Genomic DNA, 57,464 nt, shown 5'->3' on the forward strand with positions numbered 1-57,464 from the left:
GGCAGTACGTCGCCCGGCTTCAATTTTAAAATTTGTGATAAGCGCAGCGGGATGTCAGCGAAGTTCGCGATCAGTTCCAGCTCGGAATGCTGTACCTGGCGCACTAACGTATCGCGCCAGCTCTGGTCTTCCTGGCGGGAGTTTTCCAGCGGCGGGTTTACCAGCAGCTCGCGCAGCGGTTCAATCATGCTGAACGGCAGGCAGATATTAAACTCGCCGGTCAAGTTGCCGATTTCCACGTGGAACGGCGTATTCACTACAATATCGTTAGGCGACGTGGTGATATTGGTGAATTTCACCTGCATTTCGGAACGCACATATTCCACTTCGAGCGGATAAATGGCTTTCCATGCATCGCTATAGGATTCCAGCGCCAGCTTCAGCATGCGGTTAATCACGCGCTGTTCGGTGTGGGTAAACTCCCGGCCTTCCACCTTGGTGGGGAAGCGGCCGTCGCCGCCGAATAAGTTATCAACGGCGATAAAAACCAGGCTCGGTGAAAACACGAATAAACCGGTGCCGCGCAGCGGTTTGAGGTGCATCAGGTTGAGGTTGGTGGGTACCGGCAAATTACGGGCAAATTCGTGATACGGCTGAATGCGAATCGCCCCGACGGTAATGTCTGGGCTGCGGCGTAATAGGTTAAACAGCCCCATACGGAACTGACGCGCAAACCGCTCGTTGATGATCTCTAATGCCTGGAGACGCTCGCGCACCACGCGGCGTTGGGTATTAGGATCGTACGGACGAATGTCGGTTTCGTTGACGACGCTGGTTTTGGGTTCGTCAGCGTTATCGCTGTCGCCGTTTAACAGCGCGTCAATTTCGGCCTGAGAAAGAATGCTATCGCCCATGGGATTACCGCAAAATAAAGGCGGTATACAGCACGTCGCTGACTGCCTGTTGAGGTTGACCGGCGACAAGCGGCGGAGCCAAAGTGTTCTTTATGGCTTCAACCAGCTTCTGTTTGCCTTCATCGGTGGCAAGCGCCGCGCTATCCTGGCGGGAAAACAGCAGCAGCAAACGGCTGCGCACTTCCGGCAGAAACTCGCTCAAACGCTGGCGCGTGGCTTCATCTTTCAGACGCAATGTGATGCCGATGTACAGCACGCGGTCAGCATCACCGAGGTTCACGGTGAAGGTATCCAGTGCGAAAAACACCGGCGCTGGCGGTGGCTCAGGCGCTTTAACTTGCGCAGAGGCAGGCTGCTGCTGCATACGCCAGTAGCTATAGCCCGCGGTAGCACAGGCTGCAAGAGTAATCAGGACCAGTAACGGCATCCAGATGGAGCGCTTGCGGCCTTTTGGCAAAGCGTTGTCAGTCATAAAACGCATCTTTCCTGTATCGGTACTGCATATGAATTAATTATCCCGCGTCGTCGGGCGTTCAAAGGCCCGAAAACAGGGGATATTTGTTGTTAACTCTGACGTTTAGCTTAGGGAACGCGTCTCAGGCAAAAATATCCACCGCGTTATTCCCCGACGCTAAACGCTGCACGCTGGCAGGCACAGCAAGCGCTTCGCCATCACCCATTGACGGGAAAGTGCTTGCGGAACGCGGTGACTGTTGCGGATTTTGCCCCGACTGCTGTTGCTGCTGGCCCGCAAAACTTTCGCTGCTGATGCTGCTTTGGCCGAGCTGAATACCGCTTTCCGCCAGGGCAAGACGTAAGTTTGGCAGGGTGGCTTCAAGCGCCGCACGCACGTGGCTGTGAGCTGAAACCATCTGCAACTGCGCCTGGTTATCGTCAATCTTCATGCTGATTTGGATCTGGCCCAGATCTTCAGGGTGCAGGCGCAACTCGGCACTCTGCTGGCCCTGGCGGGTGAACAGCGTGATGTGCTGGCTGACGGCCTGCTGCCACTCCTGGCTTCCTAACTGCGCGCTAATCTGCGGCGCTACGGGCACAGCAATTTGCGCTGTGGCAGGTGTGGCGACGGTTGCGCTACTGACGGTTGGCGTCAGCAGTGGGGAAGCGGTGCTGGTGTTGTTCGCTGCGGCATCACGGTTGCCATTTTCCGCGTTGCTTACGGTAAATGTTTTGGCATCCGGAAGAGGTTCAGCAGTGTTGGCCGGTACGCTTTTGGCGGCTGGTGTGGCATCGAGCGCTATTGTTTTATCTGACGCAGGGGCGTTTTTCGGTGCGTCATTTCCCGGCGCGTTTTTAATATCGCCGCCTGAAAGTAATGATTTCAGGTCGACGGAAACATTTTTGTCACCTTCAGCCGGAATAGCGACTGCGCTGGTGGCAGGCAGTTGCTGCGGCAACATGGCAAACAGCGCGCTTAATGCCTGCATATCAGCAGTGCTCAACGAGTGATCCTGCTCCTGCTGCGCTTCAACCTGTGCCAGTTTCTCGTCGCTGCCGGTTTTTTTCACGCTGGATAACAGCGCGGACAAGCCTTCTGGCGTATCAAGATTATTCAGCAGCGACGCAAGCGTGGTTTTTTCATCGGCCGTAGCGCTACCTTTCGCAGCCGTTTTATTAAGCGCCGCTTCGAGTGATACGGTTTTGCCATCTGCCAGCGTGAGCTGGCCCGGTAACGCTTTGCCCAGCAGGCTCAGGAAATCTTCGCTGAAACCTTTGTCACCGGTTGCAGCACTCCCAGGGCCAGGCGTACTGCTTGCGACATCAGGAGAAGTTATCATCAGGGGCTGTGTAATCATTCTACTTTCCTCAGTGTTGCCCGCTGGGCATATTCATCCATCTGTTTTTGATCGAGCTTGTTTTCAGCCAGCAGCATCTGGGCGGCTTTTCTGTCCTGCAACGTGCTCCAGGCCTGCAATCTTTTTTGCTTCTCTTGCCAGAGATTCAGCGCCTGGCTGACTTTGTTATTCCACTGCAAAAGCAGCTGGCGATGCTGGTCGATAGCCTTCTCCAGCGTCTGTATAAATTGCTGATAATTTTGCCAGCGGTTACTGGCAATGCCCTGAGCCATGCTGTCATTGAGGCTGGAGCTGTACTCATACTGATAGTTGATCAGCATAGTGAGCTGCTCTTCCGCCTGCTGGCAGCCGCGGCGCATCTCCCCTAAGCGTACCGCCGCATCCTCAACCTCTTTCTGGGCAAGGTCGCGCAGGGTATCCAGGGCTGTGCTTTGGTTCATGATGTCCTCCCACCAAATCCTGTCGGGTGGCGCTGCGCTTACCCAACCTACGAAAGGCCGTTGTAGGGGGGATAAGCGACAGCGCCATCCACCGATTACCGGCCATCAAACCGTCGGGAAAATAATCTCCAGAGACTGGCAAGCTTCTTCCCAACCGCTGCGCTCAAAAATCCCTTGTTGCAAAAAGGCTTCCAACTGCGGCCACAGCACAATGGCTTTATCGAGCTGCGGATCGCTGCCTTTGGCGTATGCCCCGACGCTGACCAAATCGCGGTTGCGCTGGAAGCTGGATAACAGTTGTTTGAAATGCCGTACCCGCGCGTAGTGCTCATCGGTAATCAGGGATGTCATGGCGCGGCTGATCGACGCTTCAATATCAATGGCCGGGTAGTGCCCACCTTCAGCCAGGCGGCGTGACAGCACGATATGGCCGTCAAGAATGGCGCGCGCCGAGTCGGCAATCGGATCTTGCTGATCGTCACCTTCGGTCAGAACCGTATAAAACGCGGTAATCGAACCGCCGCCGGAAATGCCGTTCCCCGCGCGCTCAACCAGCGCCGGAAGTTTGGCAAACACGGAAGGCGGGTAGCCTTTGGTGGCCGGAGGTTCGCCAATCGCCAGGGCGATTTCACGCTGCGCCATCGCGTAGCGGGTGAGGGAATCCATAATCAGCAGCACATGCTGACCGCGGTCGCGGAAATCTTCCGCAATGCGCGTGGCGTAGGCGGCACCCTGCATACGCAGCAGCGGGGAAACATCCGCAGGGGCGGCGATCACAACAGAGCGGGCGCGGCCTTCAGGGCCGAGAATGTTTTCGATAAAGTCTTTAACTTCACGCCCACGCTCGCCAATCAAACCCACCACAATCACATCGGCCTGGGTGTAGCGGGCCATCATCCCAAGCAGCACACTTTTACCCACGCCGGAACCGGCAAACAGCCCCATACGCTGCCCACGCCCAACCGTCAGCAGAGCGTTGATTGGGCGCACGCCTACATCCAGAACGTGTACAATCGGCGTACGTTGTAAAGGGTTGAACGGAGCCGCACCGAGCGCACCAAGCGTGGTGGTTTCAGGGGCGGGAAGGCTGTCGAGCGGGCGTCCGCTGCCATCCAGCACGCGGCCCAACAGGGCAGGCCCCAGCGGCAATTGTTTCCCGCTGTGCAGGCCGCCTTCGCTGGTTGCCCTGGCGTAGACGCGCGCGCCGGGCAAAATCCCTTCCACTTCTTCAAGCGGCATCAGAAACAGCTTTTGGCCGTTAAAACCGACCACTTCACACTCAATATCGCGGGAATGCTGTTCGATAATACAGGTTGCGCCGAGCGGCAATTGCAGGCCGGTCGCCTCCAGCACCAGGCCGGTTGCCCGCGTCAGGCGGCCATAACGGCGAACCGTGGGCATTTGCGACATGCGTGCTTCGAAATTGTCGAGCGTGTTTAGCCAGCGAGTCAGACGGGCAGTCATTACAACACTCCAGGGGCTGCGAGGCGGCAAAGTTCCTGCCAGCGCGTGGCGACGCTGGCGTCGAGGTCGCCTTCGTCAGCGGAAACTTTACACCCGCCCTGGTGCAGACTCGGATCGCCCCGCAGCCGCCAGCCATGCAGGCTGAGCGTGGCACCCAGCATCTCTTCGACGCGCTGCAGATCGTCAGGATGGACGCGCAACTGCGGTTTGCCGCTGAACATCGGCTCCTGTTGCAACAGCGTTTGAATCTGTTTAATCAGCGCCGTGTTATCAATGCTTTTTGTCTCGCCGATCACCTGGCGAGCCGCTTCCAGCGCCATTTGCATCAAACGCGAGGCGATAACGCTATCGAGCGCATCCAGCGTGTACTGAAATTCGCTGACCAGTTGCTGCATGCGGGCATGCACCGGTGCTTGCTGCTGTTTTGCTTCAGCCAGGCCTTGCTCGAGCCCCTGCTGAAATCCTGCTTTTCGGCCTTCTTCAATGCCGATTTTCTGACCTTCCGCCTGGCCTGACTGATAACCTTGCTCGTGCGCCTGCATCTGCATCTGGGCAAGTTGCTGCTGTAAATCCGACTCGTTTGGCTGCGGATGTTCCGCTTCCTCAACGTCTGCATCGGACTGAAACAGCGGCTCGAACGCCTGAGAGGGCGGAGCGAGATCGTCAGGCGTCCAGATTTTCCACGGTAGCCCGTTAGACATAGGTATCCTCGCTGGTGCCAATCACCATCTCGCCGGTTTCTGCCAGGCGACGCACAATAAGCAGAATGGCTTTCTGTTCGTTTTCCACCTGCGACAGGCGCACCGGGCCACGGTTGGAGAGGTCGTCGCGCAGAATATCCGCCGCACGTTGCGACATATTGCGCAGGAACTTCTCGCGCAGCGGCTGTTCGGCACCTTTGAGGGCGATAAGCAGCGATTCGGATTCCACTTCCTGCAACAGGCGCTGAATACTGCGGTCGTCCACTTCGACCAGATTTTCGAACAGGAACATCTCGTCGATAATTTTTTGCGCCAGCTCGCCGTCGAAATCGCGAACGGCAGAAATGACCGCTTCTTCCTGCTGAGTTTTCATCAAGTTGATGATTTCTGCTGCGGTTCTCACGCCGCCCATTTTGCTGCGTTTGAGGTTTTGGCCGTCAAGCAGGTTGTTGAGCACTTCGGTCAACTCTGCCAGCGCCGCAGGCTGTACGCCGCCGAAGGTGGCGATACGGAGCATCACATCGTGGCGTAAACGCTCGTCGAACAGCGCCAGAATGTCGGCCGCCTGGCCGCGTTTGAGGTGAACCAAAATCGTGGCGATGATTTGTGGGTGCTCGTCGCGAATCAGATCGGCAGCGCTTTGCGGCTCCATAAAGTTGAGCGTTTCCATGCCCGAGGTGGTTTCGCGGGTTTCCAGAATGTCTTCCAACAGGCTGGATGCGCGCTCTTCGCCCAGGGCTTTGATCAGCACCGAACGCAGGTAGTCGTTGGCGTTAATCGATAGCGCCGCATATTGCTCGGCTTCTTGCTCGAACTCGGCTAATACTTCGGTGAGCTGTTTATTAGAAATCTGGCGAATACTGGCCATCGCCGAGCTGAGATGTTGAACCTCGCGCGGGCTCAGGTGTTTAAACACCTCCGCTGCGCGGTCTTCACCAATGGTCATCAACAGAATGGCGCTTTTCTCTGTTCCGCTAATACTCATAGTTCGTTACTCATCCATTGGCGAATCACCAGCGCAACCACGCGCGGATCGTTATCAGACATCTCGCGAATACGCTGGCTCATGACTTCGGCGCTCAGGCGCTGGTTCGCTTTGCGTTGTTGCTGTTGCTCGTCCTTGGTCAGGCGAACAGAAACGGCTTCATCCTCTTCCACGCGCTGACGCTGGGCTTCCATTTGTGCCTGCTGGGCCACTTCTTTGCGTTGCAGTTGTGGGCGCACTACTTTGCGCCACAGCAGCCAGGCCACAATCAGCACCACCAACCAACGACCCGCCGACATCAACATTTCGAAGAAGGCTTGTTGCTGCCAGAACGGAAGCTCGTTGCTGGTATCTTCAATGGCGCTAAACGGAGAGTTAACTACGTTGAGGGTATCGCCGCGTTTGTCGGAATAGCCCATCGCTTCGCGCGTCAGATTTTCAATCTGTTTCATCTGATCGGCGGTCAACGGCAGCGGTTTGCCATCGCTCAACTGGCGGTAATTGACGACCACCGCCACCGAGAGGCGCTGCACGTCGCCCACGTTCAGCTTGGTATGGCGAATGGTGCGATCGACTTCATAGTTGGTGGTTTCATCGCGCTGAGTATTGCTTGAGCCGGTTGGCGTAGAACCCCCCATCGACGTCGACTGATTTTGCTGTGCAGCGTTCGCGGCATTATTTTGCGGTGGCGTCGCAATGGGGGCGTTGTTCGGCGGTGCGGGTTGGTTTGACAGCGCTCCCGGCACGCCGCCTGGGTTGCGGCCATTGACCTGCTCGCTTTGATTTAACTGGCGTGAACGCACCGCCGCCTGAGAAGGATCGCTATTCGGGCGATACTGCTCTTCGGTCTGCTCTTTATTGGAGAAATCGATCTGCGCGGTAACCTGCGCGTGGACATTGCTGCTGCCAACGATAGGGCCAAGAATCGCTTCGATGCGGCGCTGATAGCGGTTTTCGACATCCATCGCATATTTCAGTTGAGCATCATTCAGATCGCGCCCTGCGGTATTGGACTGAGTAAGCAGGTGACCGCCTTGATCGACCAGCGTTACATTGCCCGGCGGTAAGCCTGCCACCGCGCTGGAAACCATATGCACAACGGCGCTGATTTGCCCTTCATCTAATGCGCGTCCCGGCTCAAGGCTGAGCGTTACGGAAGCTGAAGGGGATTTTTGTTCACGAACAAACAAAGAAGGTTTCGGCATCGCCAGGTGTACGCGGGCGGTTTTTACCGGGCCCAGTGTTTCGATAGTGCGAGCCAGCTCGCCTTCCAGCGCACGCTGGTAGTTGACCTGTTCGCTAAACTGGCTGATACCAAATTTTTCCTGATCCAGCAGCTCAAAACCCACTGCGCCGCCTTTCGGCAGCCCTTGCTGGGCCATACGTAAACGTAATTCGTGGACTTTATCAGCCGGAACCAAAATGGCGCTGCCGTTATCCGAGAAGCGGTACGGCACGTTCATTTGGGTTAACTGAGTGACGATTGCGCCGCCGTCCTGATCGGCCAGGTTGCTGTAAAGCACTTTATAGTCAGGCGTTTTAGCCCACAGCACCAGCGCGACAATAATGGCGATGGCCGCAGCCCCGGCAACCATCAGCGGAATTTTAGGATTTGCACGAATGCGGGTTAGCCACTCCTGGGTTTTGTTTTGGGGCGTTTGTGCCTGGGCCGCAGCGGTCATTTAGCACCTCGCGGCTGGGCGTAAACATCATTGTTAAGCGTAAAAGTGAACAAAACGAGCTCCCGGGTCGACAATCACAACAAAAGGCGTCGCCATTATTTTCTGTTTGAGAATTTTCGATGGCTGAATTAGCTCTATTTATTGCTGCTATTTAAGGCCTTTATCCTATTGACAAGGTGATAATCTTGCCGCGTTAAAATTTACTGGGGCAGGGAAATGGCGATTCAGGGCATTGAAGGCGTACTTCAGCAGTTGCAGGCAACGGCGCTATCGGCGGGGAATCCGGTTCAAAATTATGAACCTAAAGTGAGCTTTGCCGGTGAGCTCCAGGCAGCACTTGGGCGCATCAGCGAAACGCAAACCGCGGCTCGCACCCAAGCTGAGAAATTTGCGCTTGGTACGCCAGGCGTTGCGCTGAATGATGTGATGGTCGATCTGCAAAAATCGTCGGTTTCGCTACAGATGGGCATTCAGGTGCGTAATAAGCTGGTGTCGGCTTACCAGGAAGTCATGAACATGCAGGTTTAGTGGAGCCGTGTGCTCAGCGCAATATGCACTAATCACACGGATATTCTGCGTCTGTTACTGAGCGCTGACTGTGGCCGGTGGGGTTGTAACCTGATTCACCTCTACAGGCTTAGGCGCACGTCGGTGGCGAGCACGCGGATTGGCCTGTCGGTAATATCCATCAAGTTCCCATTGCGCCTGGGCAAGTGAAATTTCCCCAGCACGGGCGCGAGCAGAAAGACGATCGGCCATCGTCAGGTATTTGATCACAACCGGAGTGGATGCAAGGGCTTCATCTTGTTTGATCCCGGATTTCATGCAGCTCACGAAATTATAGAAATCCTTTGGCTCGGGATTAACCGCATCACAGTTAGCCTGAATATGCATAATTCTTGTGCCCTTGGTTGCACAACCCGCTAACACCATTGCAGTGACAGCAACCCACAAAATCTTCTTCATTTTATCCCCAATAGTAAATGCGATACCCGGTCAGTGACCTGTTTTCAGTCTCTCGATCGCTACGGGGTTTTACTGTAGAGGGTTTTCGATGCCTCAAAAACCCTTTTTTACTATGCAGGTAGGTGCAAGAATTTAAAAATGAAGGAGTTTAATTTGAATATATAAAATTCGCGGCATATGAATATTGCAGCGAATATTTGAAAGATTTATTTCTTGAAATAAGTAAATACGACGAAAGTATGATATTTAAATGGCTAAGGTGTCATGCCTTTCAATAACAACCATTTTATTACTTGATATTACCGTGCTGTTTGACGGCACGCTTTTTAACACCAGAGTACCTACACCAATGATGACGTTATCACCAATTTCTATATCATCGCCAATGATGCAGGAGTGGGCGCCCATATTGACGTTATTCCCGACTTTAAATTTGATATCCACGCCATTTTTGTTGCTGCCGAGGGTGCAAAACTGCCTGATGGTAAAGCCTTCGCCAATCACACAGCTTCTGTTTATGATCATGGAGTTACCGTGCCAAATTTTAAAGCCTTTCCCTATCTGTAAATGATAGGAAAGTTCCACGCCAAACAGGCCCTCATTAATCAGCCTGTTGAGAATCACAAAAAGCAATGAAAGGGGATACAACGCTTTTGTTTTGGCATGAATGGTCGCCAGCCGAAAAATTAAGATGATGACCTTTGATTTTGCAGTATTTATTTTCAAGTCATACATTAATGTGGAAAAGAAATCACGCATGGCGATATTCCATTAAGAGTTTATGAGAATAATCTTAATTCATATTTCATAACTCGCCATCGCACGAAGTAAAATCTTTTATATCACTGCAAAAACGCTCAAGGTGAATTAAAGCGAGGGAATGCCCCTCGCTTTAAGTGTGTTAACGCTGAATCAAATAGCGGATGGTTGGGCCATCCTGCTGAATATCCAGCACGGTGTATCCGTGGTTTTTAGCATCCAGCGGGATGTTATTGATCGACTGCGGGCAGTCGCTAACCACTTCCAGAATTTGGCCTTTTGCTAACTGTGGCATCGCTTCAAGCGTCGCTACCGCCGGGTAAGGGCAGGGCTCGCCCAGCATATCCAGGCGGAAGTCAGGAATATAATTGTGGCTCATACAGGCTCCTTATTGGGTTCGCTAATGGACAGATTTTTGCGGCGGAAGAACTGTTTCTCCCAACCCACTACCAGCAAGAATGCGGCGAGTAACAGTAAATAAGTGACCAGCAATCCGCCAAGCGGGCCAAAGGTATTAAGCAGATTCACTTTATCCCAGTTGGTCGCCAGCGCAGGGGAGAGCGAATCCCAGTAGTAGGCTAAGAGGGTGGAGCCAATGACGTTACCTAATCCGACCCACCAGTAATGAACTTGCCCTTCAACCGCGCGATACATCCAGCCGGTTTCACACCCGCCCGCCAGCACAATCCCAAAGCCGAACAGTAGCCCACCGATTACTGCATTTGGACCCGCCCACATAATTTTTGGCGCAACGCCGAGCTGTACATAACTGAAGATACCGATGGCGCTGACCGCCATGCCCAGAATAATGGCTTTCGCCATATGTGTGCGCCCGGTGATCCACATATCACGAAATGCGGAGGTAAAGCAGATTTGCGCCCGCTCAATCAATAAACCAAACGCGACGCCAAAAAGCATCGCCAGACCCAGTTTGGGCTGGTTCATTGCGGTCAGCGCCCCCCAACCTAACATGCCCGCGAACACCAGCATGCCGATGCGGAAGCGGCGTTTAGCCTGCTCGGGTTTCTGAGTCAGCGGCAAAGATGCGGATACTTTTTGCAGTTTGACGGGAATACGGAACATCGGCAGAAGCGTGAATTTTGCACCGAACCACGAACCGATGGCGGTCGCTAACGCGAAGAACCAGGCGTGCAAAGAGAACTGAGGGATGCCGGTAAAGAAGGCGGCGAGGTTACAACCCATCGCCAGACGCGCACCGAAACCGGCAATAATGCCGCCCAGCACCGCCTGGAAAATGCGGATGCGATGCTGTGGCATTCGCAATTTCACGTTATTTGCCCAAAGGGCGGCGGCAAAGCAGCCCCCGAACATGCCGATGATCATCATCCCATCAATGCGTGTCAGCGGGCTTCCGTCGAGATGAATGAGTTTGAAATAACCCCATTCTTCGGTATGCACCCCGGCTAGCTGAAGGAGTTGCCCGCCCCAGCGGGTGAACTCGCCGGTGACCGCCCAGAAGGTGCCCGTCAGGCCGAAATAATACGTTGAGAGAATACCTGCCGCGATAACCGCGGGCATGGGCGCCCAGAATTTAACCAGATAATTGATTTTAAAGTGTTGCCAGAACATTTCTCGCCTCTGAACTCAGAAGGGGTGGACTATTTTAGGGGGCTGTATTTAAGCACTTTTGTTTTACCGATTCGCCAAAATAGGCCGCTTTAATGACGACTATCAAATAACTTGCTGGTTCAGGGAGGTTCTCAACACCTTCTTTTTTCCGGTGCCAGAGAAACAGTGGCGGGCTAAGTGCTTTAATGCGAAAATTATTTTTTCTCCACAGTCGGGATAGACGATGAAAAAAATTGCATTATTGACAGTGTTGCTGGCATTGAGCGGCTGTGTGCAGGTTGATGATTACCGCGAAGTGGTGAAAACACCAGCACCTGCGGGGCTCGCCGGATACTGGCAGTCGCAGGGGCCGCAAAGTGAGATGGTAAGCCCTGAAGCGATTGCAACGCTTGTGGTTACGCCCGCAGGGGATACGCTGGATTGCCGCCAGTGGCAACGCGTGATTGCCCTTCCGGGTAAGCTGATGCAGCGTTCGGACGACTGGTATAACGTCACTCATAAACGCGACGTATATAGCGTCGAGCGTGAAGGGGATATGCTGGAATATGCAGGTATGACGCTGAAACGCGTTGACCGCCCAACGCAAGAATGTGCTGACTATTTGCAGAAAAACCCGCTGGATAGCAAGTTACCGTAAGGTGTGACTTCGCTTTCCTTATGCTGTTTCTAAGTCACATCTTTTAGTGCAGAGATTAGTGGCATTTACTCTGCCACTAACGGTGAATGGAAAATCTCTGCGCCTTACAGATCTCACCCTGAAAGATTGTCAGAGTGAGATCTTTAATAAGAGACAGTTCGTGAAAGGGGAAGGGAGTACCCCGCCGCTATAACACCTCTTCCATCACCCACACGCTGACGCTGCCGCCGTTACAGGTAAAGGTCGCAGTGCCTTGCTCATCGGTAGTGACAATCTCTTCCCGGTTGCCAAGGTAATCTCGCCAGTTTTTGCCGCCATAGTTATCGCCAAGCTCAATGGTTTTTTCGCCTTCATCACCGTTGGATAACACCACCACGCAGCCCGGATGTTCATCGGTGCCACTGCGGCTAAAGGCAATACAGTTGGGATGATCGAAATAGAGCGTTTGCACGCCATGAGCGAAGCGTTCGCGGGCGTGAATTAAATCATCAAGCTGTTCGATAATTGGCATATCAATATGATACGTTTCGCCATCGCCGCCTTCATCGTCGTAGCTGGCGCCAAACAAGTCGGGGTAAAACACGCTCGGCACGCCGTTTTCACGCAGCAAAATTAGCGCATAAGCCAGCGGTTTGAACCACGCTTCAACCGGTGCCTCAAGGGATTGCAACGGTTGCGTGTCGTGGTTGGCGACCAATGTTACGGCGTGGAAAGGATCGGCCTCCACCAGCGTGCCGGTGAAAATCTGGCTCATGTCGTAATCACGGCCTTGCTTCGATGCCTGGTGGAATTTCATTTGCAGCGGGGCGTCAAACAGCATGGTTTTGCCGTCGACCTGGGCAATATACTCCTGAAGTTTATCAACCTCGTGCGACCAGTATTCAGCGACGATAAACAGCGGCTGTTCAGCGACTTCCTGAACGTGCTCAATCCACTCTTTATAGAACCACGCGGGAATATGTTTTACCGCATCCAGGCGGAAGCCGTTGCAGCCGGTTTCGGCCATCACCCATCGCGCCCAGTATTTAATCTCTTCGGTGACGGCGTGGTTGCGGAAGTCGATGTTTTCGCCCATCAGGTAGTCGAAATTACCCAGCTCATCATCCACCTGGTCGTTCCAGCCTTCGCCGGTGTAATCGTTGATGATTTTGAAAATGCCGTCTTCATCCGGGTTTTCGATGTGGTCTACGCCGCTGAAGCATTTAAAATCCCAGATAAATTTCGAGTATTTTCCCTCGCGGGCAGGGAAGGTGTAGCGCGTCCAGGCTTCGCATTCGATAACTTCATCGTCAATTTCGTTACGGTTTTCTTCGTTGACGCGGTTGACACGGATCTGCTCTTTTTCATCGGCGCCCATTTTGTGGTTGACCACCACATCAAGCAGCACGGCGATATCATTTTCTTGCAGGGCTTTTATCGCCGCCATTAATTGCGCTTTATCGCCGTATTTGGTGGCAACCGACCCTTTTTGGTCAAATTCCCCAAGGTCAAACAGATCGTAACAGTCATAACCGACCGAATAGCCGCCAGAACTGCCTTTATAGGCGGGTGGCAGCCAAACCATATTCACGCCGATGTCGTTGAGCGTTGCGGCGCGTTCGGCGACTTCCGCCCACAGTTGGCCCCCTCCGGGGTAATACCAATGGAAAAATTGCAATAAAGTTGGGTTTTTCATTGAGTCCACGCTCCAGGAGTCATTTAGCTGACCTCTGGAGTATGGAAGATTTTTGAACTTTTGAAGGTCTTACTGGCGGATTGATGCACAACAGAAAACAAAATTATTGTGGAGCATCGGGTACCAGTAACTGGCCTGATAACCGTCCGTACGTGTGATTCAGGGTTTGCTGGCGTGAAGACTGGCCAATTAACGCGCTCAATTCGTCCAGACGCTGCTGCAATAAATTCTTTAACGCCTGCTCGTTGGCGAGGATTTGCTCAAGATTTTTCTGCAACATATCCTGCACGCTTTTCGCCGTACCCGGCGGAATTGGGTTAGCATTGAGCGTTTCAATGCCCTGCAGATAAGCGACTTCCTGTTCCAGCAAGAGATCCCACTCGCCGCGCTGCGCCAATTCCAAGAGGGACTGGCTTAACAGCACCACGTTTTGCCACCGGCTGATAAGTTCTACATACGGCGACATTAGGCAGGCTCCCGCGCAACGTTTTGAGGAGAGATCTGTTTCCAGGCATCCGCAATGTTGGTTAATAACCCTTCAACTTCTTCTATCGCCTCAACGTCATTACGAAGATTCCCCAGCATCAAGCGGCGAATCATGTAGTCATACAGAGACGATAAATTCTCGGCGATTTCGCCACCCTGGTCACGATCGAGCCCCGCTTTCAGGCCGTTATCGATAATGTTGATGGCTTTACTGAGAGCTTCCCCTTTCGCGGCTAGCTCTCCTTGCTGCATAAACAAGCGAGCTCTGACCAGGGCGCTTAATGCTCCATCAAAAAGCAAAACAATCAGTTGATGAGGACTCGCGCTCATCACGGCGCTTTCCACACCGATTTGAGCATATGCTTGGGTACCCCGCGCGCTGTACATAATTACCCCTTGTTATCAGGAACTGCTGGATGAGAATTGTTGAGTCAGATAGGTACTGGTGTTGTTCAGCTTGCTCATCATGGTATCGAGTTGCGTAAACTGAGCTTTGTATCGGGCAATGGTTTCATCAATGCTGTCGCTAACCGCCAGATACTGTTTCGTCAGGCTTTTGAGCGTGGCGTTAATACTGGTGGTGGCGCTGTCGATAATGCCGTCGTCCGCCAGATAGCTTTTTACCAGGTTAGCGGTGGTGGTGGTGATGCCGGTGGTTTTACCGTCACCGACCAGTAATTTTTGGGTATCAACAGAGTTGCTGCTAAGCGCGGTTTTCAGCTTATCGTCATCGATTTTCAGTTTGCCGGTGGTCGGGTCCTGGGCAATGCCGATTTGGGAGAGTGTGCTGAATTTAGAGCCAGTATCGCCGGTGGTAAATTGGCCGCGAATGCCCGTCTGGATAGTACGCACCACGCTGTCGCCCAGCAGTACACCGTTGCCTGCGCTCTGATCTGCCCCCGCTTCTACCGCGCTGTATTTGGTCAGCGAGCTAAAGGTGTCCAGCATGGCGTTATAGGCATCAACCCAGCCTTTAATGGCGGCGGTCGCTTTATCATTGCTTTTAGTGACGGTAACCGTTGCGTTGGTCACTTCTTTATTCAACGTTAAGGTGACGCCTTCCGGCGTATCTTTAACGGTGTTACTCCCGCTTTCTACTTCGATATTATTGATGGTTAACAGGGCATTTTGAGGCGCAATAGTTTGAGTTAATTTGCCCGTTTTGGTTTTTGAATCATAACCCAGCAGATCGTTGAGTTCGCTGTCGCCGGTGACGCTAATCGTCATGGCCTTATCTTCACCGGTTTCGGCAGAAGAGATAACCAACTGGAACTCACCGTCTTTGTTTTTAATCACGCTGGCAGAGACGCCACTATCAGCGGTGTTAATCGCATCACGAATGCCGTTCAGTGAGGTCTGGTCGTCAGTGAGTTTGATCTCCAGAGGTTTTTCACGACCTGGCTGGTTGATGATCAGTGTGCGGTCAGTAGATGAAACGCTGCTCTGTTTGTCAGTTGCGCTGGCTATTCCGCCGGTCGCAAGAGATTGTGCCTGCGCCAGTTGCGTCACGCTGATGGTGTATTTACCGGCGGCGGCTCCCGCACCGGTGCTAACCACTAAATCAGTATTGCTGCTGGTGGCGGTGCTGCTTTTAAAAAGGGTAGCGTCATTAAGTGCGGTATTCGCCGTCTGGAATTTTTCAATCGCGCTTTTGAGCGTGCCATAAGCCGTCAGTTTTGAGCTGTAGCTGGACTGCTGGGCCGTAATCGGGGTCAGTCGACCTTTCTCTGCAGTACTCAAGTTTGTTAAAAGTGTATCCAGTGGCAGATTGGATCCTACCCCTAATGAAGAAACGCTAGCCATTATTATTCCCTTTTCATTACTAACAATTATTCACGTTGGTATCGGCACTTTAGCGGCAAAGTTTAATGATATTTACGCGCTATTAATGGCGGGAATAATGCACGCGTTGCGGGTTATTTCTGCGGGTAGTTAAAAAGTGAAATTTTTCTAAAGTTCGAAAATAGTGTGCCGATACATGGGTAGACGGTGAGAAACCGTGGGCAACAGCCCAACAACAAAATGTGAATTGATAAGGATAAAATCATGGCACAAGTTATCAACACTAACAGCCTGTCGCTGTTGACCCAAAACAATCTGAACAAATCTCAGTCTTCTCTGGGCACTGCTATTGAGCGTCTGTCCTCCGGTCTGCGTATTAACAGCGCGAAAGACGATGCTGCGGGCCAGGCCATTGCTAACCGCTTCACTGCAAACATCAAAGGCCTGACTCAGGCTTCCCGTAACGCCAACGACGGTATCTCCATCGCGCAGACTACTGAAGGCGCGCTGTCTGAAATCAACAACAACTTGCAGCGTGTACGTGAGCTGTCTGTTCAGGCAACTAACGGGACTAACTCCCAGTCTGACCTGGATTCAATCCAGAATGAAATCACCCAGCGCCTGAGTGAAATTGACCGTGTATCTGGTCAAACTCAGTTTAACGGCGTGAAAGTACTTTCTGCTGACAGCTCTATGAAAATTCAGGTTGGCGCGAACGACGGTGAAACTATCACTATTGACCTGAAAGAAATTACTTCTTCTACGTTGGGCCTGAACGGCTTTAACGTGAATGGTAAAGGTGATGTGGCTAACACGGCCGCTACGCTGAAAGACATGACTGGCCTGACTGCAAGCGCAAGCGGTACAGTTGGCGTCACTCAATACACAAACAATGCAGCTAAAGCTTCTTCAAGCGATATCCTCGCAGCAGTAGGTACAGCTACAGGCGATAAAGTTAATACAACTGCGAACGTTGGCCTTGGAACTACAGCGGCAACTGACTATGTATTCGATAAATCATCAAATACTTATAAAGCGGCAACAGTAAATGGTGTTGATAATACAGATGTAGCTTCATTCCTGAATACCAAAGCGGGCGATACAACCAAAGCAACGGTTTCTATCGGTGGTAAATCTCAGGACGTTATCATTGATAAATCAGGCAAAATGACTGCCGCAGATGATAATGCAGTTCTGTATTTGGATGGTACTGGTAACCTAACTAAAACAGCAGCAGATCCAGCTGATGTTCAAGCAACATTAGCAGACTTAGCTGATGCTACTGGTGGTGCAGTTGCTACCATTAAAACTGACAAAGGTTCTTTCACCAGTGCTACTGGCGGTAAGTTCAATGCAACTAACGTGGTAGTTGCAGGTGATACTTTCTCTAATGCCGTTAAGAATGGTACTTACACTGCTACTGTTAGTGGTAATGCATATACAGTTACTGCTGGTGCTGTAGGTGCTAATGCCTTCATGAATGAAGGTAAACTGAGCACAACACCACCAACTTACTTCGCGCAGGCTGATGGTTCAATCACGACCACTGAAGATGCTACTTTAGGCAAAACAGTTTACAAAACAGCCGATGGTAAATTGACCACAGCTGAGAAAAGTGAATCCGAAAAATCTGCTGACCCACTGAAAGCTTTGGACAAAGCCCTGGCACAGGTCGACGCCCTGCGTTCAGACCTCGGTGCGGTACAGAACCGTTTCGACTCTACCATCACTAACCTGGGTAACACCCTGGGCAACCTGACCTCTGCTCGTAGCCGTATCGAAGATGCTGACTACGCGACCGAAGTTTCCAACATGTCTCGTGCGCAGATCCTGCAACAGGCGGGTACTTCTGTTCTGGCACAGGCAAACCAGGTACCGCAGGGCGTTCTGTCTCTGCTGCGTTAATTCACGCAAATCTGACCAAACCCCGCGATCGCGGGGTTTTTTCGTATTGAGTGTTACCCATAACCCCCAAATAACCCCTCATTTCACCCACTATTCTTGCGATTAAAACCCCTCCAGAAACGGATAATCATGCCGATAACTCAACTAACGCAGGGCTGTTTATCGTGAATTCACTGTATACCGCTGAAGGTGTGATGGATAAACACTCGCTGTGGCAGCGTTATGTACCGCTGGTGCGTCACGAAGCATTGCGCCTGCAGGTACGCCTGCCCGCGAGTGTGGAGCTTGACGACCTGCTACAGGCGGGCGGCATCGGGTTGTTAAACGCAGTGGACCGTTATGATGCCCTGCAAGGAACGGCATTTACTACCTACGCGGTGCAGCGCATCCGTGGGGCGATGCTTGATGAGTTGCGCAGCCGTGACTGGGTGCCCCGCAGCGTCAGGCGTAACGCCCGCGGCGTTGCGCAGGCAATAGGTCAACTGGAGCAAGAGCTGGGCCGCAATGCCACCGAAACGGAAGTGGCAGACCGGTTAGAAATCCCGCTCAACGAATACCGTCAGATGTTGCTCGACACCAATAACAGTCAACTTTTCTCTTATGACGAGTGGCGTGAAGAGCATGGCGACAGTATCGAACTGATTACCGAAGAGCATCAGCAGGCGAACCCGCTCCAGCAACTGTTGGAAGGGAATTTGCGCCAGCGTGTGATGGACGCGATTGAAGCGCTGCCGGATCGCGAAAAGATGGTGCTGACCCTCTACTACCAGGAAGAGCTGAATCTCAAAGAGATTGGCGCGGTACTGGATGTGGGGGAGTCGCGCATTAGTCAGTTGCACAGCCAGGCGATTAAACGCTTACGCACGAAGCTCGGTAAGTTGTAGGGAGTGCCGCATATTATAAGACGACCGGGATAACATCATGACGGTGCAACCATTAAAAAAGCGTCCATTGAGCCGCTATTTAAAAGACTTTAAACACACACAAACTCACTGCGCGCAGTGTGCAAAATTGCTCGACAGAATCACACTAACGCGGGGCGGGGAGATCGTCAGTAAAACCGCCATCGCGCAGCTTGATACGTTAATTGATGAGAACGGCTGGCAGGTTGAACGCCAGTCCTGGGCGGCGCTGTGTCGTTTTTGCGGGGATTTATACTGCAAAGAGCAGGAGCACTATTTCGATATCATCGGTTTTAAAGAGTATCTGTTTGAGCAAACCGAGATGAGCCACGGCACCATCCGCGAATATGTGGTGCGCCTGCGTCGTCTGGGGAATCACTTAGCGTCACAAAACATTCCCGCGCCTTCCACGCCTGAGGCCTGGCTCGACGACGCATTCGAAGCGTGGTTACCGCTTACCAGCACCAATAACTACCGGATTGCTTTACGAAAGTACGGCCAGTTTCAGATCCTGAATAAAAATAGTGCCGCCCATTTCCAGGAAAATAAATCAACTTCTGATATATATTAAAATGGCATAAGTTGTAGCGTAGTGGTTTTGATTGCTTATATTAAGTCGTTACACTACAACAAAATTATTCAACATTCGGGGTATCTATGAAATTAGCAATGGTGGGGCGTCAGGCGCTGATGGGCGTACTGGCTGTGGCAATGGTAGCTGGCGCGAGTGTTAAAACCTTTGCGGCTGAAAATTTGCTGGCGAAAGTGAAAGATCGCGGCACGCTGCTGGTTGGCCTGGAAGGGACTTATCCTCCTTTTAGCTTCCAGGGCGATGACGGCAAACTGACCGGTTTTGAAGTCGAGTTTGCTGAGCAACTGGCGCAACATCTGGGTGTGAAAGCCTCGCTGAAGCCGACCAAATGGGACGGCATGCTGGCGTCGCTGGACTCCAAACGCATCGACGTGGTGATTAACCAGGTCACGATTTCCGATGAACGTAAGAAAAAATATGACTTCTCCACGCCGTACACCGTTTCCGGTATTCAGGCGCTGGTGAAAAAGGGCAATGAAGGCAGCATCACCGGGCCGGATTCCCTGAAAGGTAAAAAAGTGGGCGTCGGTCTTGGGACGAACTACGAAGAGTGGTTGCGTGCCAATGTGCAGGGCGTAGATATCCGCACCTATGATGATGACCCAACGAAATATCAGGATCTGCGCGTAGGCCGTATTGATGCGATTCTGGTTGACCGCCTGGCGGCGCTGGATCTGGTGAAGAAAACCAAAGATACCCTGGCCGTTGCGGGCGAACCGTTCTCTCGTCAGGAAGCGGGTGTTGCAGTGCGTAAAGGTAACGAAGATCTGGTTGAAGCGATCAACAAAGGTATCGCTGAAATGCAGAAAGACGGCTCTCTGGCTAAACTGTCCGAGAAGTGGTTCGGGGCTGACGTTACTAAATAATTAACTCGTGATGCGTAGGGCGGATTAGCGTAAGCGACATCCGCCTTTTTTATTTGTATTTGCCAGCATTCTGCCGGGCTGGTGCATAATAAAGATTATTCAGTGTAATGGAGTTGCTTATGTCACTGCACAATCTGACGCGTTTTCCGCGTCTGGAATTTATCGGCGCCCCGACGCCACTCGAATATCTGCCGCGCTTTTCCGACTACCTTGGCCGTGAAATCTATATTAAACGTGATGACACCACGCCAATGGCGATGGGCGGAAATAAGCTGCGTAAACTTGAATTTCTCGCCGCCGACGCGCTGCGCGAAGGCGCTGATACGCTAGTTACCGCAGGTGCTATTCAGTCGAACCACGTTCGCCAGACCGCAGCCGTTGCCGCTAAACTGGGCCTCAAATGCGTTGCGCTGCTGGAAAACCCAATCGGCACGCAAGCGGAAAACTACCTCAGCAACGGCAACCGGTTGATGCTCGATCTGTTTGATGTCGAGATCGAAATATGTGATGCGTTACACGCTCCGGATCAACAGCTAGAAGAGATCGCCACCCGTCTTGAAGCACAGGGTTTTCGCCCGTATGTGGTGCCGGTTGGCGGCTCGAATGCGCTGGGCGCGTTGGGGTATGTGGAAAGCGCACTGGAGATTGCTCAGCAATGTGAAGGCGCGGTGAGTGTCTCCTCGGTGGTGGTCGCTTCCGGTAGCGCAGGGACCCATGCGGGGCTTGCGGTTGGGCTCGAGCAGGTGATGCCGGATGTCGATTTAATTGGCGTTACAGTTTCACGGACTATCGCGCAGCAATTGCCTAAAGTAGAGGCATTGCAGCAGGCGGTCGCGCAATCTCTGAGCGTCAACGCCAATAATCCCATTACTTTGTGGGATGACTATTTCGCACCGGGCTATGGTCATCCCAATGAAGAGGGGCTGGAAGCGATTAAATTACTGGCACGTCTCGAAGGGATTTTGCTCGATCCGGTTTATACCGGCAAAGCGATGGCCGGGCTGATTGATGGCGTGGCACAAAAGCGTTTTAAAGACGAAGGTCCAATCATCTTTATTCATACCGGCGGGGCACCAGCGCTGTTCGCGTACCATCCTCATGTTTAATTACGCCAGATGATTTTGTAGGGTGGATTAGCCCAGCGACATCCACCGCTTTGTAGCGCACAGGGTACATATAAGTATGCAAGAAAGTATTCAACTGGTGCTGGATTCAGCACCCTTTCTCCTCAAAGGGGCCGTCTTTACGCTGCAACTGAGCATCGGCGGCATGTTCTTTGGGTTGATTCTCGGGTTTTTGCTGGCGTTGATGCGCCTGTCGCCCTTTTGGCCATTTTCATGGATATCGCGTTTTTACGTGTCAATTTTTCGTGGCACGCCGTTAATCGCGCAGCTATTTATGATTTATTACGGCCTGCCGCAATTCGGTATTGAACTTGACCCTATTCCGGCGGCGATGATTGGTTTGTCGCTCAATACCGCAGCTTATGCGTCAGAAACCTTGCGTGCGGCGATTTCGTCAATCGAGAAAGGGCAGTGGGAAGCGGCGGCGAGTATCGGTATGACACCGTGGCAAACCCTGCGCCGGGCGATTTTACCCCAGGCGGCACGCGTGGCACTGCCACCACTGAGCAACAGTTTTATCAGTCTGGTGAAAGACACGTCGCTTGCGGCGACCATTCAGGTGCCGGAACTGTTCCGCCAGGCGCAGCTTATTACCTCGCGTACGCTTGAAGTATTTACCATGTATCTCGCGGCTTCATTGATTTACTGGGTAATGGCAACGGTGCTCTCTTCGTTGCAAAACTACTTTGAAAATCAGCTTAATCGCCAGGACAGGGATCCAAAATGAGCGCAATCGACGTAAAAAAACTGGTCAAAAAATTCCACGGACAGACGGTGCTGCACGGTATCGATCTGGAAGTAAAAGCGGGTGAAGTGGTAGCGATTATCGGGCCGAGCGGTTCCGGTAAAACGACGCTATTGCGCTGCATTAATTTGCTGGAACAGCCGGAGTCCGGAACCATTAAGGTGGGTGAAATTTCCATTGATGCCGCGCAATCGCTCAGTAAACAGAAAAATCGCGTGCGCGAGCTGCGCCAGCACGTGGGTTTCGTGTTCCAAAGCTTCAATCTTTTCCCTCATCGCACGGTGATTGAAAATATCATTGAAGGGCCGGTGATCGTAAAAGGCGAGCCAAAGGATGAAGCGATTGCGCGTGCGCGCGAACTGCTGGCGAAAGTGGGCTTGAGCGGGAAAGAGACCAGCTATCCGCGGCGCTTATCCGGTGGGCAGCAGCAGCGCGTGGCCATCGCGCGTGCGCTGGCGATGCGCCCGGAAGTGATATTGTTTGATGAACCCACTTCAGCGCTCGACCCTGAGCTTGTGGGGGAAGTGTTAAGCACCATTCGCCAACTGGCAGAAGAAAAGCGCACCATGGTGATTGTGACGCATGAAATGAGCTTTGCTCGTGATGTTGCCGACCGCGCCATTTTTATGGATCAAGGCCGCATTGTAGAACAGGGCCCCGCACGCGAACTCTTTGCTCATCCTCAGCAACCGCGTACCCGGCAGTTTCTGGAGAAGTTCCTCACGCAGTAGCCACAATGGCCCCTTTTATAGGGGGCCTTTGGGTAACGTCTTGCTCGTTATACATAAGCTAAATCAATGGAATATTGGGGGTTTAGCGCTAGTTATTCACATTCTGAGCCTGATGTCGTTAAATCATATAAATAATATTGATAAGTGTGATAGCGTTAGGCATTACATTTAGAAATAGTTTTAGTGTCAGGAGAATCGCCAGACATAATGGATGATCGCAACTTTTTTAGCTGGCGACAGGACGTATTAAGTCTCTTCCAGTCTGTCAGTGAGGCTGACGAGATAACGAAAATTCTTCATCAGCAAACTGAATTACTGGAATTTGATTATTACTCGCTGTGTATTCGTCATCCGGTGCCATTTACGCGCCCGAAAACGTCATTGCGCTCGTCTTATCCGCAGTCCTGGCTGGATCATTATCATGCCGAAAACTATTTCGCGATTGATCCGGTGCTGCGCCCTGAAAATTTCATGCGCGGGCATTTGCCCTGGAATGATGAACTTTTTGGTGACACCCTTGAGTTTTGGGATGCGGCAAGAGATCACGGATTACGCCGGGGCATCAGCCAGTGTGTGATGGCGCCGAATCGCGCGTTGGGGTTTTACTCTGTTTCGCGAACCGCTGCAAAAGGCAAAATATTGCCTGATATGGAGCTTGAGCTACGTCTGCAATATCTGGCTGAACTGAGCCTGATGACATTAACGCGTCTTAATGATTCGTCGATGGATGCCATGACATTTAAACTGAGCAAGCGTGAGCGCGAAATATTGCAGTGGACGGGCGAGGGGAAAACATCGGCTGAAATCGCCATTATTTTGTCGATATCAGAAAATACGGTGAATTTTCATCAGAAAAATATGCAGAAGAAATTTAATGCGCCGAATAAAACACAAATTGCCTGTTATGCAGCAGCGATTGGGATAATTTGAGTGGGGGCGTTGGACGGGAGCATGCTAACGAAACGGCTGGAGAAAAAGAGCTCATCCAGCCGTCGTTTACCGGTTACTGACGGTAAGCCTGTTTAATTTGCTTAACAGTGTTACCAAACACTTCTGCATGCGCCGAGTCTTCCATCTGAGAAATTTGCTTTTCCATTTTGATGATTACTTTGCCTGCGTCAGCCTGGCCCATGGCTTTAAGCATTTGAGTCAGCATAGCTTTCAGGCAGGTAACTTCAATAGCCAGTTCACTACTGTTGTCTGCGGTGGAAAAATCAGGAGTGCTCATTTGTGTTCCTCGGTCTTGGTTGGTACAACGTCATTTCGTGTAACGGTTTCGTAAGGCGGCGGAGTATAGCATAGTCGTAAACCATTTTATTAGTGCTTACGTGAATCGAGCCGCATGGTTTCTATACAATGTGACGATGTTTGTTTTGGTTGTGTTTATTAATGGTTAAATAAAAGTAATCTGATGAGCCTGACCTATAACTTCTGCTCTTTATGGATTATCGTTTTTTTTAATGTGAAAAGAGTTTTTATTATTACTTGTCATCAATTAATCTGAACGCTTGTAAGTTTCCACTGTACAATTAAATTTCCAAAAACAGTGTTAGTTTTGAAAGTCTATTTTTACGTTTTAAAGTTGCCGGAAAACCCGTTAATATGTTCCGGTAATTTTTAGCAGCGTTATCCCTTTTCTGGAGAGTTCCCCTTTGATCAACGTACTTCTTGTTGATGACCACGAACTGGTGCGCGCAGGGATACGACGCATTCTTGAAGATATCAAAGGGATCAAGATATCAGGTGAAGCAAACTGCGGTGAGGACGCCGTAAAATGGTGCCGCAGCCATCCGGTTGATGTAGTCCTGATGGACATGAACATGCCGGGTATTGGTGGCCTTGAAGCGACGCGTAAAATCGCGCGCTATTCAACAGACATCAAAGTGATTATGTTGACAATTCACACCGAAAATCCGCTACCTGCAAAAGTGATGCAGGCGGGCGCCGCGGGCTATTTAAGTAAAGGTGCCGCGCCGCAAGATGTGGTGAATGCGATTCGTTCGGTTAATGCCGGGCAGCGTTACATTGCGTCTGATATTGCCCAGCAGATGGCATTGAGCCAGATTGAACCGGAAAAAACGGATACCCCGTTTGCCAGTTTGTCTGAGCGTGAATTACAGATTATGCTGATGATCACCAAAGGCCAGAAGGTCAATGAGATCTCAGAGCAGCTTAATCTCAGCCCAAAAACGGTCAACAGTTACCGTTACCGCATGTTTAGTAAGCTGAATATCAGTGGCGATGTTGAGCTGACACACCTGGCCATTCGTCATGGTTTATTCAGCGCGGAGACGTTAATCAGTAGTGAGTGAAATCTTTGACCCACGCGCTTTTCTCAAAACCGTCACCAGCCAACCTGGCGTCTACCGCATGTATGACGCCAGCGAAACGGTCATTTACGTTGGTAAAGCCAAAGATCTAAAAAAGCGCCTGTCGAGCTACTTCAGGAGCAATCTTGCCAGCCGTAAAACCGAAGCTCTGGTTGCGTTAATCCAGCATATCGACGTGACGGTCACCCACACCGAAACCGAAGCGTTGCTGCTCGAGCACAACTACATCAAGCTTTATCAGCCGCGCTACAACGTGCTGCTGCGTGATGACAAATCTTATCCGTTCATTTTCCTTAGCGGTGATACGCACCCTCGATTAGCGATGCATCGTGGCGCGAAGCATGCCAAAGGGGAGTACTTCGGGCCATTCCCAAATGGCTATGCGGTGCGCGAAACGCTGGCGCTATTGCAAAAAATCTTCCCGATTCGTCAGTGCGAAAACAATGTTTATCGCAACCGCTCACGTCCTTGCCTGCAATATCAAATTGGCCGCTGTCTGGGCCCGTGTGTTGCGGGTCTGGTCAGCGAAGAAGATTACGCTCAGCAGGTGGAATATGTGCGTCTGTTCCTGTCCGGTAAAGATGACCAGGTCCTGAATCAGTTGATTGCCAGAATGGAGCAGGCGAGTCAAAACCTGGCGTTTGAAGAGGCCGCGCGCATCCGCGACCAGATTCAGGCGGTTCGTCGCGTCACGGAAAAACAGTTTGTTTCCAATACCGGTGATGATCTTGACGTTATCGGCGTATCGTTCGACTCGGGTATGGCCTGCGTGCATGTTCTTTTTATCCGACAAGGTAAAGTGTTGGGCAGCCGCAGTTACTTCCCGAAAGTGCCAAATGGTACGGAGCTTGCAGAAGTCGTTGAAACTTTTGTCGGGCAGTTCTATTTGCAGGGCAGCCAGATGCGCACGCTGCCTTCTGAAATCCTGCTGGACTTCAATTTACCGGATAAAACCTTGCTGTCGGATTCCCTGACCGAACTGGCAGGGCGGCGTATTAACGTGCAGACCAAGCCTCGCGGTGACAGGGCGCGTTATCTTAAACTTGCTCGTACTAACGCCGCGACGGCGTTGGTCACGCGCCTGGCGCAGCAATCGACTATCCACCAGCGTCTGGCGGCCTTAGCCAGTGTGCTGGAACTGCCAGCAATCAAAAGGATGGAGTGCTTTGACATCAGCCACACCATGGGGGAGCAAACCATCGCGTCCTGCGTGGTGTTTGATGCCAATGGCCCGTTACGCGCGGAATACCGACGCTATAACATTGAAGGCATCACGCCGGGGGATGATTACGCGGCGATGAATCAGGTGTTGCGCCGTCGCTACGGTAAAGCCATCGACGAGAGCAAAGTTCCGGATGTGATTCTTATTGATGGCGGTAAAGGGCAGTTAGGTCAGGCGAAAACCGTATTTGCTGAACTGGATGTGCCGTGGGATAAACACCATCCTTTGCTGCTGGGTGTGGCAAAAGGGGCCGATCGTAAAGCAGGGCTGGAAACGCTGTTCTTTGAGCCGGAAGGCGAGGGATTTTCACTCCCGCCAGATTCACCGGCGCTGCATGTTATCCAGCATATTCGGGATGAATCACATGACCACGCGATTTCCGGCCACCGTAAAAAACGAGCGAAAGTCAAAAATACCAGTGCTCTGGAGACTATCGAGGGCGTTGGGCCAAAACGTCGCCAGCAATTGTTGAAATATATGGGGGGATTGCAACCATTAAAGAATGCATCCGTGGAAGAAATCGCAAAAGTGCCGGGTATCTCGCAAGCGTTGGCAGAAAAGATCTTCTACTCGTTGAAACATTAAGGCCTCTGTAGCAACATAGAGACAATTTCCACTTACGACAGACAGTTAACCAGCACTATGCAATTTAATATCCCAACATTGCTTACTCTGTTTCGTATCATCCTTATCCCATTCTTTGTGCTGGCTTTTTATCTGCCGTTTAGCTGGGCGCCATTCCTATGTGCGTTTATCTTCTGGTTTGCCGCAATCACTGACTGGTTTGATGGTTTTCTGGCGCGTCGCTGGAACCAAAGCACACGCTTTGGCGCTTTCCTCGACCCTGTGGCCGATAAAGTCATGGTTGTTGTTGCGCTAGTGCTGGTGGTTGAACACTATCACGCGTGGTGGGTCACACTCCCCGCCGCCACCATGATTGCCCGTGAGATCATTATTTCTGCATTGCGCGAATGGATGGCGGAAATTGGCAAACGCAGCAGCGTTGCCGTCTCCTGGATTGGTAAAACCAAAACAATGGCCCAAATGCTCGCCCTGATTGGTATGCTCTGGCGTCCAAATATGTGGATTGAATACGCGGGGATTGGCTTGTTCTTTATCGCTGCGGTACTGACGTTCTGGTCAATGTTCCAGTATCTGAAAGCGGCAAGCAAAGACCTGCTCGACAATTCCGGCGCTTAATCTGGCCTGAATCTGATTTAACCGCCATTTTTCAGAAAGCATGAGTTAACGCTCATGCTTTTTTTGATCGCGCCAACCTGAATTTCAAATGCAAAAAAGCCCGCTTAGTTTCCTAAGCAGGCTTTCGAATTTGGCTCCTCTGACTGGACTCGAACCAGTGACATACGGATTAACAGTCCGCCGTTCTACCGACTGAACTACAGAGGAATCGTGTGAACGGGGCGCATAGTAACGAGCGGCGGCAGGGTTGTCAAAGGCTGTTTAGAAGAAACGTGTTTGATTGCTGGTTTAATCAGCAAAAAGTAGAAAAGAGCCGCAAAGCGCGGCTCTTTGAAGGATTTACGCGCGTTGCGTCCGTACCGGCGCTGTCGCTTCGAACAGCCACGGCCGGGCATCGCTGGAAACCAGTGGCGACAATTTCTCGCGTACATGCTGGTGGTATTCATCCAGCCAGGCAATTTCCTGCTCGCTCATGAGCGGCAATTCAACCGCACTTAAATCGATAGGGATTAGCGTTAGCGAGGCGAACTTGCAGAAGCCCGCTTGCGAGGCGACAACTTCCACCTGGTTTTCGATACGAATCCCGTGGCTGCCCGCGAGGTAATAACCCGGTTCAATGGTGAGAATATTGCCCGGCACCATTGGCCACGGGTTCACTTTCTTCGCCATACGATGCGGGTTTTCATGAATCAGCAGGTAGTGCCCCACGCCGTGTCCGGTGCCGTGGTCATAATCCAGCCCCAGTTCCCATAGCGGGCGGCGGGCAAACGCATCTAACTGATGCCCTTGGGTGCCTTCCGGGAATTGCAGTGAAATAAGCGACAGAAAACCTTTTAACACCGCGGTGTAATGCAGGCGGCGCTGCCCATCTAACTGACCAAAGTTCAGCGTGCGCGTGGCATCCGTCGTTCCGTTGAAATACTGTCCGCCAGAGTCATTGAGGTAAAATTCATTGCTGGTGATGGCTGCGTTGGTTTCCGGCGCGCTGTGGTAATGGCACATGGCTGCGTTACCGGCGGCTGCAGAAATTGTCCCAAAACTCTGCTCGAGGAAGTTGTCGCACTCCTGACGAAATGCGAGCTGTTTTTCCTGGGCTTCGAGTTCGGTTATCGGGTTGCCTGCGGCCTCCCGCAGCGGAACTTCGTGGCTGAGCCAGGCGAGGAAATTGACCCAGGCCGCGCCATCCTGAACATGACTTGCGCGATAACCTTCCAGTTCGGTCTCATTTTTATTGGCTTTCATCAACGTGATGGGATCGGCCTGCCACTTGATGTCACCGCCGCCAGTTTCTACTGCAAAACGGACGGCAACCGGCGCATTATCGCCATCCAGCAAGAAGCTTTTACCCGCAGCAAGCTGTTGGCAGCGCGTCAGAAAATCTTCTGGATTTTGTACAGTGACCGCTTCCCGCACTTCGCTATCAAGCTGTTGTAGCTTAGCTGAGTCAACAAACCACTCAACGGCACCGTCGTTTTTCACCAACGCAAAAGAGAGTGGCACCGGGCTCATGGCGATGTCTGACCCGCGTACATTCAGCAGCCAGGCAATATTATCCGGCAACGTCAAAGCCAAATAATCCGCTCCTTCCTGAGTCAACGCGTGGGCAACACGCGCGCATTTAGACGCGCTGGATTCGCCGCTAATCGCATCTGGCATCTGGCGTATCGCACCCTGAGGGGCTGCGGGGCGAGTACTCCAGATTTCATTAAGGGGATCGTCGTTAACCGCAACCAGATCGCAGCCGCTGGTGCGCAGGTTTTCGTATTGACTGTTAACCATCAGCATCGGCTCAAAGGCGATGCGTTTCCCTGCTGGCAGGTTATCGCGCATCCACAAATGAACAGGTTCATCGTGCAGATGATGGATTTCAAACTCGTCCACATTCACTTGCTGACGAGCCTGAACCTGGTAGCGACCATCGACTAACAGCAGGGCGCGATCCGCAAGAATAAGAGCCAGGCCCGCGGAACCGTCAAAGCCGCTGATAAACGCCAGTTTGTCGTCAAACGGGGCGCTGTATTCGCTTTGATGCGCATCGGCGCGGGGGATCAGCATGCCATCAAGATCACGCGCGTTAAGCAGGCTGCGCAACGCAGCCAGGGAGGATGTGTGTTGCATTAATATTTTCTCTTAGCGGAAAGGGGGTTCATTAAAGGTGCGCAGTTTGCGCGAATGCAGACGTTCGCCTTCGGCTCGCAGCAAATCAATGGCGCAAATACCGATTTGCAGGTGCTCAGAGATCGCCCCTTCATAGAACCGGTTGGCCTGGCCGGGGAGCTTTATCTCACCGTGAAGCGGTTTATCGGAAACGCACAGCAGCGTGCCATACGGTACGCGGAAGCGATAACCCTGGGCGGCAATCGTTGCGCTTTCCATATCAATCGCAACGGCGCGGCTCAAATTAAAACGCAGCGCCGAGGCGGAGTAGCGCAGTTCCCAGTTACGGTCGTCGGTGGTGACGACCGTCCCGGTACGCAGGCGCTGTTTAACTTCTTCCCCCGGCATGCCGCTCACAAGCTTAGTGGCGTCATACAGCGCACGCTGAACTTCGGCAATGCTTGGGATAGGAATATCCGGCGGTAACACTGCATCCAGAACGTGATCGTCGCGCAAGTAAGCATGGGCCAGAACGTAATCGCCAATCGACTGGCTTTCGCGCAGGCCACCGCAGTGACCAATCATCAGCCATGCCGCCGGGCGCAATACCGCCAGGTGATCGCAAATGGTTTTTGCATTGGACGGGCCTACGCCAATGTTGATAAGCGTAATGCCAGTGCCGTTCGCGTCAATCAGGTGCCAGGCAGGCATTTGGTGTTTCTTCCAGGCGAGATCGGAAATCGCTTCTTCAGGTGCCTGGCTGTCGGCGGTTAGCCACACGCCGCCTGCGCAGGAAAGGGCGACGTATGGGCTTTCCGGGTCAAGGATCTGCTGGCAGCCCCAGCGCACAAATTCATCAACATAACGGGTGTAGTTGGTGAACAGCACAAACGACTGAAAATGTTCAACCGGCGTGCCGGTGTAGTGGCGCAAACGAGCCAGGGAAAAATCCACGCGGCGTGCATCAAAGTGCGAAAGCGGGTAGAACTCGGTAGGGTGGAACAGGCCGTCGGCTGTCTCATCGCCAATCTGCGCCAGTTCCGTGGTCGGGAAGTGGCGCGGCAAACCGGCGCTCATTGAGCGGTCCAGCGATAAATTCGAACCATCAATCACATAGGGATACGGAATTTCGTGTCGTGATAATCCCACTTCAATTTGTGCGCCGTAGTCTTCATACAGCAGCGTAAGTTGTTCCGCGAGGTAATGGCGAAAAAGTGTGGGGCGGGTGACGGTGGTGGTGTAGCTGCCGGGATGAGTGAATCGGGCGAAAGCGCGGGTTTTATTCGGGTGGTGAATCGCGCCATCCCAACTGACGCGCAATTCCGGGTAGACAAATAATCCTGCGGTACGTTTTTCTATTTCTGGAAGGGCACCGTTTTCAACGTACTGGCCAATGGCGTCGCGCAATGCATTGACCGAGGCATCGTACAGCTCCTCTAATTTATCAAGGGCCTGGCTTGGGGTAAGGGCAGTGTCGGCTGTCTGATGCGTCATCTTCTCTCCTTAGTCCTGCTTTTCAGTAAGCAGGTTTCGATAGTATGTCATCGACGGGAGGGAACGGAAGGGGGGAGCGGGGCTGGAAAAGCAAAAAGCCTGCTTAAATAAGCAGGCTTCTTAAATTTGGCTCCTCTGACTGGACTCGAACCAGTGACATACGGATTAACAGTCCGCCGTTCTACCGACTGAACTACAGAGGAATCGCTTGAACGGGGCGCATATTAACGAGGCATTTCAGGCTTGTCAAAGCCTCTCATCACTACCTTTGTTCGTTTGCTGATAAAACAAGCAAACGAGGCCGTCCGAGCGTGCAGACATATCTTTACAGCGCATTTGTTGCCAAACCGGAACGACTGACTAAGATAAGCGGTTCAATTGGAGTGAGGGATTCATGAATAAGCGGCAGCATTTAGCAAAGTGGTTTTTGTTCCTGGCCTGTCTGGTGGTGCTTGTTTGCACCGCGCAGCGCATGGCGGGGCTGCATGCTTTGCAAATGAACGCTGCGCAAAGCGTCATGTTTTCGCAAAACGCTGTTCCCGATGTTTCCAATATTGACGATGCCTCCCCGGTTACGCCTTGCGAACTGAGTGCCAAATCATTGCTTGCCGCACCGCCTGTGCTGTTTGAAAGCGCGCTGTTTATTTTCAGCCTGATCCTTACCCTGCTTGCGCCGCTTGAGGCGAAACCTTCATCCGTTGCCCCCGCACGGGCATTTTCTTCGCCCACCCTCAGAGTCCATCTGCGATTTTGCGTTTTCCGTGAATGAAAAACCGGCTGTTTAACACTGGTCGATAATTCATTTACGGAGAAAAAATATGTTGAGTCTTTTCAGGCAGGCATTGCTCTGCCTTTTACTGCTATGGCTGCCCTTTTCCTGGGCGGCGGAAAGTGGCTGGCTGCGTTCTGCTGAAAACAGTCATGCCAGCGTGCGTCTGCGGGCTGATTCGTCCCCGCAGGGCGAAGCACAGGTTTTACTGGATATTAAGCTCGCCGAGGGCTGGAAAACCTATTGGCGTTCACCGGGGGATGGGGGAGTCGCGCCGGGCATTACCTGGCATGAACCTGTGAAATCTGCCCGCTGGTTTTGGCCTGTGCCGCAACGGTTTGACGTGGCGGGTATTACCACGCAGGGTTATCACAACGAGGTTAGCATTCCGCTAACGCTTGAAGGCAAAATGCCTGCGAAAATCGCGGGCGTATTGACCTTATCCACCTGCAAAGATGTTTGCCTTTTAACGGATTTCCCTTTTGAAATTACGCCAGATAACAGCGGTGCCAGTTTTGCGCATGACTTCGCTCAGGCGATGGGGAAAGTGCCTCTGCCTAATGGCCTGACGGACAATCTTAAAGCCGGTTATCACAATGCGGGGCTGATAGTGCAGGCCACGCGGGCGGCAGGCTGGCAAAAACCTGAACTGTTTCTGAATATGCCGGAAGATGCCAGTTTTGGTAAGCCAAAATACCGCGTCGAGGGTGAAACGCTGTGGGCAACGATTCCGGTTAGCGACGGCTGGGACGGCGCGGGCCCCGATTTGCGCGGGCGCGATCTTTCGCTGGTTATTGCAGATAACGGCGTAGCTCAACAAAGCCGTGTGCTGATAGCCGATGCGCCCCTTATGCCGAATGCGGATAACGACTTTGAACTGTGGCAAGTATTGCTCCTGGCATTGTTGGGCGGGTTCATCCTCAATTTAATGCCGTGTGTTTTGCCGGTGTTGGGTATGAAATTGGGCTCGGTTCTGCTGGTGGAAAAGCAGGATCGGCGGGTGATACGTCAGCAATTCCTTGCCTCGTTTGCCGGTATTCTCGTGTCGTTTATGGCGCTGGCACTGTTAATGACGGTGTTGCGTTTGACGAATCAGGCGGTGGGGTGGGGGATCCAGTTCCAGAGCGTCTGGTTTATCGGGTTTATGGCGATAGTCATGCTGGTTTTCAGCGCCAACCTGTTTGGGCTATTTGAGTTTCGACTCTCTTCAAAAGTGACGACCAAACTCGCCACGCAGGGCGGCAGCGGCATGAGCGGGCATTTCTGGCAGGGGGCGCTGGCCACGCTTTTGGCTACGCCATGCAGTGCGCCGTTCCTCGGAACCGCAGTGGCTGTAGCTCTGGCTTCTTCGTTGCCCGTGCTGTGGGGAATTTTCGTTGCGCTCGGCGTGGGGATGAGCCTGCCGTGGCTGCTGATTGCTGCGCGTCCGTCCCTGGCATTACGTTTGCCGCGACCAGGCCGCTGGATGCTTTGGCTGCGCCGGGCGCTGGCCGTCATGATGTTGGGGTCGGCACTATGGTTGGCGAGCCTGTTGCCGGTTCATTTTAGTTCAACGACCAATGCGTCAGCGAAAGAAAACATCGCCTGGCAACCGCTCAGCGAACAAGCGATTGCCGATGCCCTGGCGCAAAATAAACGCGTGTTTATTGATGTCACTGCGGACTGGTGCATTACCTGCAAAATTAATAAGTTAAACGTTCTTTCTCGCGATGATGTGCAGGCCGTATTGCAACAACCGGATGTGGTTGCGCTACGCGGTGACTGGACGCTCCCTTCCGAAGCAATCACTACGTTTCTCAAACAACGCGGCCAGTCCGGCGTGCCGTTTAATCAGGTTTATGGCCCAAAGATGACAGACGGTAAAGCACTGCCAACCCTGTTAACACGTGACTCTGTGCTCAATACGCTGACTCAAGCGCAAGGAGATAAATAATGAAAACGATCATCACTTTTTGGGTGCTGCTGCTGACAACGTTTAGCGCAACTGCCGCCACGCCATCCAATGAAGAGCAATTGCAGGAGATGATTTTCCAGGCGTTGTATCACGACCCCGCTAGCCCGCGGATAGGCGCAACTTCGCCGAAACTGACGCTTATCTCTTTTACCGACTACAACTGCCCTTACTGCAAAAAATTTGATCCCATGCTGGAGAAGATCGTCGAGAAATATCCTGATGTCGCCGTGGTATTTAAGCTGCTGCCGTTTCGCGGTGAGTCCTCTTCACTTGCCTCACGCGTGGCGCTGACGACCTGGCGGGAAAACCCACAGCAGTTCCTTGCGTTACATCAAAGTCTGATGTCCAAAAAGGGGAATCACACCGCGGGCACCATTGATGCGGCAGTCGCAAAAAGTGGCGCTACGCCGCTCAAGCCGGACGAGCTGAGTCAGGAAACGTTGAATCTCAATCTGCAACTGGCGCGCGTGGTTGGTGTGGAGGGGACGCCAGCAACCCTGGTTGGCGATACTTTGCTGGCGGGCGCGGTGCCATGGGAATCGTTGGATCAACTGGTAAAAGAGAAGCGAGAGCAGGCCAATGAAAAGTAAGCTCAGACGCTGGGGGCGTGAAGCCCTGGTCGCCGTGATGATTTTCATCACTATTGTTGTCGTGATGGATTGGTGGCGCGCGCCAACAATGCCAACCACATTTGACAGCACACCGATGCATACGCTTGATGGCAATGTGATCAGGCTGAGCACATTAAGCGATGAACGCCCGCTGCTGCTTTATTTCTGGGCGAGCTGGTGCGGTATATGCCGTTACACAACACCATCGGTCGCACAACTGGCGGAGGAAGGCGAAAATATCATGACTATCGCTTTACGTTCGGGGGAACCCAGGGACGTTACGCGCTGGCTTGAACATAAAAAATTTCAGCTTCCTGTGGTGAATGATGCCTCCGGGGAATTATCTCGCACCTGGCAAATAGGCGTCACGCCTACGCTGGTGGTGCTTTATAAAGGCGAAGTGGTTTCGTCTACTACCGGTTGGACGAGCTACTGGGGCATGAAGCTGCGCCTGTGGTTTGCCGCTTTATAATTCGCGAAAACCTGCCAATGTGCGCACCGCGATGGTGCGCACATACCTCTTATGGGGCATAAGAGAACCCTCGTTTCATTTTTATTTTTCAGCTCAATACATCGCTTCTGCTTATTATCCAGCCTGTTAGGGCATCTGGTCGGATGTTTCTCAAAAGTGGCAAGTATATTGCAACTCCCAGGAAGACATCACTGCCGAGACTGGCGTTGGCATTCCGTGTAGGAGGCAAAATGAATTTAAGACGACTGAAGTACTTCGTGAAAATCGTCGATATTGGTAGCCTGACTCAGGCCGCAGAAGTGCTGCATATTGCGCAGCCGGCGCTGAGCCAGCAAGTTGCTACCCTTGAAGGTGAAATGGATCAGCAATTATTAATTCGCACTAAGCGCGGCGTTACGCCAACCGAAGCCGGGAAGATCCTTTATACCCATGCACGAACCATATTACGTCAGTGTGAACAGGCACAATTAGCCGTTTGCAACGTGGGCCAAACTTTAGGCGGGCAAGTCTCTATTGGGCTGGCACCAGGGACTGCGGCTTCCTCCATCACCATGCCATTATTACAGGCAGTACGTGCGGAATTACCCGACGTGCTGGTCTATCTGCATGAGAACAGTAGTTCTGTCCTGAATGACAAGCTGTTAAGCGGCCAGCTTGACATGGCGGTCTTATATGACCGTTCTCCGACGGCGGGCATCATTAGCCAACCGTTGCTTAAAGAGGAGTTGTTTCTGGTCGGCACCCGCGACTGTCCTGGACAGACAGTCGATCTCTGCGCGGTGGCCGAAATGAACCTATTCCTGCCGCGCGACTACAGCGCCGTACGTAAACGTGTCGACGAAGCCTTTTCGCTACGCCGCCTGACGGCAAAAATTACCGGTGAGATTGACTCTATTTCGACGCTGACTGCAGCTATTGCAAGCGGGATGGGCGTTACCGTATTACCAGAGTCCGCGGCGCGAGCGCTAGTGAGTTCGGCAAACGGTTGGATGGCGCGAATCACCAGCCCATCTCTGAATTTACCGCTTTCGGTTAATTTGTCAGCACGCACTGGATTAAGCCCGCAAGCTCAGGCGGTAAAAGACATTCTGATGTCTTTGGTGGTTCGTCCGATGTCGGAAAATCGCGAGCTGCAGTTGGTCGGCTAATTCGCCTTATCGCTAAATAGAATAAGTTGCTGGTTTTTATTATTTGTTATCTCAGGGTTGCCACTTTAACAATAGTGTAAAGAACGGTAATGCCCCGGGGGCAATGTGAACTTCCAGCAACTTAAAATTATCCGCGAGGCGGCCCGGCGGGACTATAACCTGACCGAAGTCGCCAATATGCTTTTCACTTCGCAATCTGGCGTCAGCCGACATATTCGCGAGCTGGAAGAAGAGCTCGGTATTGAGATCTTCATCCGCCGTGGTAAGCGTTTATTAGGTATGACGGAGCCGGGCAAAGCCCTGCTGGTGATTGCTGAACGCATCCTGAACGAAGCCAGCAATGTGCGGCGTTTAGCCGATGTGTTTACCAATGACACCAGCGGCGTGCTGACCATTGCGACAACCCACACCCAGGCCCGCTATAGTCTGCCGACGGTGATCAAATCGTTCCGTACCTTGTTTCCTGAAGTGCGTCTGGAGCTTATCCAGGGCACACCGCAGGAAATAGAGACGTTGTTGCATAACGGCACGGCGGATATCGGGATTGCCAGTGAGCGGCTGAGTACCGATCCTACCGTCGTCGCTTATCCGTGGTTTCGTTGGTACCACACATTACTGGTGCCGCGCGGCCATCCGTTAATTCACGCGAATCCTCTCACGCTCGATGATATTAGCCGCTGGCCGCTGATTACCTACCGCCAGGGGATCACCGGACGCGCGCGTATTGATGAAGCGTTTTCACGGCGTGGACTAACGCCCGACATCGTTTTGAGCGCGCAAGATTCTGACGTAGTGAAGACCTACGTCGAACTGGGATTGGGCATTGGGCTGGTGGCGTTTCAGGCAAGCAGTGAAGAAGGGGAATTGGTCAGGCTGGATACCCGCCATCTCTTTGATGCCAACACCGTATGGCTCGGTTTGAAGCGCGGGCAGCTTCAGCGCAATTACGTCTGGCGTTTTATTGAACTCTGCAACCCCGAACTTTCCGTTGCCGATATCAAACGTCTGGCGCTGGAACCGGAAGAAACCGTGCTGGATTATCAAATCTGATCCCTTTTTTACGGTTAAAGTGGCTCCATATGGGCTGTGAAACGGGGTGATTTGCTCGAAGTGTGATCGGTGCGGTGTAAAATTCAGCAAACGAAACGCGGTGACGGAAAATTTCATTGACTCACCGCGTCAGGTAAGTAGAATGCAACGCATCGAACGGCAGCACAGCTTGCCAGAAGATAGTAAAATCAAATGATTAGCTTTAAGCTTCATTAAAAGATTTTGCGGGAATAGCTCAGTTGGTAGAGCACGACCTTGCCAAGGTCGGGGTCGCGAGTTCGAGTCTCGTTTCCCGCTCCAAATTTTAGTAACAGAAATTCTGTTACAGCCTGCAAAGGTGAAAGGTTTTGGCGCGTTAGCAAAGCGGTTATGTAGCGGATTGCAAATCCGTCTAGTCCGGTTCGACTCCGGAACGCGCCTCCACTTTCTTCCCGAGCCCGGGTGGTGAAATCGGTAGACACAAGGGATTTAAAATCCCTCGGCGTACGCGCTGTGCGGGTTCAAGTCCCGCCCCGGGCACCATGGGAATTAAAGAATAAAATCAATGATAAGCAGTGTCGTGTAAACCACCTTCGGGTGGTTTTTTATTGCCTGTAAATCGCCTTTCTTCATCTCCTACCTGTTACAATTTCCTTTTAGATTAATTTCACTGCACACCACTGTTTGCAGGTGACCGCAGCACTCTTTTGCTCATCCCGGCTAAAAAACCGAACCACTCAGGAGTCACAGTATGAATCAAGGGCCGCTAAACGAAGAAGAACTGGAATGGTTGGATGACACGCTCACGAAATATGGCAGCGATGATTCCGTGCTGGATGTCTCCGAACTGGACGGCATGTTCACCGCCATTCTCTCTGCACCGAAGAAAATTGAGCTTTCTCAGTGGCAAGCTGCCTTGTGGGGCGGTGACGATGGGCTCCCACGCTGGGAAAGTAAGCAAGAACAGCAACGTTTTCAAGATCTTGCATTACAGCATATGAATGATATTGCCGAACGTCTGCTTGATGCCCCGGATCAGTTCGATCCGCTATTCGGTTATCGCGAAGTAGAAGGTAATGATTACACCATCGTTGAAGAGTGGTGCTTTGGTTATATGCGAGGTGTGGCGCTGGGTGAATGGTCAGCGCTGCCAGAGCAACTCAAACCTGCTCTGAAGGCGATTGCTCTTCACGGCGAAGAAGCCAATATCGCGAAACTCGAACAAATGAGCGAGCAGGAATATGAAGCCAGCCAGGAAGCGATTGGTCCTGCGGCATTGCAGTTACACCAGTACTGGTTTGAGAAGCGTAAGGCTGATGCAAATACGCTGCATTAATTTTTACCTGTAGCCTCCTGACCCAGGCACTCAGGCAGATATTTTTCCCCTGCCTGAGTGCCTCAACACTTCTTGATTCACTCTTCCATTCGACTCATCTTTCAACCCCAACTGTTTCCTTATCTGAAAACAGCAGTGATAAACGCTGCTTAAATATCTGCAGTCAAAACAAATACCTAAAATGAATATCATTCATGTTTATTGGGAAATGAATGATATCTCACAATTAGCAACAGTGCTTTTACAATTCCTAACAAACTGACCTCGCGTTCTTTACATTTATGATATAATCATGGTGGGAAAGGAAAGTAACAATAACGATAATTCAATGAATAACGAGTCTAATGATGCCGAGAAATTCTTTGAAATATACCCATGGAGGGTATCCAGCATTTATTAAGTTGGCAGATTTTATCTTTATTAACTCGATTTTAATATTGAGCGCCGTGCTGTTAGCCATCAAATCTACCACCATGGTTATCACACTTAGCGTTTTTTTCTCTACGACTTTCTTATTATTTGGTGAGTACACCAAACTTTATCTTCATAAACCGAAAAACTGGAGTGTCCGCGGCCAGTTACGTTTAATTTTATGCTCATTTTTGACGGTTGTATTCGTTGAGATTTTTAGATTTACAACGGATGACCTCGCGTCGTTGGGCTACCTGAGCGTATTTGAAAATAGCTTTTTTCCAGCAATACTGATTTGGTATGCCATTCCTATATTTTTACTCTATATACTCCATTTAACGATACTGAAGCATACAGCTAAAAAAAATTATCGCGTGGCAATCGTGGGCGTCACAGACAATGGTCTGGCGGCTGAAGAAGCGCTCATGAAAGAATATTCCAATATGAACCTGGATTTGGCTTTTTATGACGAGCGCGATGCTTCACGTTTCAGCGAGTTGATTCACCAAATAAAGAGCCCCTTTAAAGGGTCGGTAAGCGGGTTGGTTGAGGAAGCTAAAGCGGGGAGGGTAGATGAAATTTATATCGCCTTGCCGCTCGTTGCCCTGGAGCGAATACGCCATTTTTTGGCGGTGATGTCAGACACGACCGTCGACACCTATATCGTTCCGGACTTCAACTCGTACAGCACGCATATGTCGAAACTGCGCTCCATCGACAACCTGCAAACCATCAGCATCCTCAGTTCGCCGTTCGAAGGCTTTGGTTCCTTCATCAAGCGTGCCGAAGATTTGGTGCTGGGCAGCATTATTATGGTTCTCATCTCTTCGCTGCTGTTAGTGATTGGGATCGGTATCAAATTGACCTCACGCGGGCCGGTATTCTTCAAGCAAGACAGGTACGGCCTGAGCGGGCAAAAAATTAAAGTCTGGAAATTCCGCACCATGCGCGTGATGGAAAACGCTGACATGGTGGTACAGGCGACCAAAGACGATCCGCGCGTAACGCCTTTTGGGGCGTTTTTACGCCGCACATCGCTTGATGAGTTACCCCAGTTCTTTAACGTTTTGCAGGGTAGCATGTCGATAGTTGGCCCAAGGCCTCACGCGGTAACACATAACGAGCTTTATCGTAAGCAGGTGGAAAACTACATGATCCGCCACAAAGTTAAGCCCGGGATCACAGGATTAGCACAAATTAACGGTTATCGTGGCGAAATTGATGCACTTTATAAAATGGAAAAACGTGTTCAGTACGATATCGAATACATTCAAAACTGGTCGTTATGGCTGGATATAAAAATTATTATAAAAACCATTTTCAAAGGATTTGTCGGGAAAAATGCATATTAAATATATTATCGTCGCCGGTATCGTTTTATCCCAACCGGCCCTGGCAGACTTAACACCGAAATCTCATATCGGCTTTGCGGGTATCGATTTTCAAAGCAAAGTCGGTGTGAATTACGGCCATGATGATAATGTGACTTATCAGCCACATGATAACGATGCTGTGGGGTCAAACTTTATGAGTGTGACACCGGTATTAAGCATGCTTGGCGAACGATACCAGGACAAATACCTCTTAATGTATTCAGGTGATTATCGCAATTATAATAGTGACTCTGCTGATAATTACGACGACCATTTCTTCCGTTTTAATGGCGCATGGCGCTATGGATTAATGCATGGCCTGATGTTGAATGTTGAAGATTCTCTCGGCCATGAAGAACGCGGGCGTGGCGTTACTGAAGGGTTTTTACCGCAGCAGTTTCAACAGTTTGGAATAGATTCCCCGCTCACCACTAACTTATTAAATAGTGAGCTACGTTATAGTTACGGCGCGCCTGAAGGGCGTGGTAAAGCAGAAGTCGCTCTACTTTATAAAAAATTGCGCTTTGGTAATACGCAAGATGCGCAAAACACTGACGATGATTTTTACAATTACATTCGTGAGCAGGAGTGGCATGAAAATAGCCTCGTTGCGGAAATTTTTGACCAGTACACATCGCAAACCCGCTTCCGTTATAGCTTTATTACCAATCAGCGCCACTATGATAATGCGACGGAAAAAGACAGTAATGAATATTATTTGATTTATGGAATAAAATCCCAGCTTACGGGGAAAACCAACGTCGATATGAACGTCGCGTGGTTGTATAAAACATTTGAAAACAATCCCAACTCGCAGGATTTTAATGGGCTAAACTGGGATATTCAGGGCGAGTGGAAACCGCTCAAACAGTCTATTTTTACAGCCCATACATCGCAGCGCATTAAAGACCCTTCAGAAGTGGGGGGATATATTCTGGTTTCGCAGTACGGTATTTCTTATCAACAATTTTGGTTAAATGAGCGTTTCTCTACCTTGTTCGATTATTCGTACACCACGGAAGACTATAAAAAGCAGGATAAGGACAGAAACGACAAAGACGGTGTATTCACCTTCTCCATGAGTTATGACTTCAGACCTTCAGTTAATTTTGAATTGAAATATCAAATAGATACTTTGCGTTCGAATAGGGATACCGACTCTTTCTATATCGGTCCTAACGACGATAGAGAAGTCCTGAGAACGTTGGGCTATGACAATTCGCTGATTATGTTTACAGCTAAGGTGCAGATTTAAAATGAAAATAATGAATCTCTGGGCATTCATATTATTCAGTGTGCTTTTGGCTGGATGCGCATCCTCTACGCCACCGCTAATGGATAATCCTGATGCTGAATCAAAAGGATACCTCCTGGATGCAGGTGATACCGTCGCTATTAATGTGTACGGCGAACCTGATATGACAATGAAATTTATCCTCGATAAAAGTGGAACGATTATGTTCCCTTATATTGGCGAAATGGTTCTGAAAGGAAAAACACCGGAACAGGTGGGTGCTGAGTTAACTAACCGCCTGCGTGGCGATTATCTGCAAAATCCCATGGTGACGGTCAATATTGCCGAATTCCGTAAATTCTTTGTCTCAGGTGAAGTGAAAATACCGAACGGTTTTGCCTGGGAGCCTGGGTTAACCGTCGAGAAATCTATTGCGCTGGCGGGTGGCTTTACGGACCGGGCAGATCGCAAAGAGATCAATATTCGCCTGGCGGGTACCAACCAACTGCTTGAGAACGTGGACGTAAGGCACTCCGTTCACCCCGGTGATATCGTCATTGTTGGCATGGGGTTCTTCTAACTATGAAACTATCAATAGTGGAAAATGGCAAAAAAAGAGAAAGCTCCATCGATTTCTCCAGGTTTGCCAAAGAAATTAAAAAGAACAGTTGGAAAATCCTCCTCGCGGGCTTGATTGCGGCGGCGGTCGGCTACGCGCTCATCAGCATGATGACCTCGAAATATGTCTCGACGGCCACGGTGCTGGTCAAAGCCCAGCCGGATAATGTTTCACCCTTCCCGCAGGTAGACGGTTACGATTCGACACGCAGTGGATACTACGAAACTCAGTATGCGCTGATGCAGTCGCGCATTGTGCTGGAACAGGCGGTGCGTAATTTGAAGCTGGACGAAAATCCCGATTTCAACGGCGTTAAATCAGACACTAAAAATGCGAGTACGCCTGAAAATCAGCAGCAGCGCGTGGATCATGCCCTGAAAACAATGCTGAAAAATCTCACGATTAGCGGCGTTCGCACCACTCACCTGGCATCTATTTCTTACGAGTCGCCTTCACCACAATTAGCGGCGCAGGTGGCTAACGGCGTGGCTCAAGCGTTTATAGATTATACGTCTGAGCAAAAACGCATGAATACCCAAAAGGCCCGCGAAAATAACCAGCAGAAAATGGGAGAACTTCAGCAGCAAATAGCCGAGCAAAAACGGGCTATCGACGATTATCTCAAGACCGAAGGGCTGCTGACTTTCCGCGGCGTAGATGGTTTTGAAACCGAACAGCTTAGTATTGTGACGAACCGCCTGGCCGATGCCACTCAGCGTCGGGTCGCTGCAGCCTCTCTTTATAACGAAGTTCGTCAGAATGCCGGGAGATCTCTGGAAGATGTGATCTCTCTGCCCGCTATTTCCGACCACGCGCAAATTCAGGATCTGCGTATCGCGTTAATTCAGGCGAGGCGTTCGCTTTATGAACTGCGGAAATCCTATGGTCCAAAGCATATAAAAATCCTTGAAGCCCAGGCGCAAGTTCAGGCCATTCAGGATCAAACATCTAACGTGTTGCGCGAACTTGAAACAGGCCTGCGTCAGCAATATCAGGCGGCACTCGCCGACGAAACCAGCTACCAGAAACAGCTCGATCAGCAAAGAGATGTTTTCCAGAATCTCGGTTCCAAACGAGATGGGTACAACACATTAAAACTTGCGCTGGATAAAACGGAAGACTCCTACAAAATGCTTTATCAGCGCACTCAGGAACAGTCACTTTCCGGTAATTACGCTGATTCTGATGCCGTTTTGTATGACCCGGCGGTGCCTGCAGAGCGCCCATCTAAGCCAAACAAACCTTTATTGTTGGTGATGGTGGTGTTGTTAGTTCTTGCTTTCAGCATTATGTACTTCATTGTGAAAGCCGCGATGGACAGCACGGTGAATACACTGAGCCAGGTGAAGAAGCGTTTGAACCTGGAACCATTGGGTGAGATTCGCCGTTATAAAGGGGTGGGAAGCCGCGCGCAAATCCGGGATATTATCGCCAACAATCCGCTAAACGCCGATATTATTCATAGCATTCGCACCCGCATCATGCTGGATAATCGTCAGCTTCAGGCCATCGCCATAACCTCGGCTGACCAGGGGGAAGGGCGTACATTACTGGCGAATCTTCTGGCTAACTCTTTTAGCTTTGACCAGAAAACCCTGCTTATCGATCTGGATTTCTTCAATAAAGAGGGATTATCCAGCGAGCTGGCTAAACCATCGGCGCAAGGCGTTGCCGAGTTGCTTCGCGGTGAAGTCACATTTGAAAGTGTGAACGTCCACGTAAATGAAAACCTGGATTTCCTGGCGCGTGGCAATGCGACAATCTCTTCCTTGCTGATGTTGTCTTCGGAAAATATCGAGCATCTCATGCGCGAATTACGCAGCCGGTATCAGCGCATTATCATAGATGTTGCGGCGGTGAATCAAAGCCAGGACAGTCAACTCATTAGCCGCGTGACTGATGGCCTGATTTTTGTATTAAAAGCCGGTGCCGCACCCGCCGAACATATCACCAGCGCCCTGGATAAACTCGACACTAACTCGTCGTTCGTCATCGGTGTGGTAATGAACCAGGTGGGTGATAAAAACCTGGAAACAAAAGAGGGATTACGTTCGCTCAACCTGCAAACTAACGAACTGATGAATGGTACAGGTCGGGTATGAGTCTACTCCGGAGCGCGTCCACGATTGCCGGTTCATCAGTCATTTCGCAATTGATTGGTGCGCTGTCTATTTGGTTAATTTCACACAAATATGACCTGGCGGAAGTGGGGCTGTACGCGCTTAATTACAGTATTGCATTAATTGGTGCCCAGGTTTGTACCTTTGCCTCGCAGCTATTAATCCCGAAACAACAAGATGATGAGCTGGCTCAAAATGTGGTGTTTTGTTTATTGCAAAGCGTGATTATCGCGCTGCCGTATGCGCTGTTAACCGCATGGCTCTTTAATCAGAATATCTTTTTTCTCTACCTCCTCACGCTCTCCAACACATGGGTGCTGATTTCGGAAAACTTATCCCTGCGTACGGCTGATTTTGGTTTTTTGGTCTTCCAGCGTATTTCCGTTTCTGTGGTTGTGGTGGTTTCCGTCCTGCTCACATCGCATATCCAGGCTTTTTACTGGGCGTGGGCGGGGCTAATGATGCTGCTCACAATTGGCTGTATTCTTCGTGCCTTTGATATTCGCACCGTAACGCTGCAACACCTCAGCCCGAAAAGTAATCTGGAATTTTTTAATAAGCACGTTCACCACATTACTAAAGTGGGTAGCGCAGAAGTGCTGGCGATGGCGAACAGTAATTTGCCGATCATGCTAATTAACTTTTGGTTCTCAGCGTTAACGGCAGGCTATTTTTCTATTGTGAGCCGCTTCTGCCTGGCGCCGGTTGTTATCGTCGGGAATGCGGTACGCAATGCGATTTTCTCCAAGTGGTCGATAGATTTCCGGCACAATACTTTTAATTACGAAGAATATACAAAAGTTCGCTTGCTACTACTGGTGCTTGGGGTGATTTGCACGTCAGGCGTATTTATTTTCTACCCAATTGTCATGCATCTTGGTTTTAGTGAAGACTGGATCAATTCGATCCCAACGTCACGCTATATGTTGCCGTACTTGTTCCCGGCGTTGGCGGTCTGCCCGCTCACGGTTATCGAACTGATTTTTGGTTCACACCGTTATTTCTTGCGCATTCAGTTCGAACAACTGGCAATTGTACTGATGGCCTTTGTTATCGTGCCCTATTTTTATAACGACTATGCGACATCCATTATTCTGTTCTCAGTATTAACATTCGTTCGTTACGCCTTTATTTATCTGAAGGTGAATAAACGTGCCAATATTTTGAAAGACAGGCCGGTTGTATTATGAATCTCAATACTGGACATTATCTACAAACATACTCATTTATTACCCTGGTACTTTGCGGGCTGGTGCAATATTTCACCGGCGTGCTGGCGGTGTTATGGATCCCCTTTTTCCTGACGCTGCTGATGTTCGGCCTACTGGTCATGCAAACCCGCTACGAAGCCTTGCAGCTAGATAAGCAGGAAATTGTGGTACTCACGTTGTACCTGATATTTCTGGTTATGGCCACGGTGTCGACCATTTTACAAGGCGGAATAACCGTCGCCATTGTTGGTTTTAAAAATGAAATAGCGCTATCGCTGGTGATGTTCTGTTTATTACTGGGGTTCTGCCGCGAATCACAAATTTACCGCGTGACAAAATCTCTATACTGGGTGTTTTACGCCCAGTTTCCGATAGTTCTTTATCAATTACTTTTTGTCGTGCCGCAGCGCGTGGCGGTTCGCGGGGAAGAAGATAAGTGGGACTCGGTAGTGGGAACCTTCGGCGGCGACCCAATGGGCGGCGGCAACACTGCCGCAATGGGGCTCTTCTGCCTGCTGATCATGCTATTAAAAGTCTCCGAATTTAAGCATGGTTTAACCACGTTTAAATCGATGGCGTTGCATATCATTCTCGGATTTGGCCTATGCATCGTGGGTGAGGTTAAATTCGTTATTCTGCTGTCACCGATATTACTGGCCTGGGTTTGGGTTATGCCGAGTTATGTTCAAGGGGTCAACAAAGTGAATGTCAAAGCGCTGCTGTTGATCTTCGCGGGCATGGCGCTGTTAATCGGGCTGGCTATCGTTATTTTAGCCTCGGGCTATTCGTCGGCTTTTGGTAGTGATCCGACGCAAAGTTCGCTGAGCGTGTTCCTTAATTCTCTAAACTATATTTTTGATCCTAATTATATTTTGCCGTCAGGTGAAGTGGGGCGATTTACCACGCTGACTTTTTGGCTGAAGAATAACGATCTGTGGGGGCCATCGGGAACGCTCTTCGGCTACGGTTTAAATGCCACAAACAGCGGAAGCGTTGTTTCTAAAGGCTTTTTAAACCTTAACTATAACTTGATCCTCGACTCAACTTCTTTAAGTATGCTGCTTTGGGAGGTGGGTATAGTTGGAACGGCAATATTTGTAGGTTTGATTATTTACATCCTTATTATTGTTCAGCCCAAAGCTGTGCTGGCGCGGGAACAATTAGACCAGCAAGATCTCCAGTTGTTAAGTTTTTCACCCGCGTTTAGTGTTTTTGCTATCAGCGGCTTACTGAGTTTGCCCTACAGTCAGATACTGACCATTACCCCGATGTTACAATTCCTTTTCTATCTGTCACTGGGCGCGTGTCTGGTTATCCGTCGATCCGTTTGTCGTTATGCGGAGCAATAATATGATAAATAAACCTTTTATTTCAGTAAGCATTAAAACACTTAATGAAGCCGAATGTATCGAAAAAACTATCGATAGTATTCAAAAACAGATTGCTGATTATCCCCATAAAATTATTGTGGCTGATAGTTTGTCGACGGATAACACTCAGCAATTAGCCAGCAATAAAGGCGTGACGGTAGTGTCTTTAACACAACCGGGCGACCGATGCTGCGGGGTCGGGCATCAACTTGGCTATCTGTATAGCGAAGGTGAATATCTGTTATTGATGGATGGCGATATGGAGTTGGAACCCGGATTTGTGGACAGCGCCATTGCGTTTCTGGAAGCGCATCCAGAATACGCAGGCGTAGCCGGTACGGTTGAAATGGATGATGCTGCGAACTATGAATTTAAATCCCGTAAACAGCGGCTACATGAAATTTACCCAATAGGCGATTGCGATCATTTAGGCGGAGGTGGTTTATATCGCCGCACCGCCATTGAAAAAATTGGTTATCTGACAAATCGCAATCTTCATGCTTATGAAGAAGCAGAGCTGGGAATGCGTTTGGTCGATGCGGGCTATAAACTGCATCGCTTAGATACCCCGTACTTCAGCCATACTTCGCACACCCTGCCGACATTTAAATTACTGATGTATCGCTGGCGCAGTGGTTATAACCAGGCGCCGGGGGAGTTATTGCGCAGCGCATGGGGAAAGCCTTATGTGGGCCATGCCTTTAAAATGGTCAAAAATGAGGTGATTTTTGCTCTTTATATGCTGATCCTGCTTATCGCAATCTTAACCTTTGATCTTGAAATTATCGGCCTGGCTTTACTGCCGCTGCTGGCATTTATTCTGCTGAAAACTTTCAAGAATCGTTCGTTAATTAACGGATTTCAAAGTGTCATAAATTTAGCCGTGCTCTCTGTTGGATTAATCAAAGGGCTGATGAACCCTACGCGCGATCCCATGACTCCTCCCGATAGCAAAGTTATTCACGAATAGGGTGGTCTAATGAAAATTTTACTGGTGAATAAATTTTTCTACATCAAGGGCGGTGCGGAAACGGTTTATTTTCAAGAACGTAATATGCTCAAGCAGGCAGGCATCGACGTTATTGATTTCTCGATGCAGCATGAGAAGAACTTTCCCTCAGATTACGCCGATTATTTTGTCAGCAATGTAGACTATCACCAGGGCAGCAGTCTGCTGGGTGGGATTAAAACGGCGGTGAATTTTATTCATAACGCAGAAGCCTGCAAAAAAATGCGTGCGTTACTGGAGAAAGAGCGGCCGGATATTGTCCACTTCCATAATATCTATCATCAATTAACGCCGTCCATTATCAAAATTGCCCGTGATTTTGGCTGCAAAACGGTATTAACTGCGCACGACTATAAAATTTCTTGCCCGTCCTATGCCATGCTGCGCGACGGAAAAGTCTGCGATGCCTGTATTAATGGGGCGGTATATAACGCGTTCAAATATCGGTGCTATGAAGGGTCTGCCGCGAAAAGTTTGCTGCTCTCATTAGAAGCCACCTGGCAATTTATTGCCAAAAACTATCAGGCATTGGATGTCATTATTTCCCCCAGCGAATTTCTGCGTGGAGTGATTAAACATACCTTACCTAAGTCGCGTATCGATGTGATTGTGAACGGTATTGATGACAACCAATCTTTTGAAAATATTGAAGATGAAGGCTATTTGCTTTTCGTGGGTCGTTTAAGCCATGAGAAAGGGATTGAAACGTTAGCGCAGGCGCATGAGCTAATGCGCAATAAAATACCGCTAAAAATTGTCGGTCATGGCCCGCTTTATAACGACCTTATTAAGCAATATCCCCACGCGGAATTTCTGGGTTTTGTGCAGCAGGGTGAGGGTTTAGATAAACTGATTAAGCACGCCCGGGCGATTATTGTTCCCTCTGAATGTAATGAGAACTGCTCAATGGCCGTGCTCGAAGCAATGTCATTTGCCAGGCCGATTGTCGGTTCACGCATCGGCGGAATTCCAGAACAAGTTCGTGATGGTGTAGAAGGCGCTTTATTTACGCCGGGCAATGCGCAAGAGCTTGCGAATGTTCTTGATGACTTTGCCGAAGATCCAGAAAAAGCTCAGCGCATGGGATTAAGTGCTCACGAGCGCCTGCGAGAGAAATACTCGATGCGAAAACATATGGATGCTTTGCTGAGTCTTTATCAAGAACTGTTGAGCAAACCCTAATATGACGAAGAAAATTACTGTTCTGGGTACGCGAGGGATTCCTGATGTATTAGGCGGTGTAGAAACGCATTGCCAGAATCTTTATCCCGCCATTAAACAGCAGTTTGATGTGGATATTTGTGTTATCGCCCGTGCTCCGTATGTGGCTTACAGTAAATCTCATTACAAGAATATAGAAATGCTAGCGCTTTGGGCACCGAAAAAACGCTCTTTAGAAGCGATTGTCCATTCCGTTTTAGCCGCGTTTAAAACCTGCTTTGATAAATCTTCTATTGTGCATGTGCACGCTATAGGGCCGGGTCTGGTGGTGCCGCTGCTACGTTTAATGGGTAAGAAAGTGGTATTTACCCATCATGGCCCCGATTATGAGCGCCAGAAGTGGGGGGGGATCGCAAAGCAGGCGTTGCTATTGGGCGAAAAAGTTGCGGTTAATTATGCGAATGAAGTCATCGTTATTTCGCAGGTGATCAATCAGTTGATTCAGAAGAAACATGGCCGTATGGACGCGCATTTGATCTACAACGGTGTAAATATTCCGGAGCCCTTATCGGATGAAACCGTGAGTAAAACGCTGAGCCGATATGCCCTGCAGCCTAAGAACTATCTTGTTGCGGTAGGGCGATTTGTAGAAGAAAAAGGGCTGCACGATCTGATTACTGCCTATCAGCTATCGGGTATTTCCGACCCCCTGGTATTGGTGGGTGATGCGGATCATCCTTCTGATTACAGTATGCGCCTGAAGCAATTAGCGATAAAAACCCCGAACGTTATTTTGACCGGATTTTTGAAAGGCGACGCGCTCAAAGTGGTATTTTCTCAGGCAAAACTTTTTATTATGCCTTCTTATCATGAGGGATTACCGATAGCATTATTGGAAGCTATGTCGTATTCACTCCCGGCGGTGGTCAGCGATATTCCCGCTAATCTGGAAGTCGGCCTGCCAGTCGAGGCTTATTTCCATGTTGGTAATGTGGCTGATTTAGCGAACAAAATGAAACAAAGGGTGACTCTTAACGATGCCGATTACGGTGAGTTTCTGAAAACCTACGACTGGCGCGAGATCGCCAGTAAAACAGTAAGCGTTTACCATTCAATAGATAAATCAATAGGTTAAAATTGACCAATACGACCCGACGGCCGCTTGTTATCGACAGATTTTATGATGTGCTTAACGAGCAGACGCAAGCTGAGCTGACGCCTGAACAAAAGCAGGAAATTGAGAGCGCGCTAGTCTCAATCAGCCTGTCATCGCACCACCGTATCGATATTCGCAAAAGTTTCCCCTTTTTTGGGACCCGTTATTATCTGGTCTTTTTACTGGGGCGCGATTTTCGCAAGCGGTTACGCAAAGAATCCACGCTGATGCGTATTATCGTGACGTTTTTAATCCTTTCTGGCGCGCTGTTCGCGACACTTTGTGTGTTGCTGACCCTGTATATGATCAAATCTGCCGTGGGAATCGACCTGATTCACGATTTCCATGTCGGCATTTGGGATTGGTGGCTTAACCTGAAAAATAAGTAGCCTTACAGCTTATGGAAAACGGGAACCCTATGAATATTAAAATTTTTGCGGCCTTGATGTGCATGGTGTTTCCGGGAACTGTTATGGCTGAGCCTTTGACGGTTGTTACGCCGAAAGCCCTGTCCGGCCCGATTACCAACCCTGGAATGGGGATCGCCAGTTTTCATCAGGGCTACGGGGAGCAACTGACGCAGACGCAGTATCCTGATACCGGTATTGAATATGAGCGTTTTTACTGGACGGAGCTGGAGCCGGTAGAGGGGCAATATAATTTTGCGCTGGTGGATGATGCTTTTAAATTCGCAGCGCGGCATCAGCCTGCGATGAACGTCGGGCTGCGTTTTATGGCGCTCGAGGAGCCGCAAAGCGGCTCAAAAATCCCTGACTGGTTAATTAGAAAAGGGGTTAAAGGCCTCTGGACCTCAGATAAAAAAACCTTTATTCCCGATTTAGACGACCCTATTTTTCTGGCATACAGCCAGCGCCTGCTTAACGCTTTCGGCAAACGTTATGACGGAAATGAAAACCTTGCCTACGTCGATATTGGCATGGTCGGGTCATGGGGGGAGTGGCACAACAGTAATTTCCCTTCATTGACGCCGCTCGAAAAACGCTACTCGCCTGCTACGCTGGATAAATACGTCAACATGCACTTTGCGGCTTTCCCTAAAACACCAAAAATTATGCTCATCGCCGGGGGAGATAATCTGGTCAGTGCGGTGAAAAAGGGGGCGGGATGGCGGGCGGATTGCCTGGGCGACTGGCGCAACTTCTCCAAAGCCTGGAACTTAATGGAAGATGATTACCCTCAACGTATAGAGACGGCGCAGGGCGCTTTTTCCGGATTTAACGATGCCTGGAAGCATGCCCCGGTCAGTTTTGAAATCTGCGGCTATATGAAAGAGTGGAAAACGGAGCAACATTACAGCAAAGCAGAGGTGCAAAGAACCTTCGACTGGGCGATTGAACAACATGCCAGCACGATTAATTTAAAGTCGCGCGAAGTGCCCGCTGAATTTCGGCCGATTGTGGATGAGGCGCTGACGAAGCTCGGGTATCGGTTTCGTTTAGCCTCCCTGAGCCATGAGTCTGCGGTGCAAAAAGGCAATAATCTGACGCTTAACAGCCAGTGGGCGAACGACGGTGTTGCGCCGATTTACCTGAAATATGACGTGTCTTTCCGCGTAATCGATAATGCAAATAAAGTCATTGCCCAGGGAAATACCCTCGACGATATTCGGACGTGGTTACCGGGCGAGCGCACGTCAAGCTACCGCCTGGCAATACCTGCGACAGCCACAAAAGGTCAGTACAACATCGAAGTGGCGATGCTGGATAAACAGGGGAAGGCGAGAATTAATCTGGCGAATGATGTGCCCCACAGCAGCGGCTGGTATCGGGTATCAAGTTTTAAGGTTCAGTGATTATTAAGCGCCTGAAGGCCAGGCGCTTAATGTGAAATATCCAGAAAATCGCGATTAAGAAGCGTAACCTTTTGGGTTATTTTTCTGCCAGTTCCAGGTGTCGCGCATCATCTCATCGAGGGTGTGCGTCGCCTGCCATCCCAACTGTTGCTTCGCCAAAGAAGAATCTGACCAGCATTCCGCCACATCACCTTCTCTTCGCTCAACAATGCGGTAGTTAATTTTCGTCTGAGAGGCTTTTTCAAACGCCTGAATCAAGTCCATCACGGAATAACCGACGCCGGTTCCAAGGTTGATGGCTTTGAAAGGTGTTCCGTCGGCTTTATGATCGAGGGCTGCAAGGTGGCCGCTGGCCAGATCCTGCACGTGGATATAATCACGAACGCCGGTGCCGTCAGGCGTTGGATAATCATTGCCGTACACTGACAGGCATTCGAGTTTACCGATAGCCACCTGAGAAATATAAGGGACCAGGTTATTCGGAATACCGTTTGGATCTTCACCGATTCGACCCGACGGATGCGCGCCAACCGGGTTGAAATAACGCAAACAGGTGATGCGGAATTCCGGCTGCGCATGCGAGAAATCACGCAAAATCTGCTCAACCATTAATTTAGAGGTTCCGTACGGGTTGGTGGTCCCTCCGGTTTTGCACTCTTCGCTTAACGGCACTTTTTCTGGATTGCCATATACGGTTGCCGACGAGCTAAAGATCAGGCTATTAACCCCTGCCAGCAACATCTCATTGAGTAACACCATCGTGCCGACGACATTATTCTCATAATATTCCAGCGGTTTTCTGACCGATTCGCCGACGGATTTTAAACCTGCAAAATGGATAACATCCGTAATGTTATGGCTTGAGAAAATCTCTTTGAGAACGTGTTTGTCCAAAATATCAGCAACGTAGAGTGTCGGTTCTTTGCCGGTTAATTCTGTCACTCGGTCAAGCGAGGTTTTAGATGCGTTGGAAAGATTATCGATGATGACAACATCATCACCTCTATCAAGTAATGCCAGTACGGTATGTGAGCCGATATAACCCGCGCCACCAGTCACTAGAATTGCCATAGTTTCTCCAGATAAAGATTGCAAAATGAACTTTCAACGTCACTTTCCGTTTGATTGTCTAATAGTATCAGCAATCTGGGAGCCCTTCATCCGCTGATTCAGGCAAAAAACTGTTTCCGATATCTGACTAAAAATTTAAACGAAATCTTTTTTAAGGGGGACAGCAGGCTGAATATTAAATTTTTCGTGTCATAGACAATATAGCTATTCGAGAAGTTTAAGGTATGAATCCCCACGCTTTGATTGATTGTTGGGGAGATGTTGGCTACCAGTTTCTCTTCAAAATTTTGTGGGGTTAAGTTGATTAACTCTTTGATAAAAACTGATTTTCCGTAAATTTCAGCGTTGCACTCTTGAGTGAAAATGTAATTTTTATTATTGATAGAATAAGGTGTGCCAGCGCCACGGTGGTGCAAGTTACATAGCTTCAATGACGGGGTGATTTTTTTCCATTCACCTAATATTGTCTCTGCCGTATGAATAACCATCTCATTATCAAGTGTCGTGGAAATTAAATAGCAGGCGTTATCGAGTGTGAAAAATATATTGTCAGTAAATTCTGCATCGGGAATGAGTACTTTTACTTTTTCCCAACGGGCAGGAAACGCCGTGGACTGAAAGAGTATCACCTCTTTGCGTTCTGAAGACTCTGGGATCATAAACAGATTGCCATCGAGATTGAACAGGAAGGGAAACGAAAGATGGCAGTTTAAATCATCAAAACCTTCCAGTTTGACATCCTCTATCTCCTCAAGATTCGGGTTCAGAACCCGGCAGCGGAGTATTCCTTTTGAATTGAGGAAGCTAAATGCTTCGTAGAAAACATATAATTTATCTTCCTTTTCAATAATAAAAGGATCGGCCTGGAACGTATATTTTTTATCAAGGATCTGTGCTTTAGAATTATTTAAAATATCCAGAGTATTTTCAGGGAAAGAATGTGCGTTATTTTTAATGATCATAATGTCCCAAGAGTCATGAAAAAATAACTTTTTAATTAATTTGTTGTTTTTGTTTAACATTTTATCATATTGTCCATGTTGGTTATTACTGGTCTCAGGAAAAACATGATGCTTATTATTTTAAAATTATAAGTAATGCTAAATCAGGTTGCTTTAACAGGGCAAAACCGTTGTGAAGAAGAAAAACGAAGAGACTGCTGATGGGAGTATAGACACTTAATTTTTATTCGCCTTTTTAAATACAAAAAAATCTTAATAATCTGCAGGGCTTATCAAAATCATCGATTTTGGATAAAAAGAGTATTCAGGAAAAATCATTAATAACAAAGGGGTATGTTACCAAAAGCGAATAAATGGGAGGTGTTGCAGGAATATCAGCTAGATGGGCGATTGTATTTTTGTGAAAAAAATGGCAAGCACAAAACATGCTTGCCGATAATTCGTATTAAGCTTGCGTATCGAGAGTGGAAAGTTCTTTATCCACGAAATAAAGACCTTCGCCGCTTTTGCCAACCAGGCTGAGTTTATCCAGTACAGATTTGAACAATTTCTCTTCTTCATGCTGCTCTGCCACATACCATTGCAAGAAGTTAAAGGTTGGATAATCCTGCGATGTCATTGCTGCATGAGCCAACTCATTAATCTTGCGAGTGATTAACTGTTCGTGTTCGTAGGTGGCGCTAAACAGATTATCCAGCGAGGTATAGTCATGATCGGGGGCTGGAATCGCATTAATGCGCGGCAGGCTGCCGGTATCCGTCAGATAGGCAAACAGGCGCTGCATATGTTCCATCTCTTCCTGAGCGTGGCGACGCAAGAAAGCCGCTGCACCTTCAAAGCTATGGTAGCTGCACCAGGCGCTCATTTGTTGATAAAGCAGGGAAGAATAAAGCTCAAGATTCATTTGTTCGTTAAGTTTTTCGATCATTTCAGCTTTAAGCATGGTGCGCTCCGGAAAATAGAATATTCAATAAGAGCGCTACTTTAATTTTATTATTTCAATAATGCAAAGGAATTGTTAATTATATTATTGTAATGATAATGGTTGCTAATAGTATTTCCATTTAAGGTGAGTTTGTTTATTGAATAAGAATGATTTTTATTTAATTGAACGGCGGAGGGATAATCGTCATCCGCCGATTTTTAAATAATGGCGCGTCTTTTACTCAGTTACTGAACAATCGTTTCGTCTCTAAGATATTTCTCCATTCCCACGCCCCGGCACTGATACTCAAGCGTCACCTGCTGATTCAGACATAACGCACCGCTGCGCAGGCTACAGGTCTTGATCGGCTCTCCATAGGGGAATGCGGCGATATAACCCCACTGCTGGCATTGATGGCTCGCGGTTGATTGCGCAATGTAGCTATCGACCTTTCCGTTTTGTAACGCGGGCAGATCAAAACCCAGACGCACAACGCCCGCAACTTCGCTACTCTTGATGGGCTGAGGTATTTTATCCAGGGTGCAGCCCGCTAATAACGTAGCCGTTAAAACTAAACAAAAAGTTCTCATCATGCTGATGCTCAAAGACTGTTTTTTATAAATTTAGCACGCGCAGGAAACAGAAAATCATCTGTAGCATAAAGCGATTTAATTTCACTTAGATAAATCAATGTGACTTTCCTAACGCAAATTTATGTCTACTTTTCGGTGGGCGGGGGCTAAATCAATCCCGTTAGTCCTGATGGAATCAGATGGGGAGGGCGCTTTGCAAAGCGTCAGAAAGCAAAAGTGTGAGCACCTCTTAATTTTTTAAAACAAAATTTCATTAAATTTGAAAGTATGTTTGCTAGATAGTATCGTTAATGCATACCAAAGCTATTCACCGCGGGAAATCCCGTGACCCAATCAGGAGACGGAAATGAAAATAGCACTGATGATGGAAAACAGTCAGGCTGGAAAAAACGCCATCATTCTTAAAGAGTTGCAAGCAGTTGCGGCTGAAAAAGAGTACTCAGTCTACAACGTAGGCATGAGCGATGAGCAGGATCACCACCTGACCTACATCCACCTCGGTATCATGGCCAGTATTCTGTTGAATGCCAAAGCAGTTGATTTCGTTGTCACCGGGTGTGGCACAGGCCAGGGCGCGATGATGTCTCTGAACATCCATCCGGGCGTGGTGTGTGGCTATTGCCTGGATCCAGCAGATGCTTTCCTGTTCTCGCAAATTAACAACGGTAACGCCCTGTCCCTGGCCTTTGCGAAAGGCTTTGGCTGGGGTGCAGAACTGAACGTGCGCTATATGTTCGAAAAAGCGTTCACAGGCCGTAAAGGTGAAGGTTATCCGGTTGAGCGTAAAGAGCCGCAGGTTCGTAACGCCGGTATTCTGAATCAGGTTAAAGCGGCTGTGGTGAAAGAAAACTATCTGGATACACTGCGTGCTATCGACCCTGAGCTGGTGAAAACCGCGGTTTCCGGCGAGCGTTTCCAGAAGTGCTTCTTCGAGAATTGCCAGAATAAAGAGATTGAAGCGTTCGTTCGCGAAATCCTTGCTTAATATTGCACACGGCCAGCTTTCGCTGGCCGTTCTTTTATAAGTCCCTTTCTGCCTCGACTAACCCTTCTTAGATACGCTACTTCCCGCGTTTTGCGGCAGGCGCAGCAAATCAATCAGCCCGAGCAGGCAAATCAGCGTAATCATCACAAACGAAATTTTAATGCTAATGCCGGGAATCGCCGTGACGTCCAGCCACTGACTCAGCTTTTCACCAAGACGTATGCCAATCGCCCCAAGGGTAATTCCCAGCCCGACTGAAAGCTGTGTCGCGGTGCTAAACAGCGTATTGGCGTAGCTCATCTGGGGGGAAGGAACATCGGAAAAGGCGAGGGTGCTGATGCCGGTGAACTGCATCGAACGGAACATGCCGCCGAAGAAAAGTATCGCAATAATTAGCCAGGTACTGGTCTGCGGGGTGAGAAAAGCACAGGCCAGCAGCGAGGCAACATTGAGCAGGCCATTAATAATCAACAGTTTTTTAAACCCTAAGCTGCGAATCAACGCCGTAGTGGCCGGTTTCATCGCGAGGTTTCCAGCAAACACCGCCAACACTAATAATCCCGAATGAAAAGCATCCATCCCGAAACCGACCTGAAACAGCAGCGGCAATAAAAACGGCACCGCGCTGATAGAGGTCCGAAATAGTGACCCGCCGTACATCGTCACCCCAAAAGTTTGTACTTTTAAAGCATCAAGACGAATCATCGGGTGTTTCGCGCGTTTAAAATGCCGCAGCGAGAACCAAAGCGCCGCCGCTCCCAGCACCAGCAGGCTCACGGTTGGGAGCACGTTAATTTGCGATTGCCCGAGCATTTCCAGGCCGTAGACCAGGCTAATCATCGCTACTGCCGTTGCGGCAAAACCGATGGCATCAAACGGGCGACGCTCGTCATCATGTATATCGGGTATCAGGCGCCATGCCAAAGCCATCGCAATCAGGCCAAGCGGCAGATTGATGTAAAAAATCCAGCGCCAGGAGGCGTAACTGGTGATAAATCCCCCCAGCGGCGGGCCGATGATGGGCGCAACCAACGCAGGCCAGGTGAGCGTGGCAATCGCGGTAATCAGCAAATGTTTGGGTGTCGTACG

At 50.1% G+C, this 57,464-nt stretch carries 56 protein-coding genes and 5 tRNA genes (2 of these 61 running past the window's edge); 35 read left to right on the top strand and 26 right to left on the bottom strand.

Features of this window, described 5'->3' with window-relative positions:
• The 8 genes from fliM to fliF form a co-directional block, all read right to left on the bottom strand.
• Positions 1-854, bottom strand: partial view of a flagellar motor switch protein FliM gene (fliM, locus tag AB1E22_RS17840; protein WP_367596564.1) — the 5' portion only. It extends 151 nt beyond the left edge of the window; the window shows 854 of its 1,005 coding nt (coding positions 1-854); it begins with the start codon at positions 852-854; its stop codon lies beyond the left edge, outside the window.
• A 4-nt stretch (positions 855-858) separates the two neighbouring features.
• Complete coding sequence (fliL, locus tag AB1E22_RS17845) at positions 859-1,326, bottom strand: flagellar basal body-associated protein FliL (RefSeq protein ID WP_367596565.1); 468 nt, start codon at positions 1,324-1,326, stop codon at positions 859-861.
• A 124-nt stretch (positions 1,327-1,450) separates the two neighbouring features.
• Positions 1,451-2,668: a flagellar hook-length control protein FliK gene (locus AB1E22_RS17850; RefSeq protein ID WP_367596566.1), complete on the bottom strand. Its 1,218-nt coding sequence runs from the start codon at positions 2,666-2,668 to the stop codon at positions 1,451-1,453.
• Positions 2,665-3,108: a flagellar export protein FliJ gene (fliJ, locus tag AB1E22_RS17855; RefSeq protein WP_367596567.1), complete on the bottom strand. Its 444-nt coding sequence runs from the start codon at positions 3,106-3,108 to the stop codon at positions 2,665-2,667. Before fliJ ends, AB1E22_RS17850 begins: the two co-directional genes overlap by 4 nt.
• Before the next feature lie 105 nt (positions 3,109-3,213).
• Positions 3,214-4,572 carry a flagellar protein export ATPase FliI gene (gene fliI, locus AB1E22_RS17860; protein WP_367596568.1) on the bottom strand — a complete coding sequence of 453 codons (1,359 nt, stop codon included), beginning with the start codon at positions 4,570-4,572 and terminating at the stop codon, positions 3,214-3,216.
• Positions 4,572-5,273: a flagellar assembly protein FliH gene (fliH, locus tag AB1E22_RS17865; RefSeq protein WP_367596569.1), complete on the bottom strand. Its 702-nt coding sequence runs from the start codon at positions 5,271-5,273 to the stop codon at positions 4,572-4,574. The genes fliI and fliH overlap by 1 nt, the downstream gene beginning before the upstream one ends.
• Positions 5,266-6,258: a flagellar motor switch protein FliG gene (gene fliG / locus AB1E22_RS17870; RefSeq protein WP_367596570.1), complete on the bottom strand. Its 993-nt coding sequence runs from the start codon at positions 6,256-6,258 to the stop codon at positions 5,266-5,268. The genes fliH and fliG overlap by 8 nt, the downstream gene beginning before the upstream one ends.
• Positions 6,255-7,940, bottom strand: coding sequence for a flagellar basal-body MS-ring/collar protein FliF (gene fliF, locus AB1E22_RS17875; RefSeq protein WP_367596571.1), 1,686 nt, complete (start codon positions 7,938-7,940; stop codon positions 6,255-6,257). The genes fliG and fliF overlap by 4 nt, the downstream gene beginning before the upstream one ends.
• Before the next feature lie 216 nt (positions 7,941-8,156).
• Between fliF and fliE the strand changes: the two genes are divergently transcribed.
• Positions 8,157-8,468, top strand: coding sequence for a flagellar hook-basal body complex protein FliE (gene fliE / locus AB1E22_RS17880; RefSeq protein ID WP_367596572.1), 312 nt, complete (start codon positions 8,157-8,159; stop codon positions 8,466-8,468).
• 54 nt (positions 8,469-8,522) lie between these two features.
• On the opposite strand, the gene AB1E22_RS17885 is transcribed toward fliE, so the two are convergent.
• The 4 genes from AB1E22_RS17885 to yedE all read right to left on the bottom strand — a co-directional run bounded on the left by AB1E22_RS17885 (position 8,523) and on the right by yedE (position 11,255).
• Positions 8,523-8,906, bottom strand: coding sequence for a hypothetical protein (locus AB1E22_RS17885; RefSeq protein ID WP_367596573.1), 384 nt, complete (start codon positions 8,904-8,906; stop codon positions 8,523-8,525).
• A 246-nt stretch (positions 8,907-9,152) separates the two neighbouring features.
• Positions 9,153-9,665: a serine acetyltransferase gene (locus AB1E22_RS17890; RefSeq protein WP_367596574.1), complete on the bottom strand. Its 513-nt coding sequence runs from the start codon at positions 9,663-9,665 to the stop codon at positions 9,153-9,155.
• Between the two features lie 142 nt (positions 9,666-9,807).
• On the bottom strand, positions 9,808-10,044 hold the full coding sequence (gene yedF, locus AB1E22_RS17895; protein ID WP_367596576.1) for a sulfurtransferase-like selenium metabolism protein YedF: 237 nt from the start codon (positions 10,042-10,044) through the stop codon (positions 9,808-9,810).
• Complete coding sequence (gene yedE, locus AB1E22_RS17900; RefSeq protein ID WP_367596578.1) at positions 10,041-11,255, bottom strand: selenium metabolism membrane protein YedE/FdhT; 1,215 nt, start codon at positions 11,253-11,255, stop codon at positions 10,041-10,043. The genes yedF and yedE overlap by 4 nt, the downstream gene beginning before the upstream one ends.
• A 223-nt stretch (positions 11,256-11,478) precedes the next feature.
• On the opposite strand from yedE, the gene yedD reads away from it, so the two are divergent.
• Positions 11,479-11,892 (top strand): lipoprotein YedD, encoded by a 414-nt coding sequence (yedD, locus tag AB1E22_RS17905; RefSeq protein ID WP_367596579.1) that lies wholly within the window; start codon positions 11,479-11,481, stop codon positions 11,890-11,892.
• Between the two features lie 187 nt (positions 11,893-12,079).
• Here the strand turns inward: yedD and amyA are convergent, their stop codons facing one another.
• The 4 genes from amyA to fliD all read right to left on the bottom strand — a co-directional run bounded on the left by amyA (position 12,080) and on the right by fliD (position 15,856).
• Complete coding sequence (gene amyA / locus AB1E22_RS17910; protein ID WP_367596580.1) at positions 12,080-13,567, bottom strand: alpha-amylase; 1,488 nt, start codon at positions 13,565-13,567, stop codon at positions 12,080-12,082.
• A 103-nt stretch (positions 13,568-13,670) separates the two neighbouring features.
• Positions 13,671-14,033, bottom strand: coding sequence for a flagella biosynthesis regulatory protein FliT (gene fliT / locus AB1E22_RS17915; protein WP_367596581.1), 363 nt, complete (start codon positions 14,031-14,033; stop codon positions 13,671-13,673).
• Positions 14,033-14,440 carry a flagellar export chaperone FliS gene (fliS, locus tag AB1E22_RS17920; RefSeq protein WP_367596582.1) on the bottom strand — a complete coding sequence of 136 codons (408 nt, stop codon included), beginning with the start codon at positions 14,438-14,440 and terminating at the stop codon, positions 14,033-14,035. Before fliS ends, fliT begins: the two co-directional genes overlap by 1 nt.
• Positions 14,441-14,455: 15 nt before the next feature.
• Positions 14,456-15,856, bottom strand: a complete 1,401-nt coding sequence (gene fliD, locus AB1E22_RS17925; RefSeq protein ID WP_367596583.1) for a flagellar filament capping protein FliD — start codon at positions 15,854-15,856, stop codon at positions 14,456-14,458.
• A 243-nt stretch (positions 15,857-16,099) separates the two neighbouring features.
• On the opposite strand from fliD, the gene AB1E22_RS17930 reads away from it, so the two are divergent.
• The 8 genes from AB1E22_RS17930 to sdiA all read left to right on the top strand — a co-directional run bounded on the left by AB1E22_RS17930 (position 16,100) and on the right by sdiA (position 23,630).
• Positions 16,100-17,740 carry a FliC/FljB family flagellin gene (locus tag AB1E22_RS17930; RefSeq protein WP_367596584.1) on the top strand — a complete coding sequence of 547 codons (1,641 nt, stop codon included), beginning with the start codon at positions 16,100-16,102 and terminating at the stop codon, positions 17,738-17,740.
• A gap of 164 nt (positions 17,741-17,904) precedes the next feature.
• Positions 17,905-18,624 (top strand): RNA polymerase sigma factor FliA, encoded by a 720-nt coding sequence (locus AB1E22_RS17935; RefSeq protein WP_367596585.1) that lies wholly within the window; start codon positions 17,905-17,907, stop codon positions 18,622-18,624.
• A gap of 37 nt (positions 18,625-18,661) precedes the next feature.
• Entirely contained in the window at positions 18,662-19,213 is a 552-nt protein-coding gene (gene fliZ / locus AB1E22_RS17940; RefSeq protein ID WP_367596587.1) for a flagella biosynthesis regulatory protein FliZ, read from the top strand.
• Between the two features lie 86 nt (positions 19,214-19,299).
• Positions 19,300-20,100, top strand: coding sequence for a cystine ABC transporter substrate-binding protein (tcyJ, locus tag AB1E22_RS17945; RefSeq protein ID WP_367596589.1), 801 nt, complete (start codon positions 19,300-19,302; stop codon positions 20,098-20,100).
• A gap of 119 nt (positions 20,101-20,219) precedes the next feature.
• Positions 20,220-21,206, top strand: coding sequence for a D-cysteine desulfhydrase (gene dcyD, locus AB1E22_RS17950; RefSeq protein ID WP_367596590.1), 987 nt, complete (start codon positions 20,220-20,222; stop codon positions 21,204-21,206).
• 76 nt (positions 21,207-21,282) lie between these two features.
• A complete protein-coding gene (gene tcyL / locus AB1E22_RS17955; protein ID WP_367596591.1) occupies positions 21,283-21,951 on the top strand; it encodes a cystine ABC transporter permease in 669 nt (222 codons plus the stop codon).
• Positions 21,948-22,700, top strand: coding sequence for an L-cystine ABC transporter ATP-binding protein TcyN (tcyN, locus tag AB1E22_RS17960; RefSeq protein ID WP_367596592.1), 753 nt, complete (start codon positions 21,948-21,950; stop codon positions 22,698-22,700). Before tcyL ends, tcyN begins: the two co-directional genes overlap by 4 nt.
• A gap of 207 nt (positions 22,701-22,907) precedes the next feature.
• A complete protein-coding gene (sdiA, locus tag AB1E22_RS17965) occupies positions 22,908-23,630 on the top strand; it encodes a transcriptional regulator SdiA (protein ID WP_367596593.1) in 723 nt (240 codons plus the stop codon).
• Positions 23,631-23,703: 73 nt separating this feature from the next.
• On the opposite strand, the gene AB1E22_RS17970 is transcribed toward sdiA, so the two are convergent.
• Entirely contained in the window at positions 23,704-23,928 is a 225-nt protein-coding gene (locus AB1E22_RS17970; protein WP_367596594.1) for a DUF2594 family protein, read from the bottom strand.
• Positions 23,929-24,352: 424 nt separating this feature from the next.
• Here AB1E22_RS17970 and uvrY point away from each other — a divergent pair, with 424 nt between their 5' ends.
• The 3 genes from uvrY to pgsA are packed head-to-tail and all read left to right on the top strand — an operon-like array spanning position 24,353 to position 27,452.
• Positions 24,353-25,012, top strand: coding sequence for a UvrY/SirA/GacA family response regulator transcription factor (gene uvrY / locus AB1E22_RS17975; protein WP_139877011.1), 660 nt, complete (start codon positions 24,353-24,355; stop codon positions 25,010-25,012).
• A complete protein-coding gene (gene uvrC / locus AB1E22_RS17980) occupies positions 25,005-26,837 on the top strand; it encodes an excinuclease ABC subunit UvrC (RefSeq protein WP_367596596.1) in 1,833 nt (610 codons plus the stop codon). The genes uvrY and uvrC overlap by 8 nt, the downstream gene beginning before the upstream one ends.
• Positions 26,838-26,894: 57 nt before the next feature.
• Complete coding sequence (gene pgsA, locus AB1E22_RS17985; RefSeq protein WP_367596597.1) at positions 26,895-27,452, top strand: CDP-diacylglycerol--glycerol-3-phosphate 3-phosphatidyltransferase; 558 nt, start codon at positions 26,895-26,897, stop codon at positions 27,450-27,452.
• A 131-nt stretch (positions 27,453-27,583) separates the two neighbouring features.
• Here the strand turns inward: pgsA and AB1E22_RS17990 are convergent.
• From AB1E22_RS17990 to AB1E22_RS18005, 4 genes are all read right to left on the bottom strand, one after another.
• A tRNA-Asn gene (locus tag AB1E22_RS17990) sits at positions 27,584-27,659 on the bottom strand.
• A gap of 132 nt (positions 27,660-27,791) precedes the next feature.
• On the bottom strand, positions 27,792-29,570 hold the full coding sequence (locus tag AB1E22_RS17995) for an aminopeptidase P family protein (RefSeq protein ID WP_367596598.1): 1,779 nt from the start codon (positions 29,568-29,570) through the stop codon (positions 27,792-27,794).
• 12 nt (positions 29,571-29,582) lie between these two features.
• Positions 29,583-31,043 carry an AMP nucleosidase gene (locus AB1E22_RS18000; RefSeq protein ID WP_367596599.1) on the bottom strand — a complete coding sequence of 487 codons (1,461 nt, stop codon included), beginning with the start codon at positions 31,041-31,043 and terminating at the stop codon, positions 29,583-29,585.
• 127 nt (positions 31,044-31,170) lie between these two features.
• Positions 31,171-31,246: transfer RNA gene (locus tag AB1E22_RS18005), tRNA-Asn, on the bottom strand.
• A gap of 191 nt (positions 31,247-31,437) precedes the next feature.
• Between AB1E22_RS18005 and AB1E22_RS18010 the strand changes: the two genes are divergently transcribed.
• From AB1E22_RS18010 to AB1E22_RS18110, 21 genes are all read left to right on the top strand, one after another.
• Positions 31,438-31,812: a copper resistance protein gene (locus tag AB1E22_RS18010; RefSeq protein WP_367596600.1), complete on the top strand. Its 375-nt coding sequence runs from the start codon at positions 31,438-31,440 to the stop codon at positions 31,810-31,812.
• A gap of 49 nt (positions 31,813-31,861) precedes the next feature.
• Positions 31,862-33,745 carry a protein-disulfide reductase DsbD family protein gene (locus AB1E22_RS18015; protein ID WP_367596601.1) on the top strand — a complete coding sequence of 628 codons (1,884 nt, stop codon included), beginning with the start codon at positions 31,862-31,864 and terminating at the stop codon, positions 33,743-33,745.
• Positions 33,745-34,356, top strand: a complete 612-nt coding sequence (locus AB1E22_RS18020) for a DsbA family protein (protein ID WP_367596602.1) — start codon at positions 33,745-33,747, stop codon at positions 34,354-34,356. The genes AB1E22_RS18015 and AB1E22_RS18020 overlap by 1 nt, the downstream gene beginning before the upstream one ends.
• A complete protein-coding gene (locus AB1E22_RS18025) occupies positions 34,346-34,849 on the top strand; it encodes a protein disulfide oxidoreductase (protein ID WP_367596603.1) in 504 nt (167 codons plus the stop codon). The genes AB1E22_RS18020 and AB1E22_RS18025 overlap by 11 nt, the downstream gene beginning before the upstream one ends.
• A gap of 230 nt (positions 34,850-35,079) precedes the next feature.
• Positions 35,080-35,997 (top strand): nitrogen assimilation transcriptional regulator NAC, encoded by a 918-nt coding sequence (nac, locus tag AB1E22_RS18030; RefSeq protein ID WP_367596604.1) that lies wholly within the window; start codon positions 35,080-35,082, stop codon positions 35,995-35,997.
• 105 nt (positions 35,998-36,102) lie between these two features.
• Positions 36,103-37,047: an HTH-type transcriptional regulator Cbl gene (cbl, locus tag AB1E22_RS18035; RefSeq protein ID WP_367596605.1), complete on the top strand. Its 945-nt coding sequence runs from the start codon at positions 36,103-36,105 to the stop codon at positions 37,045-37,047.
• Between the two features lie 224 nt (positions 37,048-37,271).
• Positions 37,272-37,347 (top strand) — tRNA-Gly (locus AB1E22_RS18040).
• Positions 37,348-37,396: 49 nt separating this feature from the next.
• Positions 37,397-37,470: transfer RNA gene (locus AB1E22_RS18045), tRNA-Cys, on the top strand.
• A gap of 12 nt (positions 37,471-37,482) precedes the next feature.
• Positions 37,483-37,569 (top strand) — tRNA-Leu (locus AB1E22_RS18050).
• A 208-nt stretch (positions 37,570-37,777) separates the two neighbouring features.
• Entirely contained in the window at positions 37,778-38,362 is a 585-nt protein-coding gene (locus AB1E22_RS18055; protein ID WP_367596606.1) for a YecA family protein, read from the top strand.
• Positions 38,363-38,709: 347 nt separating this feature from the next.
• Entirely contained in the window at positions 38,710-40,125 is a 1,416-nt protein-coding gene (locus AB1E22_RS18060; RefSeq protein ID WP_367596607.1) for an undecaprenyl-phosphate glucose phosphotransferase, read from the top strand.
• Complete coding sequence (locus AB1E22_RS18065) at positions 40,115-41,401, top strand: outer membrane beta-barrel protein (protein ID WP_367596609.1); 1,287 nt, start codon at positions 40,115-40,117, stop codon at positions 41,399-41,401. The genes AB1E22_RS18060 and AB1E22_RS18065 overlap by 11 nt, the downstream gene beginning before the upstream one ends.
• A gap of 1 nt (position 41,402) precedes the next feature.
• Positions 41,403-41,960 carry a polysaccharide biosynthesis/export family protein gene (locus AB1E22_RS18070; RefSeq protein ID WP_367596610.1) on the top strand — a complete coding sequence of 186 codons (558 nt, stop codon included), beginning with the start codon at positions 41,403-41,405 and terminating at the stop codon, positions 41,958-41,960.
• Between the two features lie 2 nt (positions 41,961-41,962).
• On the top strand, positions 41,963-44,101 hold the full coding sequence (locus AB1E22_RS18075; RefSeq protein ID WP_367596611.1) for a GumC family protein: 2,139 nt from the start codon (positions 41,963-41,965) through the stop codon (positions 44,099-44,101).
• A complete protein-coding gene (locus AB1E22_RS18080; RefSeq protein ID WP_367596612.1) occupies positions 44,098-45,309 on the top strand; it encodes a lipopolysaccharide biosynthesis protein in 1,212 nt (403 codons plus the stop codon). Before AB1E22_RS18075 ends, AB1E22_RS18080 begins: the two co-directional genes overlap by 4 nt.
• Positions 45,306-46,679, top strand: coding sequence for a capsular biosynthesis protein (locus tag AB1E22_RS18085; RefSeq protein WP_367596613.1), 1,374 nt, complete (start codon positions 45,306-45,308; stop codon positions 46,677-46,679). The genes AB1E22_RS18080 and AB1E22_RS18085 overlap by 4 nt, the downstream gene beginning before the upstream one ends.
• Before the next feature lies 1 nt (position 46,680).
• A complete protein-coding gene (locus tag AB1E22_RS18090) occupies positions 46,681-47,670 on the top strand; it encodes a glycosyltransferase (RefSeq protein ID WP_367596614.1) in 990 nt (329 codons plus the stop codon).
• A gap of 9 nt (positions 47,671-47,679) precedes the next feature.
• The gene (locus AB1E22_RS18095) at positions 47,680-48,891 is read left to right on the top strand and encodes a glycosyltransferase family 4 protein (RefSeq protein ID WP_367596615.1); all 1,212 of its coding nucleotides are present in this window, start codon (positions 47,680-47,682) and stop codon (positions 48,889-48,891) included.
• Position 48,892: 1 nt separating this feature from the next.
• Positions 48,893-50,005 (top strand): glycosyltransferase family 4 protein, encoded by a 1,113-nt coding sequence (locus AB1E22_RS18100; protein ID WP_367596616.1) that lies wholly within the window; start codon positions 48,893-48,895, stop codon positions 50,003-50,005.
• A gap of 2 nt (positions 50,006-50,007) precedes the next feature.
• Entirely contained in the window at positions 50,008-50,415 is a 408-nt protein-coding gene (locus AB1E22_RS18105; RefSeq protein WP_367596617.1) for a hypothetical protein, read from the top strand.
• Positions 50,416-50,444: 29 nt separating this feature from the next.
• Positions 50,445-51,839: a DUF4832 domain-containing protein gene (locus AB1E22_RS18110; protein ID WP_367596618.1), complete on the top strand. Its 1,395-nt coding sequence runs from the start codon at positions 50,445-50,447 to the stop codon at positions 51,837-51,839.
• A 54-nt stretch (positions 51,840-51,893) separates the two neighbouring features.
• Here AB1E22_RS18110 and galE read toward each other — a convergent pair whose 3' ends face one another.
• The 4 genes from galE to yecR all read right to left on the bottom strand — a co-directional run bounded on the left by galE (position 51,894) and on the right by yecR (position 55,390).
• Positions 51,894-52,910, bottom strand: coding sequence for a UDP-glucose 4-epimerase GalE (gene galE, locus AB1E22_RS18115; protein ID WP_367596619.1), 1,017 nt, complete (start codon positions 52,908-52,910; stop codon positions 51,894-51,896).
• Between the two features lie 98 nt (positions 52,911-53,008).
• Positions 53,009-53,932, bottom strand: coding sequence for a glucosamine inositolphosphorylceramide transferase family protein (locus tag AB1E22_RS18120; RefSeq protein WP_367596620.1), 924 nt, complete (start codon positions 53,930-53,932; stop codon positions 53,009-53,011).
• A gap of 385 nt (positions 53,933-54,317) precedes the next feature.
• Positions 54,318-54,815, bottom strand: a complete 498-nt coding sequence (gene ftnA / locus AB1E22_RS18125) for a non-heme ferritin (protein ID WP_367596621.1) — start codon at positions 54,813-54,815, stop codon at positions 54,318-54,320.
• Positions 54,816-55,042: 227 nt separating this feature from the next.
• Positions 55,043-55,390 carry a YecR family lipoprotein gene (gene yecR, locus AB1E22_RS18130; protein ID WP_367596622.1) on the bottom strand — a complete coding sequence of 116 codons (348 nt, stop codon included), beginning with the start codon at positions 55,388-55,390 and terminating at the stop codon, positions 55,043-55,045.
• Between the two features lie 346 nt (positions 55,391-55,736).
• Here yecR and AB1E22_RS18135 point away from each other — a divergent pair, with 346 nt between their 5' ends.
• The gene (locus tag AB1E22_RS18135; protein ID WP_367596623.1) at positions 55,737-56,375 is read left to right on the top strand and encodes an RpiB/LacA/LacB family sugar-phosphate isomerase; all 639 of its coding nucleotides are present in this window, start codon (positions 55,737-55,739) and stop codon (positions 56,373-56,375) included.
• 57 nt (positions 56,376-56,432) lie between these two features.
• Here the strand turns inward: AB1E22_RS18135 and AB1E22_RS18140 are convergent, their stop codons facing one another.
• Positions 56,433-57,464 carry the 3' portion of an MFS transporter gene (locus AB1E22_RS18140; protein WP_367596624.1) on the bottom strand. 387 nt of this gene lie beyond the right edge of the window, so 1,032 of the gene's 1,419 nt are visible here — the last part of the coding sequence; its start codon lies off the right edge, out of view — the gene reads right to left on this strand; its stop codon occupies positions 56,433-56,435.

Origin of the sequence: Buttiauxella gaviniae, from assembly GCF_040786275.1 — a bacterium.
GTDB lineage: Bacteria > Pseudomonadota > Gammaproteobacteria > Enterobacterales > Enterobacteriaceae > Buttiauxella > Buttiauxella gaviniae_A.

Bases quoted from the DNA above. Each gene is read 5' to 3' on its own strand.
- fliL (WP_367596565.1), bottom strand. From the start codon at position 1,326: ATGACTGACAACGCTTTGCCAAAAGGCCGCAAGCGCTCCATCTGGATG.
- AB1E22_RS17850 (WP_367596566.1), bottom strand. From the start codon at position 2,668: ATGATTACACAGCCCCTGATGATAACTTCTCCTGATGTCGCAAGCAGT.
- fliJ (WP_367596567.1), bottom strand. From the start codon at position 3,108: ATGAACCAAAGCACAGCCCTGGATACCCTGCGCGACCTTGCCCAGAAA.
- fliI (WP_367596568.1), bottom strand. From the start codon at position 4,572: ATGACTGCCCGTCTGACTCGCTGGCTAAACACGCTCGACAATTTCGAA.
- fliH (WP_367596569.1), bottom strand. From the start codon at position 5,273: ATGTCTAACGGGCTACCGTGGAAAATCTGGACGCCTGACGATCTCGCT.
- fliG (WP_367596570.1), bottom strand. From the start codon at position 6,258: ATGAGTATTAGCGGAACAGAGAAAAGCGCCATTCTGTTGATGACCATT.
- fliF (WP_367596571.1), bottom strand. From the start codon at position 7,940: ATGACCGCTGCGGCCCAGGCACAAACGCCCCAAAACAAAACCCAGGAG.
- fliE (WP_367596572.1), top strand. From the start codon at position 8,157: ATGGCGATTCAGGGCATTGAAGGCGTACTTCAGCAGTTGCAGGCAACG.
- AB1E22_RS17885 (WP_367596573.1), bottom strand. From the start codon at position 8,906: ATGAAGAAGATTTTGTGGGTTGCTGTCACTGCAATGGTGTTAGCGGGT.
- AB1E22_RS17890 (WP_367596574.1), bottom strand. From the start codon at position 9,665: ATGCGTGATTTCTTTTCCACATTAATGTATGACTTGAAAATAAATACT.
- yedF (WP_367596576.1), bottom strand. From the start codon at position 10,044: ATGAGCCACAATTATATTCCTGACTTCCGCCTGGATATGCTGGGCGAG.
- yedE (WP_367596578.1), bottom strand. From the start codon at position 11,255: ATGTTCTGGCAACACTTTAAAATCAATTATCTGGTTAAATTCTGGGCG.
- yedD (WP_367596579.1), top strand. From the start codon at position 11,479: ATGAAAAAAATTGCATTATTGACAGTGTTGCTGGCATTGAGCGGCTGT.
- amyA (WP_367596580.1), bottom strand. From the start codon at position 13,567: ATGAAAAACCCAACTTTATTGCAATTTTTCCATTGGTATTACCCCGGA.
- fliT (WP_367596581.1), bottom strand. From the start codon at position 14,033: ATGTCGCCGTATGTAGAACTTATCAGCCGGTGGCAAAACGTGGTGCTG.
- fliS (WP_367596582.1), bottom strand. From the start codon at position 14,440: ATGTACAGCGCGCGGGGTACCCAAGCATATGCTCAAATCGGTGTGGAA.
- fliD (WP_367596583.1), bottom strand. From the start codon at position 15,856: ATGGCTAGCGTTTCTTCATTAGGGGTAGGATCCAATCTGCCACTGGAT.
- AB1E22_RS17930 (WP_367596584.1), top strand. From the start codon at position 16,100: ATGGCACAAGTTATCAACACTAACAGCCTGTCGCTGTTGACCCAAAAC.
- fliZ (WP_367596587.1), top strand. From the start codon at position 18,662: ATGACGGTGCAACCATTAAAAAAGCGTCCATTGAGCCGCTATTTAAAA.
- tcyJ (WP_367596589.1), top strand. From the start codon at position 19,300: ATGAAATTAGCAATGGTGGGGCGTCAGGCGCTGATGGGCGTACTGGCT.
- dcyD (WP_367596590.1), top strand. From the start codon at position 20,220: ATGTCACTGCACAATCTGACGCGTTTTCCGCGTCTGGAATTTATCGGC.
- tcyL (WP_367596591.1), top strand. From the start codon at position 21,283: ATGCAAGAAAGTATTCAACTGGTGCTGGATTCAGCACCCTTTCTCCTC.
- tcyN (WP_367596592.1), top strand. From the start codon at position 21,948: ATGAGCGCAATCGACGTAAAAAAACTGGTCAAAAAATTCCACGGACAG.
- sdiA (WP_367596593.1), top strand. From the start codon at position 22,908: ATGGATGATCGCAACTTTTTTAGCTGGCGACAGGACGTATTAAGTCTC.
- AB1E22_RS17970 (WP_367596594.1), bottom strand. From the start codon at position 23,928: ATGAGCACTCCTGATTTTTCCACCGCAGACAACAGTAGTGAACTGGCT.
- pgsA (WP_367596597.1), top strand. From the start codon at position 26,895: ATGCAATTTAATATCCCAACATTGCTTACTCTGTTTCGTATCATCCTT.
- AB1E22_RS17995 (WP_367596598.1), bottom strand. From the start codon at position 29,570: ATGCAACACACATCCTCCCTGGCTGCGTTGCGCAGCCTGCTTAACGCG.
- AB1E22_RS18000 (WP_367596599.1), bottom strand. From the start codon at position 31,043: ATGACGCATCAGACAGCCGACACTGCCCTTACCCCAAGCCAGGCCCTT.
- AB1E22_RS18010 (WP_367596600.1), top strand. From the start codon at position 31,438: ATGAATAAGCGGCAGCATTTAGCAAAGTGGTTTTTGTTCCTGGCCTGT.
- AB1E22_RS18015 (WP_367596601.1), top strand. From the start codon at position 31,862: ATGTTGAGTCTTTTCAGGCAGGCATTGCTCTGCCTTTTACTGCTATGG.
- AB1E22_RS18020 (WP_367596602.1), top strand. From the start codon at position 33,745: ATGAAAACGATCATCACTTTTTGGGTGCTGCTGCTGACAACGTTTAGC.
- AB1E22_RS18025 (WP_367596603.1), top strand. From the start codon at position 34,346: ATGAAAAGTAAGCTCAGACGCTGGGGGCGTGAAGCCCTGGTCGCCGTG.
- nac (WP_367596604.1), top strand. From the start codon at position 35,080: ATGAATTTAAGACGACTGAAGTACTTCGTGAAAATCGTCGATATTGGT.
- AB1E22_RS18055 (WP_367596606.1), top strand. From the start codon at position 37,778: ATGAATCAAGGGCCGCTAAACGAAGAAGAACTGGAATGGTTGGATGAC.
- AB1E22_RS18060 (WP_367596607.1), top strand. From the start codon at position 38,710: ATGCCGAGAAATTCTTTGAAATATACCCATGGAGGGTATCCAGCATTT.
- AB1E22_RS18065 (WP_367596609.1), top strand. From the start codon at position 40,115: ATGCATATTAAATATATTATCGTCGCCGGTATCGTTTTATCCCAACCG.
- AB1E22_RS18070 (WP_367596610.1), top strand. From the start codon at position 41,403: ATGAAAATAATGAATCTCTGGGCATTCATATTATTCAGTGTGCTTTTG.
- AB1E22_RS18075 (WP_367596611.1), top strand. From the start codon at position 41,963: ATGAAACTATCAATAGTGGAAAATGGCAAAAAAAGAGAAAGCTCCATC.
- AB1E22_RS18080 (WP_367596612.1), top strand. From the start codon at position 44,098: ATGAGTCTACTCCGGAGCGCGTCCACGATTGCCGGTTCATCAGTCATT.
- AB1E22_RS18085 (WP_367596613.1), top strand. From the start codon at position 45,306: ATGAATCTCAATACTGGACATTATCTACAAACATACTCATTTATTACC.
- AB1E22_RS18090 (WP_367596614.1), top strand. From the start codon at position 46,681: ATGATAAATAAACCTTTTATTTCAGTAAGCATTAAAACACTTAATGAA.
- AB1E22_RS18095 (WP_367596615.1), top strand. From the start codon at position 47,680: ATGAAAATTTTACTGGTGAATAAATTTTTCTACATCAAGGGCGGTGCG.
- AB1E22_RS18100 (WP_367596616.1), top strand. From the start codon at position 48,893: ATGACGAAGAAAATTACTGTTCTGGGTACGCGAGGGATTCCTGATGTA.
- AB1E22_RS18110 (WP_367596618.1), top strand. From the start codon at position 50,445: ATGAATATTAAAATTTTTGCGGCCTTGATGTGCATGGTGTTTCCGGGA.
- galE (WP_367596619.1), bottom strand. From the start codon at position 52,910: ATGGCAATTCTAGTGACTGGTGGCGCGGGTTATATCGGCTCACATACC.
- AB1E22_RS18120 (WP_367596620.1), bottom strand. From the start codon at position 53,932: ATGTTAAACAAAAACAACAAATTAATTAAAAAGTTATTTTTTCATGAC.
- ftnA (WP_367596621.1), bottom strand. From the start codon at position 54,815: ATGCTTAAAGCTGAAATGATCGAAAAACTTAACGAACAAATGAATCTT.
- yecR (WP_367596622.1), bottom strand. From the start codon at position 55,390: ATGATGAGAACTTTTTGTTTAGTTTTAACGGCTACGTTATTAGCGGGC.
- AB1E22_RS18135 (WP_367596623.1), top strand. From the start codon at position 55,737: ATGAAAATAGCACTGATGATGGAAAACAGTCAGGCTGGAAAAAACGCC.